The organism is Granulicella mallensis MP5ACTX8 (assembly GCF_000178955.2).
In the GTDB taxonomy this organism is placed as follows: Bacteria; Acidobacteriota; Terriglobia; order Terriglobales; family Acidobacteriaceae; genus Granulicella; species Granulicella mallensis.
Window position 1 is genome coordinate 1,605,530 of sequence record NC_016631.1, and the last position, 56,744, is coordinate 1,662,273.

The 56,744-nt window shown below is 60.5% G+C and carries 50 protein-coding genes (1 of these 50 cut by a window edge); 21 read left to right on the forward strand and 29 right to left on the reverse strand.

Annotated features, from left to right (window positions below; translation table 11 throughout):
* Window positions 1–69: 69 nt before the first annotated feature.
* The 10 genes from ACIX8_RS06835 to ACIX8_RS06880 form a co-directional block, all read right to left on the reverse strand.
* Window positions 70–1,596, reverse strand: a complete 1,527-nt coding sequence (locus tag ACIX8_RS06835; protein WP_014264604.1) for an NADH-quinone oxidoreductase subunit N — start codon at window positions 1,594–1,596, stop codon at window positions 70–72.
* Window positions 1,596–3,200 (reverse strand): complex I subunit 4 family protein, encoded by a 1,605-nt coding sequence (locus ACIX8_RS06840; RefSeq protein ID WP_014264605.1) that lies wholly within the window; start codon window positions 3,198–3,200, stop codon window positions 1,596–1,598. The genes ACIX8_RS06835 and ACIX8_RS06840 overlap by 1 nt, the downstream gene beginning before the upstream one ends.
* Before the next feature lie 72 nt (window positions 3,201–3,272).
* On the reverse strand, window positions 3,273–5,312 hold the full coding sequence (gene nuoL, locus ACIX8_RS06845) for an NADH-quinone oxidoreductase subunit L (RefSeq protein WP_014264606.1): 2,040 nt from the start codon (window positions 5,310–5,312) through the stop codon (window positions 3,273–3,275).
* Window positions 5,313–5,412: 100 nt separating this feature from the next.
* The gene (gene nuoK, locus ACIX8_RS06850) at window positions 5,413–5,715 is read right to left on the reverse strand and encodes an NADH-quinone oxidoreductase subunit NuoK (protein WP_014264607.1); all 303 of its coding nucleotides are present in this window, start codon (window positions 5,713–5,715) and stop codon (window positions 5,413–5,415) included.
* A 3-nt stretch (window positions 5,716–5,718) separates the two neighbouring features.
* Entirely contained in the window at window positions 5,719–6,225 is a 507-nt protein-coding gene (locus tag ACIX8_RS06855; protein ID WP_014264608.1) for an NADH-quinone oxidoreductase subunit J family protein, read from the reverse strand.
* 68 nt (window positions 6,226–6,293) lie between these two features.
* Entirely contained in the window at window positions 6,294–7,358 is a 1,065-nt protein-coding gene (nuoH, locus tag ACIX8_RS06860; RefSeq protein ID WP_014264609.1) for an NADH-quinone oxidoreductase subunit NuoH, read from the reverse strand.
* Window positions 7,359–7,452: 94 nt separating this feature from the next.
* The gene (locus ACIX8_RS06865) at window positions 7,453–9,828 is read right to left on the reverse strand and encodes a molybdopterin-dependent oxidoreductase (RefSeq protein ID WP_014264610.1); all 2,376 of its coding nucleotides are present in this window, start codon (window positions 9,826–9,828) and stop codon (window positions 7,453–7,455) included.
* A gap of 84 nt (window positions 9,829–9,912) precedes the next feature.
* A complete protein-coding gene (locus ACIX8_RS06870) occupies window positions 9,913–10,617 on the reverse strand; it encodes a DsbA family protein (RefSeq protein ID WP_014264611.1) in 705 nt (234 codons plus the stop codon).
* A 54-nt stretch (window positions 10,618–10,671) separates the two neighbouring features.
* Window positions 10,672–12,006, reverse strand: a complete 1,335-nt coding sequence (gene nuoF / locus ACIX8_RS06875; RefSeq protein WP_014264612.1) for an NADH-quinone oxidoreductase subunit NuoF — start codon at window positions 12,004–12,006, stop codon at window positions 10,672–10,674.
* Window positions 12,007–12,516, reverse strand: a complete 510-nt coding sequence (locus tag ACIX8_RS06880) for an NADH-quinone oxidoreductase subunit NuoE family protein (RefSeq protein ID WP_044178018.1) — start codon at window positions 12,514–12,516, stop codon at window positions 12,007–12,009.
* 172 nt (window positions 12,517–12,688) lie between these two features.
* On the opposite strand from ACIX8_RS06880, the gene ACIX8_RS25875 reads away from it, so the two are divergent.
* Complete coding sequence (locus tag ACIX8_RS25875; protein WP_014264614.1) at window positions 12,689–13,060, forward strand: hypothetical protein; 372 nt, start codon at window positions 12,689–12,691, stop codon at window positions 13,058–13,060.
* Here ACIX8_RS25875 and nuoD read toward each other — a convergent pair.
* From nuoD to ACIX8_RS06915, 6 genes are all read right to left on the reverse strand, one after another.
* A complete protein-coding gene (nuoD, locus tag ACIX8_RS06890; protein WP_014264615.1) occupies window positions 13,057–14,382 on the reverse strand; it encodes an NADH dehydrogenase (quinone) subunit D in 1,326 nt (441 codons plus the stop codon). The genes ACIX8_RS25875 and nuoD overlap by 4 nt on opposite strands.
* A complete protein-coding gene (locus tag ACIX8_RS06895; protein WP_014264616.1) occupies window positions 14,382–14,888 on the reverse strand; it encodes an NADH-quinone oxidoreductase subunit C in 507 nt (168 codons plus the stop codon). Before ACIX8_RS06895 ends, nuoD begins: the two co-directional genes overlap by 1 nt.
* Before the next feature lie 6 nt (window positions 14,889–14,894).
* On the reverse strand, window positions 14,895–15,302 hold the full coding sequence (locus ACIX8_RS06900) for an NADH-quinone oxidoreductase subunit A (RefSeq protein WP_044176296.1): 408 nt from the start codon (window positions 15,300–15,302) through the stop codon (window positions 14,895–14,897).
* Between the two features lie 121 nt (window positions 15,303–15,423).
* Window positions 15,424–16,407 carry a prepilin peptidase gene (locus ACIX8_RS06905; RefSeq protein WP_014264618.1) on the reverse strand — a complete coding sequence of 328 codons (984 nt, stop codon included), beginning with the start codon at window positions 16,405–16,407 and terminating at the stop codon, window positions 15,424–15,426.
* A gap of 50 nt (window positions 16,408–16,457) precedes the next feature.
* Window positions 16,458–16,901: a hypothetical protein gene (locus ACIX8_RS06910; RefSeq protein ID WP_014264619.1), complete on the reverse strand. Its 444-nt coding sequence runs from the start codon at window positions 16,899–16,901 to the stop codon at window positions 16,458–16,460.
* A gap of 32 nt (window positions 16,902–16,933) precedes the next feature.
* On the reverse strand, window positions 16,934–18,451 hold the full coding sequence (locus tag ACIX8_RS06915) for a carbohydrate porin (RefSeq protein ID WP_014264620.1): 1,518 nt from the start codon (window positions 18,449–18,451) through the stop codon (window positions 16,934–16,936).
* Window positions 18,452–19,136: 685 nt separating this feature from the next.
* Between ACIX8_RS06915 and ACIX8_RS24415 the strand changes: the two genes are divergently transcribed.
* The 5 genes from ACIX8_RS24415 (at window position 19,137) to ACIX8_RS06935 (ending at window position 23,140) form a co-directional block, all read left to right on the forward strand.
* Complete coding sequence (locus ACIX8_RS24415) at window positions 19,137–20,342, forward strand: acyltransferase family protein (protein WP_014264621.1); 1,206 nt, start codon at window positions 19,137–19,139, stop codon at window positions 20,340–20,342.
* A gap of 4 nt (window positions 20,343–20,346) precedes the next feature.
* A complete protein-coding gene (locus ACIX8_RS06925) occupies window positions 20,347–21,126 on the forward strand; it encodes a thiazole synthase (RefSeq protein WP_014264622.1) in 780 nt (259 codons plus the stop codon).
* A gap of 42 nt (window positions 21,127–21,168) precedes the next feature.
* Window positions 21,169–21,291 (forward strand): hypothetical protein, encoded by a 123-nt coding sequence (locus ACIX8_RS26320; protein WP_263053393.1) that lies wholly within the window; start codon window positions 21,169–21,171, stop codon window positions 21,289–21,291.
* Between the two features lie 9 nt (window positions 21,292–21,300).
* Window positions 21,301–21,882 (forward strand): TetR family transcriptional regulator C-terminal domain-containing protein, encoded by a 582-nt coding sequence (locus tag ACIX8_RS06930; protein ID WP_014264623.1) that lies wholly within the window; start codon window positions 21,301–21,303, stop codon window positions 21,880–21,882.
* Between the two features lie 454 nt (window positions 21,883–22,336).
* Window positions 22,337–23,140 (forward strand): SDR family NAD(P)-dependent oxidoreductase, encoded by an 804-nt coding sequence (locus tag ACIX8_RS06935; RefSeq protein WP_014264624.1) that lies wholly within the window; start codon window positions 22,337–22,339, stop codon window positions 23,138–23,140.
* A 362-nt stretch (window positions 23,141–23,502) separates the two neighbouring features.
* On the opposite strand, the gene ACIX8_RS06940 is transcribed toward ACIX8_RS06935, so the two are convergent.
* From ACIX8_RS06940 to ACIX8_RS06960, 4 genes are all read right to left on the reverse strand, one after another.
* The gene (locus tag ACIX8_RS06940; RefSeq protein ID WP_014264625.1) at window positions 23,503–24,855 is read right to left on the reverse strand and encodes a DUF1015 domain-containing protein; all 1,353 of its coding nucleotides are present in this window, start codon (window positions 24,853–24,855) and stop codon (window positions 23,503–23,505) included.
* A 65-nt stretch (window positions 24,856–24,920) separates the two neighbouring features.
* Complete coding sequence (locus tag ACIX8_RS06945; RefSeq protein WP_083836631.1) at window positions 24,921–25,802, reverse strand: TIGR03435 family protein; 882 nt, start codon at window positions 25,800–25,802, stop codon at window positions 24,921–24,923.
* 377 nt (window positions 25,803–26,179) lie between these two features.
* The gene (locus ACIX8_RS06955) at window positions 26,180–28,489 is read right to left on the reverse strand and encodes a sodium-translocating pyrophosphatase (RefSeq protein WP_014264627.1); all 2,310 of its coding nucleotides are present in this window, start codon (window positions 28,487–28,489) and stop codon (window positions 26,180–26,182) included.
* A 333-nt stretch (window positions 28,490–28,822) separates the two neighbouring features.
* Window positions 28,823–30,400, reverse strand: a complete 1,578-nt coding sequence (locus ACIX8_RS06960) for a hypothetical protein (protein ID WP_150110511.1) — start codon at window positions 30,398–30,400, stop codon at window positions 28,823–28,825.
* A 421-nt stretch (window positions 30,401–30,821) separates the two neighbouring features.
* Between ACIX8_RS06960 and ACIX8_RS06965 the strand changes: the two genes are divergently transcribed.
* The 12 genes from ACIX8_RS06965 (at window position 30,822) to ACIX8_RS07020 (ending at window position 43,804) form a co-directional block, all read left to right on the forward strand.
* Window positions 30,822–31,967, forward strand: a complete 1,146-nt coding sequence (locus ACIX8_RS06965; RefSeq protein ID WP_014264629.1) for a VWA domain-containing protein — start codon at window positions 30,822–30,824, stop codon at window positions 31,965–31,967.
* 101 nt (window positions 31,968–32,068) lie between these two features.
* Window positions 32,069–32,986, forward strand: a complete 918-nt coding sequence (locus ACIX8_RS06970) for a PLP-dependent cysteine synthase family protein (protein ID WP_014264630.1) — start codon at window positions 32,069–32,071, stop codon at window positions 32,984–32,986.
* Window positions 32,987–33,075: 89 nt separating this feature from the next.
* Window positions 33,076–34,833 (forward strand): AMP-dependent synthetase/ligase, encoded by a 1,758-nt coding sequence (locus ACIX8_RS06975; RefSeq protein ID WP_014264631.1) that lies wholly within the window; start codon window positions 33,076–33,078, stop codon window positions 34,831–34,833.
* Window positions 34,823–35,671, forward strand: a complete 849-nt coding sequence (locus ACIX8_RS06980; protein ID WP_014264632.1) for an HAD family acid phosphatase — start codon at window positions 34,823–34,825, stop codon at window positions 35,669–35,671. Before ACIX8_RS06975 ends, ACIX8_RS06980 begins: the two co-directional genes overlap by 11 nt.
* Before the next feature lie 422 nt (window positions 35,672–36,093).
* Window positions 36,094–37,128 (forward strand): MBL fold metallo-hydrolase, encoded by a 1,035-nt coding sequence (locus tag ACIX8_RS06985; RefSeq protein ID WP_014264633.1) that lies wholly within the window; start codon window positions 36,094–36,096, stop codon window positions 37,126–37,128.
* Between the two features lie 208 nt (window positions 37,129–37,336).
* Window positions 37,337–37,594, forward strand: coding sequence for a helix-turn-helix domain-containing protein (locus ACIX8_RS06990; protein ID WP_014264634.1), 258 nt, complete (start codon window positions 37,337–37,339; stop codon window positions 37,592–37,594).
* A 155-nt stretch (window positions 37,595–37,749) separates the two neighbouring features.
* On the forward strand, window positions 37,750–39,093 hold the full coding sequence (locus tag ACIX8_RS06995) for a sensor histidine kinase (protein WP_014264635.1): 1,344 nt from the start codon (window positions 37,750–37,752) through the stop codon (window positions 39,091–39,093).
* Window positions 39,094–39,376: 283 nt separating this feature from the next.
* Window positions 39,377–40,669, forward strand: a complete 1,293-nt coding sequence (gene eno, locus ACIX8_RS07000) for a phosphopyruvate hydratase (RefSeq protein WP_044178033.1) — start codon at window positions 39,377–39,379, stop codon at window positions 40,667–40,669.
* Window positions 40,670–40,672: 3 nt separating this feature from the next.
* Entirely contained in the window at window positions 40,673–41,368 is a 696-nt protein-coding gene (locus ACIX8_RS07005) for a hypothetical protein (RefSeq protein WP_014264637.1), read from the forward strand.
* A 25-nt stretch (window positions 41,369–41,393) separates the two neighbouring features.
* On the forward strand, window positions 41,394–43,001 hold the full coding sequence (gene gpmI / locus ACIX8_RS07010) for a 2,3-bisphosphoglycerate-independent phosphoglycerate mutase (RefSeq protein WP_014264638.1): 1,608 nt from the start codon (window positions 41,394–41,396) through the stop codon (window positions 42,999–43,001).
* Between the two features lie 21 nt (window positions 43,002–43,022).
* On the forward strand, window positions 43,023–43,316 hold the full coding sequence (locus ACIX8_RS07015) for a UPF0175 family protein (protein WP_014264639.1): 294 nt from the start codon (window positions 43,023–43,025) through the stop codon (window positions 43,314–43,316).
* Window positions 43,313–43,804 carry a DUF3368 domain-containing protein gene (locus tag ACIX8_RS07020; protein ID WP_014264640.1) on the forward strand — a complete coding sequence of 164 codons (492 nt, stop codon included), beginning with the start codon at window positions 43,313–43,315 and terminating at the stop codon, window positions 43,802–43,804. Before ACIX8_RS07015 ends, ACIX8_RS07020 begins: the two co-directional genes overlap by 4 nt.
* Before the next feature lie 39 nt (window positions 43,805–43,843).
* Here the strand turns inward: ACIX8_RS07020 and ACIX8_RS07025 are convergent, their stop codons facing one another.
* A complete protein-coding gene (locus tag ACIX8_RS07025; protein WP_014264641.1) occupies window positions 43,844–44,857 on the reverse strand; it encodes a metallophosphoesterase in 1,014 nt (337 codons plus the stop codon).
* A gap of 264 nt (window positions 44,858–45,121) precedes the next feature.
* Between ACIX8_RS07025 and ACIX8_RS07030 the strand changes: the two genes are divergently transcribed.
* The gene (locus ACIX8_RS07030) at window positions 45,122–46,210 is read left to right on the forward strand and encodes an IS30 family transposase (RefSeq protein WP_014264642.1); all 1,089 of its coding nucleotides are present in this window, start codon (window positions 45,122–45,124) and stop codon (window positions 46,208–46,210) included.
* 110 nt (window positions 46,211–46,320) lie between these two features.
* On the opposite strand, the gene recR is transcribed toward ACIX8_RS07030, so the two are convergent.
* The 4 genes from recR to ACIX8_RS07050 form a co-directional block, all read right to left on the reverse strand.
* Window positions 46,321–46,899 (reverse strand): recombination mediator RecR, encoded by a 579-nt coding sequence (gene recR / locus ACIX8_RS07035; RefSeq protein WP_150110513.1) that lies wholly within the window; start codon window positions 46,897–46,899, stop codon window positions 46,321–46,323.
* A 68-nt stretch (window positions 46,900–46,967) separates the two neighbouring features.
* Complete coding sequence (locus ACIX8_RS07040; protein ID WP_014264644.1) at window positions 46,968–47,279, reverse strand: YbaB/EbfC family nucleoid-associated protein; 312 nt, start codon at window positions 47,277–47,279, stop codon at window positions 46,968–46,970.
* Between the two features lie 20 nt (window positions 47,280–47,299).
* The gene (gene dnaX, locus ACIX8_RS07045; protein WP_044178036.1) at window positions 47,300–49,477 is read right to left on the reverse strand and encodes a DNA polymerase III subunit gamma/tau; all 2,178 of its coding nucleotides are present in this window, start codon (window positions 49,475–49,477) and stop codon (window positions 47,300–47,302) included.
* A 297-nt stretch (window positions 49,478–49,774) separates the two neighbouring features.
* Window positions 49,775–50,272: an SET domain-containing protein gene (locus ACIX8_RS07050; RefSeq protein ID WP_014264646.1), complete on the reverse strand. Its 498-nt coding sequence runs from the start codon at window positions 50,270–50,272 to the stop codon at window positions 49,775–49,777.
* A gap of 91 nt (window positions 50,273–50,363) precedes the next feature.
* Here ACIX8_RS07050 and ACIX8_RS07055 point away from each other — a divergent pair, with 91 nt between their 5' ends.
* Complete coding sequence (locus ACIX8_RS07055; RefSeq protein ID WP_150110514.1) at window positions 50,364–51,116, forward strand: tetratricopeptide repeat protein; 753 nt, start codon at window positions 50,364–50,366, stop codon at window positions 51,114–51,116.
* A 241-nt stretch (window positions 51,117–51,357) separates the two neighbouring features.
* Here the strand turns inward: ACIX8_RS07055 and ACIX8_RS07060 are convergent, their stop codons facing one another.
* From ACIX8_RS07060 to ACIX8_RS07075, 4 genes are all read right to left on the reverse strand, one after another.
* Window positions 51,358–51,834, reverse strand: coding sequence for a cytochrome c-type biogenesis protein CcmH (locus ACIX8_RS07060; RefSeq protein WP_014264648.1), 477 nt, complete (start codon window positions 51,832–51,834; stop codon window positions 51,358–51,360).
* On the reverse strand, window positions 51,827–53,935 hold the full coding sequence (locus ACIX8_RS07065) for a heme lyase CcmF/NrfE family subunit (RefSeq protein WP_014264649.1): 2,109 nt from the start codon (window positions 53,933–53,935) through the stop codon (window positions 51,827–51,829). The genes ACIX8_RS07060 and ACIX8_RS07065 overlap by 8 nt, the downstream gene beginning before the upstream one ends.
* Before the next feature lie 75 nt (window positions 53,936–54,010).
* A complete protein-coding gene (locus ACIX8_RS07070; RefSeq protein WP_014264650.1) occupies window positions 54,011–54,382 on the reverse strand; it encodes a response regulator in 372 nt (123 codons plus the stop codon).
* 318 nt (window positions 54,383–54,700) lie between these two features.
* Window positions 54,701–55,147, reverse strand: a complete 447-nt coding sequence (locus ACIX8_RS07075; RefSeq protein WP_150110515.1) for a cupin domain-containing protein — start codon at window positions 55,145–55,147, stop codon at window positions 54,701–54,703.
* A 688-nt stretch (window positions 55,148–55,835) separates the two neighbouring features.
* Between ACIX8_RS07075 and ACIX8_RS07080 the strand changes: the two genes are divergently transcribed.
* A protein-coding gene (locus ACIX8_RS07080) for a serine/threonine-protein kinase (RefSeq protein WP_014264652.1) crosses the window boundary here: on the forward strand, window positions 55,836–56,744 show its 5' end (the start). It continues 1,566 nt past the right edge of the window; 909 of the gene's 2,475 nt are visible here — the first part of the coding sequence; its start codon is at window positions 55,836–55,838; its stop codon lies off the right edge, out of view.

A 56,744-nucleotide genomic window follows, 5' to 3' on the forward strand; every position in this document is an offset into this window, starting at 1 on the left:
GAATCATAGGCAGCGAACAGAAAGGCCTCCGCCAAAGCGGAGGCCTTTCTGCTGGTGATTGGATAAGGGCTATGGGGTGGTTGTCTTTGGCGGTGCCGGGGGCAGCGTCGAAACGGCCGGCGCGACGCTAAAGGCCGGCAAAGTCTCCGGCGTAGCCCGCTGGACGAGATTCAACACGTGGTTTGGCATGATGCCTAGGGCCAATGTTGCAACTGCGGCTGCTGCAATGGCAATGCCTGCCGGGATGGCAAGTTTGCGTGGGGACAGGAGAGTGGCATCTTCCCTGACCGGGCGGGCATAGAGCGCCGCCAGCAGGCGCAGGTAGTAGAAGCAGGCCACGCCGGAGTTCGCGAGGCCGATGATGGCCAGCACGACATGCCCGTTGTGAATGGCTCCGGAGAACGCATAGAACTTGCCGAAGAACCCGCCGGTGAAGGGGATTCCGATGAGCGACAGGAGGAAGAATCCCAGCAGCGCGGAGAGCCCGGGACGCTTGAGGGCCATTCCGGTGAAGTCGTCGATCGTGCGGGCCTGCTCGTCGTAGCCCGAGAGCTGCGTGATCACGAGGAAGGCGCCGACGTTCATCGCCGCATAGGCTGCGGTGTAGAAGCAGGCGGCGGAGACGGCGTCCTGCTGGATAGAGGTGAAGGCCACCAGCAGGTATCCGGCATGGGCGATGGAGGAGTAGGCCAGCAGGCGCTTGACGTCGCGCTGCATCAGCGCGCCAAGGTTGCCGATGGTCATCGAGAGCACTGCGAGGATCTCGATGAGGACGATCCAGTGGTCGCGATACATCGGCGCCGCGTTGAAGAGGAAGCGCAGCAGCACGGCGAAGGCAGCGGCCTTCGGTGCGGTCGACATCATGCCGACGACCGGAGCGGGTGCGCCCTGGTAGACGTCCGGAGTCCAGACGTGGAAGGGAGCGGCCGAGACCTTGAAGCCGAGGCCGATGACGACCATCGCAATAGCGAGCAGCGCGAGCGCCGGGGTGGCTGTGGTTCCAAGGCTGGCGGCGATAGCGCCGATGCTGGTCGAACCGGTCGCGCCAAAGCAGAGTGCGATGCCGTAGAGGAAGAATGCCGTCGCGAAGCTGCCGAGCAGGAAGTACTTGAGCGAGGACTCGGACGCCGTAGCCTGGCCCTTGCGGAAGCCGGCGAGGATGTAGGTCGAGATAGAGGAGATCTCGAGGCCGATGAAGACCATCAGGAGCTCGACTGAGCAGGTCATGAACATCATGCCGGTGGCGCCGAAGCAGACGAGGGCGAAGTACTCGCCGGCGTGGCTGACGGGGCCTTCGAAGTAGTCGAGCGAGGCCAGCAGCGTAACGAGAACGATGCTGGAGATCAGCAGATGGAAGAAAACCGAGAAGGCATCGACCTGGATGGTGGCGTAGAAGCCGGAGATCGGGCCGGAGGCATTGACGAGCTGCAACTGGTAGAAGGCAGCGAAGCCGGAGGCCAGAGTGCCGAGGATGGCGAGCCAGCCGAGGGGCTTGCGCGACTTACCGGGAGCGATCATCGGCTCGGCCAGCATCACCAGGACGCCGGTGACGGTGAGGATGATCTCGGGGAGCAGAGTGAGGAGGTTCGTGGGCATTAGTATTGTGCTCCCTTGTTGACCGGCGGAGCTGGCTTGTTGACTGCGGCAGCGGCGAGTGAGGGATCGACGAACGCCCCAACCTGATGGGCATCCTCAGCGGTTACAGGATGATTGGCTGCTGCTGCCCCATAAGTGTCGATGGCCTGCATCCATACCGGCGAAGCGAGTCCCATGACGAGAAAGAGAATGGCAAGGGGCCAGAGTTCGAGGTGCTCGCGAGCGCACAGGTCCCAGCCCTTAACTTCTTCCGAGCGAAGGCCGAGTTTGCCGTAGAAGATGCGTTGAATCATCCAGAGCATGTAAGCCGCGCCGAAGATGACGCCGGTGGTTCCGACGACTGTCCAGAGAATGTGGTTGCTGAAGACCGACTGCATGGCTCCGGAGAGGATCAGGAACTCGCCGACGAAGCCATTCAGCATGGGCAGGCCGACCGCGGCGAGTGTAGTGATGACGAACATCGTCACCATCCATGGATGCTTGGTGGCGAGGCCGCCGTAATCGCGTATGTCATAGGTGCCATAGCGCTCGTAGAGCAGGCCAAGGAGTACGAAGAGCGCCGCGCCGACAAGCGACTCGTTGAGGATCTGGTAGACGCCTCCATCAATGCCCATCGTCGTGAAGGTGAAGATGCCCAGCACGATGAAGCTGACGTGCGAGAGAGTAGAGAAGGCCGCGAGCTTCTTCAGGTCAGTCTGGATGAGAGCAAGCAGCGCGCCGTAGGCGATGCCGATGGCGCCGAGCGCGATCAGCCAGGGGGCGATGTGACGGGACTGCTCGGGGAAGATGCCGAAGCTGAAGCGCAGGATCGAGTAAAGACCGAGCTTGCCGGCCAGCACCATCACGGCAGCGGTAGGAGCTTCCTGGACGGCATCGGAGAGCCAGCCGTGCAGCGGGAAGATCGGAACCTTGACCGCGAAGGCGGCGAGGAAGGCCAGCGAGCAGAGCCAGAGTGCCGTGTGGTTCGTGGAGATCGCATGCTGTGCGGCCAGAGCCTGCAGTGTGGGCAGATCAAAGGTGCCGGTGCGGGCGTAGAGCCAGAGCATCGCGACCAAGAGGATCGCCGAGGGGATGAAGGCGTAGAGGAAGAACTTGATGGCGGCTTTACGGCGATTCTCGGTGCGGCCGAAGGTGGCGATGAGCAGCGTCATCGGGATCAGCGAGAGCTCCCAGAAGCCGTAGTACAGGAACAGGTCCAGCGCGAGGAAGATGCCGAGCATTGCAACCTGCTGGAGTAGGAAGAGCGTGTAGAAGAGCTTGGTGCGCTCCTTGACGGCGTTCCAGGAGGCCAGCACGCCGATGGGTGCGAGGAAACCGGCGAGCACGATGAGCCACATGGAGAGGCCATCGACGCCGAGGTGGTAACGAATGGCGGGGGAGGCGATCCACGGGCAGTTCTGCTCGAACTGGAAGCTGCCGCGAGCGGCGGCGTAGTCGAAGTGCCACGGCAGGTGGAGCGTCAGGCCAAGCGTCACGAGCGTGACGATGAGCGCGCCGATCGCGTGGATCTTGGTGCCCGCGCGTTCAGGAATAAGCGCAAGCACCCCCGCGCCCACGAGGGGGGCGAGGAGGATGAGCGTCAGGATGGAGTGATCGAGGTTCATCGAGGTCCTGTGGTGGTTCTAACAACAGATCCCCTGCGGGGATGACAACAAAAAAACAAAAGCAAGAGCACCTTAGCGCAGATGCGGATGTAGGCCAAAGACAACGACAGCGATGACGGCGGCTGCACCCAGGGCGAGCCAACCGGCATAAGAACGGATATTGCCCGACTGCACACGACGGACGAGCCATGCAAAACTGCGAGTGCCTGCGGTGAGACTTCCACCTGTTCCCTGGACGAGGCCGGTATCGACGAAGTAGCCGAGGAAGAAGCGTGAAAATGCGAGCAGGGGAGTAACGATTACGGTGCCGTAGATCTCGTCGACCCAGTACTTGTGGTCGAGCAGGGAGTAGAGCGGCTTGAACTTCTCAGCCAGCGCTGTGGAGGTGTCTGGCTTGCGGACGTAGAGGATGTAGGCAAGGAGCAGGCCAAGCAAGGCGGCGAGCACGGATACTACCGCAAGACCGATCTCAGGGCCACGCGTCGCGGTGTGCTCGGTCACGGCGGTCATGGCCGGATTGAAGACAGGCTCGAGGAAGTGCTCGAACTCGTTATGGCCTCCAAAGGCGAGAGGAACGCCAACCCAGCCGCCGACGATGGAGAGAATAGCCAGGATGCCGAGCGGAAGCGTCATGATCCATGGAGACTCGTGGACGCCATGCGCGTGGGCATGTTGGTGCTCGGCTTCGAGCACCAGCTTGGTGTCGTGGCGGGCATGAATTGCTGCACCATGTGCGGCGTGGACATCGAGCTCATGGTGGCCATGTTCTTCAACGTGCGATGGACCGAAGAAGGTTTTGAACCAGAGCCGGAACATGTAGAACGAGGTCAGGAAGGCGGTGAACATACCGACTGCCCAGAGGAGCTTGGCGAGAGGATTATCCCACAGGAAGGTCTGGTAAAGGATCTCGTCCTTGGAGAAGAAGGCGGCAAGGGGTGGCAGACCGGCGATGGCGAAGACACCCATGGTCATCGTCCAGAAGGTGACGGGGATACGCTTCCACAGGCCACCCATCTTGCGCATGTCCTGTTCACCGTTGAGTGCGTGAATCACAGAACCGGCAGCGAGGAAGAGCAGTGCCTTGAAGAAGGCGTGGGTCATGAGGTGGAAGATACCGGCCGAGTAGGCGCCTACGCCGCAGGCCATGAACATATAGCCGAGCTGCGAGACGGTCGAGTAAGCGAGCACTCGCTTGATATCGGTCTGCACTACGCCGATGGTGGCGGCCAAGAGGGCCGTCGCAGCGCCGATGACGGCGACTACGGTCAGCGCAGCGGGCGCATGATTGAAGAGCACATGGCAGCGCGCGACCATATAGATGCCGGCCGTGACCATCGTTGCGGCGTGGATGAGCGCGGAGACGGGTGTGGGGCCTTCCATCGCGTCGGGAAGCCAGATGTACAGCGGAATCTGTGCGGACTTGCCGGTTGCGCCGACGACGAGCAGGAGGGCAATCGCTGTGAGGAAGCCACCGGTGAGCGGGGTGGCGGAGATCTGCGTGAAGACGCTGTTGAAGTCGAGGCTGCCGAAGTGCGCGATCAGCAGGAACATCGCGAGCAGGAAGCCGAAGTCGCCGATACGGTTGACGACGAAGGCCTTCTTTCCGGCGTTGGCGGCGGAGTCCTTGGTGAAGTAGAAGCCGATGAGCAGATACGATGCGAGACCGACACCCTCCCAGCCGACGAAGAGCAGGAGGAAGCTGCTGGAGAGCACCAGAACCAGCATGAAGAACATGAAGAGGTTCAGGTAAGCGAAGAAGCGCCAGAAGCCCTCTTCATGCGCCATGTAGCCCACGGAGTAGAGGTGGATCAGGAAGCCGACGCCGGTGATGACGGCCAGCATGATGAGCGTGAGGTGATCGACCGTGAAGGCGAAGTTGACCTGGAAGCCGCTGACTGCGATCCATGGGCCGCTGACGGCCGAGAAGGTCAAGGGGCCATTGCCGAACTTCATGTAGTTCCAGAGCATCGCGACGATGACGGCCGGAGCTGCGGTGAAGAGCAGCGCAATCGCCGAGACGGCAGCGCGCGGCAGCTTGCGGCCGAAGGTTCCGTTGATCAGGAAGCCGGCGAAGGGAAGGATCGGAATGAGCCAGAGCAGTTGAGGATTCATTGGTTCTTGGAGGCTCTCTCGGTTTGGCAGGGAAGAAGCAGGTTCCCTGCGGGAATGACAGAAAGAAATACAGGTGCAAAAACGAAGACGGCGTTTTGGATCAGTTCTTCATCAGGTTGACCTGGTCAACATTGAGGGTCTGGCGTGCACGGAACAACGCGATGATGATGGCGAGACCGACGGCGGCTTCCGCCGCGGCGACGACCATCACGAAGAAGACGAAGATCTGGCCCGAGATCTGGTGCCACATGTGGGCGAAGGCGACGAACGTGAGGTTCACAGCGTTGAGCATCAGCTCGATCGACATGAAGATCGTGATGATGTTGCGCTTGATGAGAAACGCTCCTACGCCGATGGAGAAGAGGATCGCGGCGAGGACGAGATAGTAAGCGATAGGAACCATGGACTAGAGCTCCTTCCGTGCAAGCACGACTGCACCGAGGATCGCCACCAGGATGAGGATCGAGGTGACCTCAAAGGGCAGCAGAAGGGAGGTGAAGAGCGTGTGCGAGATCTCGGTGATGTTGGAGACCGCGCTGGTGAGGTAGCCACCGAGCTGTGTCGTTCCCAACTGCTTCTTCTCGGAGAGGAACACGAAGGTCAGCAGGCAGAAGATGGCGGCAGCACCGGGGATACCCGCAATGTAGGCGATCTGCGAGCCATGGGTTCGTTCTTCTTCGCCGGCGTTCAGGAGCATGATGACGAAGACGAACAGCACCATGATCGCGCCGGAGTAGACGATGACCTGGGCGGCGGCGAGGAACTCCGCACCCAGCGACCAGTAGAGGACCGCCAGGGACATCATGACGACGATCAGCGAAAGCGCCGAGTTGATCGGATGGCGCTGGAAAAGGAGATTGAGCGCTCCCAATACGGCCAGCAGTCCGAAGATGATGAAGAGTGCGGTTTGCATCGGCTAGTGATTTCCGGTCTTGTTGTATTTCTTGATGCGGTTCGTACTGATTGTAAATGCGTTGAAGCTCAGCCGTGGTACGCGAGGGCCAGGGCTGTCGCAAGGATATTGAGCATGGCGACGGGCATCAGAAACTTCCATCCGAAGCTCATCAGTTGGTCGTAGCGGAAGCGCGGCAGCGTGGCGCGCACCCAGATGTAGAGCAGGAGGAAGAAGAGAATCTTGGCGACGAACCAGAAGATCGGCAGAACCGCGTGGAGGAAGCCGGAGCTGGCGAAGCCATCGAACAGGTGGCCGAAGGGAGAACCCGCGCCGCCGAAGAAGAGCAGCGTAGCCACACAGGCGACGGTGATCATGTTGGCGTACTCGGCCATGAAGAACATCGCGAACTTCATGGAGGAGTACTCGGTGTGATAGCCAGCGACGAGCTCGGACTCGGCTTCAGGAAGGTCGAAGGGAGCGCGGTTGGTCTCGGCGTAGGCGGCCATCAGGTAGATGAAGAAGCCGATGATCTGGCAGCCGCCGAAGACGTTCCACGAACGCATGCCGTGCGCGGACTGCGAGTTGACGATATCGCGCAGCGAGAGCGACTGGGCGCGGAGGACGACGCCGACCAGCGAAAGGCCGAGCGCAAGCTCATAGCTGACGAGCTGCGCGCTGGCGCGCAGGCTGCCGAAGAGCGAGTACTTGTTGTTCGACGACCAGCCCGAGAGCGCGATGCCGTAGACGCCGATGCTCGTGATGCCGAGGATGACCAGGAGGCCGATGTTGAGGTCGGCGATCTGGAAGAGGTCGACGCCTCCGACCATCGTCTTTGCGCCGAAGGGCACAACGGAGATCGAGATGAGCGCGCAGGAGAGCGCGATGATCGGCGCGAGCACGAAGAGCGGGCGTTCGACGGCGAGGGGCATCATGTCTTCCTTGAGGAAGAGCTTGATGCCATCGGCGAGCGGCTGCAGCAGGCCGAAGGGGCCGACACGCGAGGGTCCCCAGCGGTTCTGCATGCGGCCGAGAACTTTGCGTTCGAGCAGCACGGTGTAGGCCACCGCCGTGAGCGTGATGACCAGCACCACCACGATCTTGACGATCGTGAGGAGCAGGAAGGTCGTGAAGGATGGAGTAATGTGGCTCATCGTCAGGGTTTCAGGGTCCAGGGCTTATGGCCCAGAGTTCTACGTCGGTTCGGATTTTTATTCAGCTAAGAGCTACGAGGGTTTGAGCAACGAGTTAGTCGGCGGCCAGGTGATCGGCGACTTCGGTCTCCTGGTGGCGCTGCACATCCTGCAGCATGGGCGAATAGCGAGTAAGTGAGCCGGAGGTAAAGAGCGTGTCCGACGAGGGCAGAACAAGATCCTTGCGGTTTTCGATCTGCACGAGGCCCGTTGACGCAGGGGCGATGTGCTGGTCGTTGCCGCTGAGAAGCTGCAGGCGAAGGAGTTTGTCGTAGCCGGGAACGACGCGCTGGATCTCGTCGAGGATAGCGAAGGGATCGAAGGGGCTGAGCTTCGGCTCCATGTTGTTGGCCATGAGCCATACCGCATGGCGATCGGCTTCGCCCGATTGTGCGCCGCGGCTCTGGCCCATGTCGGCGCGGAGGCCCTTGCCGAAGGGCACGAGCGTCTTGATGTCGTGGCCCATGTTGTCGGCGAGGCGGACGATGAGCTCGAAGTCGGAGCGGGCACCGCCCTTGTCGGCGGCCTTGCTGACAAGCTGGAGATCGCCGTAGCTGTTGGTGACGGAGCCGGCCTTCTCGTAGAGGTTGGCTGCAGGGAAGACGACGTCGGCGAGCTGTGCGGTCTCGGTGAGGAAGAGGTCCTGCACGATGACGAAGGTTTCTTTGAGCGCAGAAGGATCGATGCCGAAGCGCTTGATGGGGTTCGAGCCGACGACGTAGAGCGCCGAGAGCTTGCCGGCAGTGGCGGCGTCGAACATGGCCAGCAGGTCGAGACCGGCCTGTGCGGGGGCGCTGTACTCGGTCGCCAGAGCGGAGCCGGAGATCGGCTGGTAGCCGGGCAGAGCGTCGGGCAGAAGGCCCATGTCAGAGGCACCGCGCGAGTTGACGTAGTCGGCCATGAGACCGAACTCGGCGTTGGGCAGAGCCTTGATGAGGTTGGCGAGTTCGCCGCCCCGGACCTCGTTGCCGATCAGAACGACGAGTTTCTCTTCACCCTTGATGGCGGAGCGGAAGTTGGAGAGCTCATCCGCCTGCGCCACGATAGAGGAGGCCTCGGCGGAGCTGTCATTGCCCGCGAGGTAGCTGGCGAGGGCTCCGTAGCCGAACTGCTGGACCTGGATGAAGCTCTTGGCCTGGCGGCGCAGCTTGATCTCTTCGTGGTTCGCGATGTAGACGCGAGCTTTGTTCAGGCGAACGTTGGTACGCAGGTTCCAGGCGGTAAGCGGTGCCTGGTTGGTGGGATCGCCGCCGATGACCAGCAGTGCCTGGGCCTTTTCGACGCTGCGCTGTGAGGCGAACCTGCCGGTGGTGCCCTGGAGGGCATTAGCGAGGGTGACGTAGTCTGCGGTGCGATGGTGGTCGATGTTATTCGTGCCGATCACCGTGCGAGCGAACTTCTGCAGGAGGTAGTTCTCCTCGTTCGTGGTGCGGTTCGATCCGATGACGCCGATGGACTGCGCGCCGTGCTGGTCGCGGAGTTCACGCAGCTTCTTGCCGGCGAAGCGCAGAGCCTCATCCCAGGAGACGGGCTTGAGCTTGCCGTCGGCCTGGCGGACGAGCGGCGAGGTGAGGCGCTCAATATTGTTGGTGAAGTCGAAGGCGTAGCGGCCCTTGTTGCAGAGGAAGTCGCCGTTCATGCCGGACTTGTCGCGGTTGTCGCCGCGAACGATCTCGGAGCCGTCGGAGACGGAGCGCACGCCGAGGGTGGTCTTGCAGCCGTCGCCGCAGTGCGTGCAGACGGTGGCGACGTGGTTCATCTCCCAGGGGCGGGTCTTGTAGCGATAGGTGCCGCTGGTGAGCGCGCCCACCGGGCAGGCATCGATGCACATGCCGCACTGCTCGCAGTCGAGGTTGGGCAGGTCTTCCGGCGAAAGCTGAGCGGGGACGTTCGGAGCGATGACCGACGAGCTGCCGCGGTTCTGGATGCCGAGAGCGAAGACGTCCATGCCTTCGCCGCACATGCGGACGCAGCGGTAGCAGAGGATGCAGCGCGGGCGGTCGAAGTAGACCACGGGCGACCACTTCTGCTCTTCGCGATGGTTCTTGGGTTCGGTGTAGAAGGAGTCCGCCGCACCGTACTTGAAGGTCATGTCCTGCAACTCGCACTCGCCGCCGGCGTCGCAGACGGGGCAGTCGAGCGGATGGTTGCCGAGCAGGAGCTGCAGCGTGGCTTTGCGGGCCTGGGCGATCTCCGGGGTCTCGGTGGTGACGTTCATGCCCTCGGCGACCGGGGTGGTGCAGGCGGTCTGGAGCTTGGGCATCTTCTCGATGCGCACCACGCACATGCGGCAGGCAGCTTGCAACGAGAGATTGGGGTAGTAACAGAAGGCGGGAATCTCGATGCCGGCAGACTTGCAGGCATCAATGAGCAGCGTGCCTGCGGGTGCGGTGAGTTTCTGGCCGTCTACGGTAAAGGTTACGTCTGGCATAGGCTTCTCTAAATCCTACCGGGAACTGGTGTGTGCGGCGTAAAGCGCGTGAGGTGGAGGGTGGCGATGGGCATCGATTCGACTTTAGCTCCGTCCACTCTTTGCTTGTTTTGCCGGTTGTGCTGGGGTTGCAGCATTTCTGGCCTGTGAGACTGCTGCATCCACCACAGAGCGAATGCGTGTTGGGTCGTCGTAGCTATTGTTGCCTGTACCGCATACGACCTGTTGCTTGTCTTTGCTGACGACGATGATGGTTGGGGTGTATTCCACGTTGATGCGGCGGCCCAATTCAAAGTCGCCGCGAACGGCGTTGGCGAGCGATCCGTCCGGGTCCATCACGAAAGGCATTCGCTGGTTATGGCGTTGCAGCCAGTTCTCTGTAAACCTCTGCAGGTCGTCTCTGTTGGCAATAGAGTTCTGTGCGGCAAAGACATCGCTGCGATACTCATCGGCGAGCTTGGGGCTGATTTTATTTTGGATGTAGCGGGCGCAAACCGCCCCCTGTTGCGTCCAGATGTGAGCTTCAATTGGAAAATCGAAACGCAGTATCGGCACGTGTGTCGCAGCCGCAACCTGGAGCTCGATAGGATGCGCGTGCGCACAAGCTGGGCAGCCGAGATCTTCGAATACAACGATGGCGACTTTGCTTCCGGCGGGTGGCTTCAGCAGAGATAAATTGTGCAGGCCGTTGCTCGGCGGAGTTCCGGCGAACTGGGCCTGTACGGCCAGCGGCATAAGGGAGGTTGCAAGAGCAAGAGCACCGATTTTAAGAAAACTGAACAGCTTCATCGACTTCTTTCTCCTTCCCATGACCTACCGAAACCAAAGAGCATCGGTTCGTTCTTAGTGTGCGCCTGCGAGTTCCGGTTCGCCGACCGGTTGAATCTGAATGAGAGGGTGCTCGACGCGAGCGCCCGCCAGGTACTCCTCGAACTCGGAGCGGAACTTCTTGATGAAGCCGATGGTGGGCATCGCAGCGGCGTCGCCAAGCGGGCAGAAGGTGCGGCCCAGCATATTTTCGGCGAGGTACTGAATGTTGTCGATGTCCTTCTTGTTGCCGCCGCCCGCGTGGAAGCGTGTCAGCGTCTTCTTGAGCCAGTCCGTGCCTTCGCGGCAGGGGATGCACCAGCCGCAGGACTCGTGCTGGTAGAAGCGGATGGTGCGCAGCGCGAATTCGACGATGGAGACGGACTCATCGAGCACGACGATGCCGCCCGAGCCGAGCATGGTGCCGGCCTTGCCCATCTGGTCGAAGTCCAGGCCTACGTCAATTTCATCAGCCTTGAGCACCGGGCAGGAGGAGCCGCCGGGGACGACGGCCTTCAGCTGCTTGCCGCCCTTGATGCCGCCCGCGACCTCGTAGATCGCCTTGCGCAATGAGTAGCCCATCGGAAGCTCGTAGACGCCGGGGCGCTCCACGTGTCCGGAGATGCCGAAGAGGCGCGTGCCGCCGTTGCGTTCGCTGCCAAGCTTGGCATAGGCCTCGCCGCCCATCAGCAGGATGTGCGGGGCGTTGGCAATGGTCTCGGCGTTGTTGATAACCGTGGGGCCGCCATAGAGGCCGACGACGGCGGGGAAGGGAGGCTTGATGCGCGGCACGCCGCGCTTGCCTTCGAGAGACTCCATCAGAGCCGACTCTTCGCCGACTTCGTAAGCGCCCGCGCCGGTCTGGGTGATGATGTCGAAGTCCACACCCTCTTTGCCGAAGATGTTCTTGCCGAGGAAGCCCTTGGCGTAGGCGTCAGCGACGGCCTTTTCGACGATCTTGAGCAGGTAGCGGTACTCGCCGCGCAGATAGATGAAGCCCATCTTTGCGCCGATGGCGAGGCCCGCGATCATGGTGCCTTCGATGATCGCATGGGGGTCGTGCAGGAAGATGACGTGATCTTTGCAGGTGCCGGGCTCGGATTCGTCGCCGTTGACGAGTACGTACTTGGGCTTCTCGGAGACCTTAGGGACGAACGACCACTTCATGCCGGTGGGGAAGCCTGCGCCGCCACGACCGCGAAGGCCGCTGGCCTTCATCTCATTGACGATCCACTCGGGACCCTGTTCGATGGCCTTCTGGACGGCCTTGTAGCCGTCGAGTTCAACATACTTATCGATCTCGGCCGCGCCCATGCCGAAGCGGCGGGAGACGACTTTGACTTCATCGGGATGGGAGACGAGGGTAGGCATCTACTTCACATCCTTTCCGCGGCCTTCGCGGTAGTCGGCGAGGACGGCGTCCATCTTGGCGGGGGTAAGGTCGTCGTGGAAGTCGTAGTTCACCTGCACAGCGGGGGCCCAGCAGCAGGCGCCGATGCACTCAACCTCTTCGAGCGAGAAGAGGCCGTCGGGGGTGACGCCTTTATGGCCGATGCCCAGGGTGTGCTTGCAGTGGTCGAGCAGCTCAAAGCCGCCGCGCAGCATGCAGGAGATGTTGGTGCAGACCTGCACGTTGTACTTGCCGGCAGGCTTGGTGCGGAGCATCGAGTAGTAGCTGAGGACGTTGCGGACGTCGAGCTCGAGCAGGTCGAGGCGCTTGGCTAGCTCCGCTACGACTTCATCGCTGACATAGCCGACCTCATCCTGCGCGTAGAGCAGCATGGGGATGAGCGCCGAGCGCTTGACGGGATAGATCGTGGCCAGCTTGTCGAAGCGGGCGGCGGTCTCGGGAGAGAAGATCGTGTTGGCGATGGCGGCCATGTGATTCCTAGCGTCCTCGGTGGTGCGGGTGAAGCAGATCCCTTGCGGGGATGACAGAAAGAAAAGCAACAACAACGACTTTTGGTCTTCGCCTTTCTGGTTGTCATCCCCGTAGGGGATCTGGTTCTGCAGCGGCGACAACCATCCAGGTAAAACCAGACTACTGCGGCGGGTGCATCATCTCGCGTGCCAGCCGCTCGGCGGCGAGATCCATCTCTTCTTCAGCAGCGTGGTTGAGGCTTACGCTGCCGTTTTCCTGGAGCGCGAAGGGAACGGCTGCTTCGTCGCTGTGTTGCATCTCGTGCTGCGTGAACTTGAGCCATCTGCTGCCAACGCGGAGGGTAATCTCTTCGGCGCTGACTTCGACTACGGCGTGCTGCGGTGCGTTGAGTCCGTGGGCGGCTGCGTAACTGCGGAGCAGAGACGCCCAGGAGGTCCAGAGTTCGGTGTGGAGGCGTTCGTTGATTGTGGCCTCCGGTTCCGTGCAACTACGGTGAAGCAGATTCCCTGCGGGAATGACAACAAGAAAAACAAAAGCGGTTAGCGGTCAATTGCTCCCAGCACGATATCAATAGAGCCGATGACGGCAACGACATCGGCGAGAAGTCTGCCCTTGCACATGGTTTCGAGCGCCTGCAGGGTGGCGAAGTCGGCGTTGCGCATGTGCACACGGTAGGGCTTGGCTGTACCGTCGGATACGACGTAGTAGTTCATCATGCCGTGCGGTGCTTCGACCGAACTGGTGGCCTCGCCGGCCGGAACCTGGAAGCCTTCCGTGACGATCTTGAAGTGATGGATGAGCGACTCCATCTGGGTCTTCATCTGCTCGCGGTCGGGCAGAACGATCTTCGGGGCATCGGCCGTGATGCGGCCTTCGGGCATGCCATCGAGAGCCTGGAGGCAGATCTTTACCGACTCGCGCAGCTCCTGCATACGGACGAGGTAGCGAGCCCAGACGTCCCCTACTGTGGAGGTCGGGACGTTGAACTGGAACTTCTCGTAGCTGGAATACGGCATATCCCGGCGCAGATCGAAATCGATGCCGGACGCACGCAGGGGAGGGCCGGTAACGCCAAGGGCAATGGCGTCCGCCGCCGAGAGGAAGCCGACACCCTCCAGGCGCGAGCGCCAGATAGGATTGCCGTTCAGCAGCCCCTCGTACTCCTCGATCTTGGAGGGGAAGTCCTTGAGGAAGGCGCGAATCTGCTTATAAAGATCGAGCGGGGGCTCCAGGGACACGCCGCCGATGCGGATGTAGCTGGTCATCATGCGCTGGCCACTGACGGCCTCGAAGATGCGCAGCAACTGCTCGCGCTCGCGGAAGCAGTAGAGGAAGACGGTGAGCGCGCCGATGTCCATGGCGTGCGTGCCGAGCCAGACCAGATGCGAGTTGATGCGCATCAACTCGTTGAAGAGCACGCGAAGCCACTGGGCGCGGTCCGGGATTTCGAGTTGCAGCAGCTTCTCTACTGCCAGCGCGTAGGCCAGATTGTTGGTCATCGGCGCAAGGTAATCGATGCGGTCGGTCAGGGGCACGACCTGCTGGTAGAACTTGGCTTCGCAGGTCTTCTCGATGCCGGTGTGGAGATAGCCGATATCGGGTGCGAGCGAGACGATGGTTTCGCCGTCGATTTCCACGACGAGCCGGAGAACTCCGTGGGTCGAGGGGTGCTGCGGACCCATGTTCAGGATCATCGTGTGGTCGGAGATGGCGTCGGCGCCGCGCGGCTTATGGCCGGAGACGGACTCTTCGACGACATCCTTCACGTCAGGGATGATGAGGTCTTCAGCGGGACGGAAGCCGGCGAGCGTGGCTCCGGTTGTGTCGCGTACAGCGGGTTTCTCGAGATCTTCTACAAATGCCATTAGCGGTATCCCTCTACGGGGTAGTCCTTGCGGAGTGGATGGCCTTCCCAGTTGTCGGGCATCATGATGCGGGTCAGGCGTGGGTGGCCGCCGAAGTGAACGCCGAAGAGGTCGAAGACTTCGCGCTCGTAGAAGTTGGCCGAGGGCCAGACGGAGGTGATGGAGTCGATGCTTTGGCCTTCCGAGATGCGGGCGACGAGCCGGATGCGCTGCTTCAGGCCGAAGCTGAGGATCGAGTAGCAGATCTGAAAGCGTGGTTCGGTGGGGTACCAGTCGACGGCGGTTACATCTTCGAGGAAGTTGTAACCCGCGGCCTGGGCTGCCTTGGCGGCAGCGATGATGGTGTCGGGCGCTACGGTAAGGGTGAGCTCTTTGCGGTCCCACTTGGCATCGACGATGAGGTCGGCCAGGCCTTTGATCGCGGCGTGGTCAGCCAGGGCGGCGGTAACGGCTTCTTTGCCGAAACAGGCCTCGGGGGTAGCGGGATTGGTGATTGCGTCAGCCATAAAGTCCTAGAGGTCCGCCTTATCGTTCGACCAGTTGAGGATGCCCTTCTTCCAGACATAGAAGAGGCCGACGGCTACGAAGCCGATGTAGACCAGCATCTCCCAGAAGCCGAAGAGGCGCGAGCCGGTGATGCCGGGCAGGCGACGGTAGATGACCGCCCACGGAAGCATGAAGACGGCTTCGACGTCGAAGAGGATGAAGAGCATCGCCACCATGTAGAAGCGGACGGAGAAGCGGCCGCGAGCGTCGCCGACCGGGTCCATGCCGCACTCGTAGGCTCCGAGCTTGGTGCGCGAGCGCTTGTGCTTGCCAATAAAGAACGAGGCTCCGACCATGCCGCCGGCGAGGCCCACGGCGACGAGGATCTGAAGCACGAGAGGAAGATATTGCCAGATGTATGGGTAGCTCTGCATGGGCATTTTTAAGTGTAGGAGTGAGTCGGTCAAGGGTCAAGCAGCGAACGGGGATAAGGGGTTGCAAGGGGCGATTAGCGGGTGGTGATTTGCAGTTCCTTGGTTTTGTCTACGATGAGCGTTACAGCAGCGAGCTGTACCAGGCGATGAGCGGAGCACCGAAGAGAGCGGCAACAAGGCCTCCGATGCTGATAAACGTGCCCAGCGGCAGACGGGTTGTGGCGGTGGCCTGACGACGAACCATCAGCGTGAGGCCGTAAGCAGAGGTGAGGATGACTCCGACGAAGAGCGCGAGGATCGCGGGCCAGAAGCCGAGGAAGGCCGCGATCATGGCGAGCAGCTTGACGTCTCCCATGCCGAGGCCGTCGCGATGGCGAACGGCCTTGTAGATGGCGCGGATGGCGAGCAGGAGCAGGGCGGCTCCCACGATGGCGGCGAGGCGGCCGAAGACAAGATGCTCGGGGCCGGTGAGGAAGACGTTGCCCTTGGCGACGAAGGAGCCGGGGCTCGACATGCGCAGGCTGTGCTGTGGGTTGAGCTTGATCTCGTCCTGGCCGGGACCAAGGAAGATGGCCTGTGCGCAGACGAGGAAGAAGCCGATGGCCGTGCCGGTGAGGGTGAAGGCGTCAGGGAGGGTGTAGGTCTGCCAGTCCATGACGAGCAGGCCGATGAGGAGGAAGCCGAGGATGAGAAGCCCGATCAGCGTTGTAGCTTGTTCTGCTCTCCATACTCCCAGGGGGGGGCCGAAGTCGACTGTCATCCAGTTCGATGTACACAGCCTATAAATCGGGATAGAAAGAACGAGAAACCAGAGCCCTATTGCAAGTTCCACCAGCGGATAGCGCCATGGGATCGGCGTTTTGCATTGTCGGCAACGAGCACGGAGAAGGATCCAGCTCAATATCGGGATGTTGTCGTACCAGCGGATCGTCTGCTTGCAATTTGGGCAGTGGGAGCGCGGACTGTTGATACTCCGATGGTCAGGTAGACGTGAGATGCAGACGTTCAGAAAGCTGCCGAAGAGAAGGCCCAGGATGAGAGCTGAAAGTTCGAAGGTCAGAGGCACAATTTGTACCAGGGTCTCGAACTCTACGAACGAGGGCATAAATCGAGTATAGGGTGCGTATTCGTATTCTCGGAATCGTCACGAAGATTTCAAAAGGGAAGCAGCAGTAACGGAATGACGATACCCGCGAGCAGCAGGCCTGTAACGAGAAGCTTGCTGCGCTCGTATTTGTAGGCCATGTAGATGCCTGTCCCTGTTGAGGTGAAGAGTCCGATGGCAACCAGCAGGAAGAAGACCTTCAACGGAAGATGGCTCTTCGCTTTGGGGACGGACTGGGCTGCAGGATCGGGTGTCTTATCCGGCTTAGGAGTGTCGGCTTTGAGTTTGCGGACGGGGACGATGGTGGTCTGTTTCTTGTGTACCTGTCCCAGCATCACGATCCATGCGGGCGGCTTATAGCTGCTGCCCTGTGTCGTCTCGTGCAGGCTGAAGGTCTGCAAGGCTCCCGTTAAAGAAAAGAAGAGAACGGCCGGTGCAATGAACAGCCCGACGTAGCGATGTATCTGGCGAAAGAGTTTCAGGGAACTGGACATGACGTTGAATGGAGTCTCGGGATAGGGGTGCGTTAGAAGTCCACGTGCGTGCGGATGCTGAACATGGCTACCGGTCCACGGTCCTGGTTGTAGCCGGGGTGGGCGATGAGCTGTACGTCGAATGCGGTGAACAGGCCGCGCCAGTTGTGCGCGTTGTAGTAGGCCTCGAGGATGTCTTCGCGGGCGTAGTTCAGCTTGCCGTCTCCGAGCAGAAAGCCGAGTCCGCCCAGCGCCAGATATTCCTGATGATCGCGCTTGATGGCGTTCGAGATGCCGACGAGCCCGGCCTTGTCGTTGGGACGCGACCAGCGGTTGCCGGCGAGGTCGGCTCCGAGTTCGAAGGTCTGGTCGACCTCGGTGTAGGCGAAGCTCTGGTGCTGGCCTTCGTTCCAGCCGAAGCGGCCAAAGCTGCGGAGGTCCTGCGTTAACTCCTGTTCGAAGTTGAGTCCGAAGCCGTACTTCACCGTTGTGCCGGGGGCGTGAGCGGTGATGACGGGGACGGCGGAGGGGTCGCCGTTGGCACGGGCGGTAAGGGCTGAGTCGATAGCGTCGCGATACAGGCCCATGTCGGCGTGGTTTACGAAGCTGAGCAGGCGGACCGTGCCTTTGCGCTCCGGCGATAAAAGCCGCTCGGGCAGGAAGGCGAAGGGCGTCTTGCGATACTCGAACTCGTAGTTGTCGCCACGCGCGCGGCGAAGGTTCCAATCGAGATCGACACCGTTGGCTACAGTGGGCATCAGGCCGAAGACATAGCGGGCGGACCAGTGGATGTCGTCGTACTCGGTGACGAAGGCGTAGGTGTAGCCACGGGTATCGGCGGCGTAGTCCCACGCGCCGTTGTTGTCAGCGGTCCAGTTCAGAAACTGGAGGTGTGAGTCGGAGCCGGGACCGTTGACGTCGAGAACGTCAGGGAGGCTCATTCGTCCGACACGCAGGTCGAAGCGCCGCTCGGGGACTTTGGTCGCAAGTGAGAGTTGGGTGCGCTGCGTGTCGATGAGTTTGTTGGTCAGGCCGATGGTCTGGTGCAGTTGGACACGCGCGGTGTAGGGCACCGAACCGAGGTTCGGATTGCGGACGACATCCAGGTTCGTGAAGCCGGCCAGTCCCAGGGCTTCGGATACGCCGCGTCCGCCCGAGCTTTCGAGGTTGTAGATGGCGTCGGTGTTGTAGCGCAGGTTGTGGTGCAGTTGCAGGCCGAGGAAGAGAGTGCCGACCAGCGAGACCTTGTACTCGCCGCGTGCGAGCAGGGAGTTGGTGCCTTCATAGGGAGAATGAAAGCCGGGATGGCCCTGGAAGATGATGTTCGCCTGGCCTGCAATCAGGTAGCGCGAGGTATCGGTGTGCGGAAAGATCGTGACTTGCGGCGCGGTGACTTCGGGGTCTGGGGCCTGTGCAGGCGGTTGCTGCGCGTAGGCCGTCGAAACGGCAAGGAGGCAGGGAATCAGTAGGGTTCGCGCGGCTTTGCGGAAGGTCATAGGCATGATCACGAGTGGCTGGGGCAGGCAATACTGTACCGGAATGTTGTAAGGCAGAGATGAAATGCCCGCCAAAGGAGAAATCTCCGCATGGCGGGCTGGGTTCTTTCAGGCTCGTCTGGAGCTGAAGCGGAGGCCGGACAATCGTCGGCCAAACGCATCCAGATGCCTGCCAATGGGTAGCGTTCATCGCCGGTTTCGACAAAGGTGCGTGTCAGGCTAATGGCGCGCATTTTGGGGGATATGGGAGGAGTTTCTGCTTTACGGCGTAAAAATAGGAAGTTCATGGGAGCACTCCTTTCTGCGGTCTTTCGCTGGGATTGTCTATAGTATATCCCCATAGGGTATAAGGAGCGCATCGCATCCAATGTGAAGCGGAGATGAAATATGGGCATGATCGCGAAGGGGGCAAGAGGATCAGGCATGCCAAGGTTGAGTGCCATAGAAGGCACAGCGCCTCAGACTTGATCTCTATCGCGAACACTGGTATTTTCTTTTCAACACGGGAAAGGAGGATGGTCCAGCCTATGAAGATTGATTGTTCCAGTTGCAACAACCAACGTGAGGTGACTGAGGCTTAGAGCATTCGTTGCTCTAGTCCTGGCGGCTTTTCGTAGTACTGACAAGTCTTCGCCGAGGCCCATCCGAGAACGGATGCCTCAGGTCAATCCCAACAGTTCACCGCAAAGCGGCTCGCTCCTTCAGTGGAGCGGGCCGCTTGTGTTTAAGAGACAGAGTTCCTGGTGTTAGACTGGCCGCAATGACGGAAAAAACGAGGGAAGAGTCTCATCTTCCAGCACTCGATGGCCTCCGTGGTCTCGCTATCTTGCTGGTGCTGCTCTTCCACACGTTTGCGCGTCCAGAGGTCCAGCATGCAAATTGGATCATCAAGTCGTTCAATCAGGTGAGTTTGTTCGGTTGGACGGGTGTGGACCTGTTTTTCGTACTCTCCGGATTTCTCATTACGCGGATTCTGCTCGATGCCAAGACCTCGACAAATTTTTTCAAGGTCTTTTATATGCGCCGCATTTTGCGCATCTTCCCGCTTTATTACTTAAGCCTTATCGGTGTTTTTTTGATATGGCCGCTTCTCAAATTGCATACCGGGTCGATCAGCGGCAACGATGCCGGTCACGTAGGGCTGACGGTACAACTTTGGTATTGGTTGAACCTGGTTAACTGGCCTACCGCCATTCATCCGATGCTCGTCCCCCTGCTCTCCCATTACTGGACACTTTCGATTGAGGAGCAGTTTTATGCCGTGTGGCCGGCAGTGGTCTACTTCCTGAGCGAGAAACGGCTTGCCCTGTTGTCGGTAGCAGGAATCGTGTCCGTGTTCATTTTGCGAAACCTGCCCATTGTCCAGGCGTTCGGCGCCACGCACGATAATTTTTTATACCGATTGACTCCGTTTCGGATGGACACGCTGCTCTTCGGCGGCCTGTTGGCGATCTTGTTCAAACACGTCGACAGGTCAAAGCTGCTTCGCTGGGCGGTGCCGATCTTTGTTGTGACTCTTGCCCTGTTGCTCTGGAAGGCGCAGCCGTCTCCTGCGGAAGGTGCGATTACGTTTACAGGGCTTGCCGTCCTTTACTCGTCTCTGCTAACGATCTGCATCACGAGCAAAACGGCAGGGGCCCTCTTTCGGACCAGGCTGCTGCGTGGCATGGGTAAGTACAGTTACAGCGTTTATCTGATACACCCGTCTGTACTGTTCTTCATGGACGTTCTCGTGATTCGTCCTCTTCAAAAGCATCTGCTGCCTGGTCATCCCTATGGGGCCCCATTGATTTTTACGCTGCTCAATATTTGTGTGTGTTTCGGTATTGCGCGGATCACATGGGTGTTGATTGAGTCGCCGATTCTTCGACTGAAACGGCACTTCCGCTACACCTATCGAGACGATCAAGCGCTTAAAGGTGAAACCGGGGCAGTTTCATCTCCTGTCGCGATCGAATTAGGATGAGGATGTGAACTCTTCAGATGAATTGATTATTGCCGGTCGTAGTTTCAAATCGCGTCTCATTGTCGGGACAGGGAAGTACAAGGACGGGGCGGAGACCCAGGCCGCGATTGAGGCTTCGGGTGCGGAGCTGGTGACGGTCGCGGTGCGGCGCGTGAACCTCGATCGGACCAAAGAGAGCCTGCTGGACTTCATCGATCCGAAGAAGTATTTTCTGCTGCCCAATACCGCGGGCTGCTACACCGCCGAAGAGGCCATCCGGGCGGCTAGACTGGCTCGCGAGGTAGGACTGTCGGACTGGGTCAAGATTGAAGTGATTGGCGACCTGGCGACGCTGTATCCCGATGTCCAGGCGACGGTGGAGGCCACGCGGGTGCTGGTGAAGGAAGGTTTCACCGTACTTCCCTACACGACCGACGACATCGTGTTCGCCAAGCGTCTGATCGACGTAGGCGCGGCGGCGGTGATGCCGCTGGGAGCGCCTATCGGCACGGGGTTGGGGATTGCCAATATGTACACCCTGCGGATGATGCGCGAGCTGATTACCGAGGTTCCCCTGGTGGTCGACGCCGGATTGGGGACGGCGAGCGACGCGGCGCTGGCGATGGAGATGGGCTTCGATGCTGTGCTGTTGAATACGGCGATGGCCGCGTCGAAGAACCCGGTGCTGATGTCGTCGGCGATGAAGAAGGGCATAGAGGCCGGGCGCGAGGCGTTCCTGGCAGGCCGGATGGAAAAGAAGCTGTATGCCACGGCAAGTTCGCCCCTGGAAGGAATCTCCCGGTAACGAGGGTGCCGTGGTGGTGTCAGAAGCAGATTCCCTACGGGAATGACAAGCCAGAAAGGCAAAGGCGATGCTGCGGTGGCGCGGGAAGGTCTTGCTGCGGAGATGAATCGACTGCGACTTGCCGGCATCGAACTTTATAGACTGGGAAGCGACCGGTCTGTCTAGAGGTTCCCCATGGCACAGAAAACTCGTGAGCAGTTGATCGAGGTTGGACTTAAGCAGATTCATACTGCTGGATATGGCGCTACGGGAGTGAATGAGATTCTCGCGTTGGCCGATGTCCCGAAGGGGTCGTTCTACCATCACTTTCCCAGTAAAGAAGCCTTCGCAGCTGCGGTGTTGCAGCGCTATGGGGAGGGGGAGACACATCGCTGGGAGACGATGCTGGGAGATAAGAACCAGGCTCCTTTGAAACGGCTCCGTCTGTACTTTGAAGATTTGATCTCCGTGTATGGACAGACCGGGCCGATCAGCGGCTGTTTGATGGGCAATCTGACGCTGGAGATTGCCGCCCACAGCGACGTATTGCAGCCGATGCTGAAGGGGTGCTTCGGTGCGTGGGAGGATGCCGTCGCCGAGGCGCTTCGTGAGGCTGTGGCCGTGGGGGAGTTGGATCCCTCGGTCAAGCCCAGGGAGTTGGCGTCGTTCATCGTGAATAACTGGGAAGGGGCGTTGCTGCGTTCGAAGGCTGAGCGAAGCGATCGGGCCCTGGATGTCTTTCTGGATTTTACGTTTAAGGTGCTTTTGAAGGGGTAGTTTTCAAAACTTGCCACGCCAGTATTTGCACGCTTCCAGAGAATGTCGCAAAAGTAGCATTTCGCCTGTGCCAGAGAACCGAATGAGATCTACTAGTGCCGTATGGCCACGGGTGCGAGCCCCACAGGGGCGGTATATCGTGCAGCCGAGATAGGTCGCCCCTTCAGGGCTCTACCTTCTTCTGGGTTCTAACCCAGGGTTCCGGCGACACGGCGAGCAAAAAGCGCTCGCCAGCCGCCTCCACCCTGGGCTGGGATATGCCGCCCCTTTGGGGCTCTGCTTTCTCTTGGGGCTATAACCCACGGTTCCTGCGGCTGGTACATGTCGCCCCTTTTTAGGGCACTAGGAAAATAGACGGGGCTGTGGAAAAGATTCTGCATCTATAGACAGACTGGTCTACTCATATCCATGAACGCACTCAGTGGTTCACATTTCAGCTCGACCGAGGTTTCCTATGACGACCCAAACTACTAAAGGCACTGTACTTATCACGGGTGCATCCACTGGCATCGGCGCTGTGTATGCCGATCGCTTCGCTCAGCGCGGTTATGACTTGATCCTTGTTGCCCGCGACAAGAATCGCCTCACCGAACTGGCGGCTACGCTGACGTCCAAGACTGGCCGCAAGGTCGATATTCTGCCTGCCGATCTGACCGTCAAGGCTGACCGGCTGAAGGTCGAGGAGCGTCTCGCTTCCGATAGCGCGATCACGGGGCTGGTGAATAATGCCGGCTTCGGTGCGACGGCCAAGCTGATCGACTCCAAGATCGACGATCTCGAGAACATGATCGACCTGAATGTGACGGCGCTTACTCGGCTGACGTCGGCGGTTCTGCCGGGGCTGATCGCGCGTGGAACCGGCCTCATTATCAATATCTCCTCTATCGTGGCTTTGGCGCCGGAGATGCTCAATGGCGTGTATAGCGGCACCAAGTCCTATGTCGTGAACCTCACGCAGTCTCTGCATAACGAGGTGAAGGATAAGGGCATTCAGGTACAGGCTGTCCTGCCTGGAGCTACCGGCACGGAGTTCTGGGACCGCGCGGGTCTGCCGGTGCACAATCTGCCGGGCGAGTGGGTCATGACGGCCGCGGACATGGTCGATGCGTCGCTCGTGGGATTTGACCAGCATGAGCTGATTACGATCCCCGCGTTAGCGGATGTTGCCCAGTGGGAGAAGTACGATGAGGCGCGCAAGGCGCTGGGGCCGAACCTCTCGCGTAAGGAAGCGGCGGCGCGGTATGGGTTGAAGAAGTAATGGGTGGTTGGAGTTGCAGTAAAACATAGAGGGCTGAAGGCCCGGTTCATCGGTGGTTACACGGATGAGTCGGGCTTTCAGCCCTCTACTTTTCTTTATGCGCAAACCCAGGGCTTCGCCCTGGGCTGGGATGAGACGCCCCTTCGGGGCTCAATGGCTGCATTGCGGGTGCTTGGCGGTGGTGGCCCAACGGGCGGGAAGCAGGTTCGCTCCCCTTCGGCTACGCTCAGGGTCGGAATGACAACCAGAAAAGCAAAGGCAACTGCAACGACAAAAGCAACTGCAACGACAAAAGCAGATTCCCTGCGGGAATGACAAGCAAGAAAAACAAGAGCAGGGGTCAGTGGCAATAACCCGGCCACCTAGTCCAGTGTGTACATCGCCAGGCCGCTGAGCAGCTTCGGATAGAAGTCGGTCGACTTCTGAGGCATGACTTCCAGGTTCAGGGAGATGTCTTTCATCTGCTCAAGGGTGACGGGTTTGATCAGGAAGGCGATGTCGGCGTTGCCGCTGCCTACCTGTGCCAGGGCTTCGGAGGCCTCGCGCAGGTAGCGCACGTTGGAGCCGGCGCGGACCGTCTCTTCGTTCAGGCCGAGAAGCTTTTCCAGCACCACCTTATGCAGCTGTGTAACGTCGAGCTGCTGCTGGCGGGGGGAGAGGTTGCTGAGCAGGGGCGCGATGGCTTCGGGCTTCGGGGTGAGCAGGAAGTCGCCGTCGCGGGTGGCTGCGATGAAGGCCACGCCGGGGGTATCGTTCAGGCGCTTCAGCAGGGCGGCGTCGCCGGGGAAGAGACCTTCGGGGGTGTTGGGGATCTCTTCGACGTTGAAGTAGGCTTCGGCTTTTCTCGCGAACTCGCGGCCGTGGAAGTCGATGAGGCCGAAGGCGACGCGGTGCGTCGGCAGGATGGTGATGCCGGGGGCATCCATGTTGACGAAGGTCATCATCATGGCCTGTTCGGGGAAGGCGGGCTGGGGCAGGCCATCGGCGGTGCGGGTGGGCTCGGCTTTTTCGTCGACGCCCAGTTCGGCGGCGCGCTCGTGCATGTAGCCGGTCGAGGTCTCGTAGCGGTGATGGCCGTCGGCGATGATGAGCTTCTTATCGTCCATCGCGGTGAGCACGCGCTGGATGAGCGCGGGGTCGGTGAGCTTCCAGACGCGGTGCAGGACGTTGTACTCGTCGGTGATCTCGAGCTCGGGAGCCGCGCCGGATTCGAAGATCGCCTTCTCGGCGGTGAAGGTCGGGTCGGAGTAGAGCATGTAGATCTGCTCGCAGTACGCGCGTGTGGCCTTGAAGAGGGCGAGGCGGTCGGACTTGTGCTTCGGGAAGGTCTGCTCGTGGCGATAGACGACCTGGTCGGCGTAGTCGGAGAGCTGGGCGAGGGCGATGAAGCCGCGACGCTCGCGCACTTCTTCCGTGCCGGGGACCTTGTAGGTCTGGGAGTAGCCGTAGAGGGCGGGCTCGGCCTCTTCCTTCAGGATGCCTTCGGCGCGCCATTCGCTGAGAGTCGCAGCGGCGCGGGTGTAGACGTTCTCTTTGTCGGTGTCGCGTGGCTTCTGCTTGCCGAGGATGACGCGGATCAGGTTGTAGGGGCTGACCTCGTAGTAGCGCTCCTGCATCGCGGGAGAGATCTTGTCGTAGGGCTGGGTGACGACGTCGGTCATGTTGACGCGGGCTGGATCGTAGCGGAGTGCGCGGAAGGGGTACAAGCGTGCCATGGGGTTATTGTACGGAGTCAAGAGGCAACGGCAAAAAGTCTTGAGGCAACGGGCGCAATGTAACGTCAGTCCGCCGATGGCCGCTCGACGTGCTCCATCACAAGAACATCCGCAGGCCCTCGCGTTCCCTCGACCTTCAGTCCTAGCTGCTCCTGAATTGCCGTAAAGAGTCCCGGCGGTGCCTTCGGATCGTCACTCAGCGAACCATCTACCGTCCAGCTCAAATCAAAATCAAACTTACCCTTAAGCCCGGTCTCGTTCACCACTGGCCGATCCAGCAAGTAGCCCAGCAGCTGGGCAAAATCCGCCATCGAGTTGTTCGTAAGCTTCCAAGTCTGCTGCGGACCATTATTGCTACGCGTCTGGTCCAGCAGGCTGTCAGGGGCTGACTTGCTTGCCTCCAGCTTTGGACCACCTTTCGCAACGGTGATCGCAAAGATCGAAAGGTCCCGTTTGTCGCGATGAAACTTCAACTTGAACCGATCGTTCAGCAGCTTCTGGAGCATCTCCCGTTGCTGTTGTAAATTCGGCTCGCCTTCGATATCGGGTACGCCCTTGATATCAAAATGATCTTTGGAGAACCACTCCGGCGCATCCACAATTTGCTTCGGATGAACGGCATAGGCAAATGCGATCAGGCCATTCATCGTCTGGTTCTCAATGAACAGCCGTTGTCCTATCGTATGAAAGCCTGCGTGACCATCCTCAGGATCCGTGGGCTTGATCGTGGCGACCTCATAGGAGGGATGCGCATTCTTTGCCATCGGCGCTACGTGCTGCTCCTGTCCGAATGCCCTGGGCAAAGTGGCAAGCATGGCCACGGCCAGAAGCATAATTCGTCTGCGGTGTAGTTCGACAGGTCCCATCATTATGGCTCTCCTCATCGTGAAGCGATGTGGTGTGGTGGGAGAGAGCTTGTTGTAGAGCTGGGTGACGACGTCGATCATGGGGTATTTTAGCGAGTCAGCAAGTCAGCGAGTCAGTGGGATGCGCTGTTTTGTGTGTTTGACTTTCTTGCCTTGTCATTCCCGCAGGGAATCTGCTTCTTCCCGCTTTTGGTTGTGGTGCCATTGAAGCTTGTAGAGGGCCTAGGTTGGGCTGGCGCGTGTAATGTTTGGGTGGCATTGGCGAAGAGCGGGAGGAAGCAGGTTCGCTCGCTCCGCTCGGAATGACAACCAGAAAAGCAAAAGCAACGACAACTGCAACCGCAAAAGCAGATTCCCTGCGGGAATGACAAGCAAGAACAGCAAGAACAGCAAGAACAGCAAGGGCAACAGCAACAGCAAATACAGCAGTCGATGATGCCCTTTGTCTGGTTGCTGGTCTAAAGGAAGAGCGGTGCGAGCACCAGTGTGATGGTTGCTAACAGCTTGATCAGAACGTGGAGCGAGGGGCCGGCGGTGTCTTTGAAGGGGTCGCCTACCGTGTCGCCGACAACGGCGGCTTTGTGGGCGTCGGATTTTTTGCCGCCGTACTGGCCGGTTTCAATCCACTTCTTGGCGTTATCCCAGGCGCCGCCGCCGTTATTCATCAGCATGGCGAGCAGGATGCCGGAGATGGTGCCGACCATCAGCAGGCCCGCTACGGCGGAGGCTCCGCCGAGGTTCACCGGGACGCCGTTGATCGTGGGCACGTTGAGGATGCCGTTGCGGGTGAGGACCTCGGAGCCCGCGCCGTAGGTGGAGCTGAAGTTGCGGAAGATGAGGCCTACAGCTACAGGCAGACCGACTGCGAGGATGCCGGGGAGGACCATCTCTTTCAGTGCTGCGCCGGTTACGATGCTGACGCAGCGTGCGTAGTCGGGCTTGGAGGTGCCCGCCATGATGCCGGGGTTCTCGCGGAACTGGTCGCGGACGTCCTTGACGACCATCTGCGCGGTGCGGCCCACGGCTTTGATGGCGAGGGACGAGAAGAGATACGTCAGCATTGCGCCGAGCAGGGCTCCAACGAAGACGGGGATCTCGGCGAGATTGATGTTAGTGAACGACCAGCCGGGCGGCATGTAGCCCGCAGAACCGGCAGCGCTGACCTTGGCGGTGACGATGGACTTGATCTCTTCGAGATACGCGGAGAAGAGCAGGAACGCGGCGAGCGAGGCCGAGCCGATGGCGTAGCCCTTGGTCAGGGCCTTTGTGGTGTTGCCGGCGGAGTCGAGTTTGTCGGTCTTGTCGCGGACGGACTCGTCCTGGTTCGACATCTCGATGATGCCTCCGGCGTTGTCGGTGATGGGGCCGAAGGTGTCCATCGCGAGGATGTAAGCCGCGCAGGAGAGCATGCCCATCGTGGCGATGGCGGTTCCGTAGATGCCCTTGGCGTAGTCGGAGATTCCGGGGAATCCGGCAAGGCCCTGGACGCCGCAGTAGTAGCTGAGCAGCAGCGCGGCGGAGATGACGATGACGGGCATGGCGGGAGTCTCCATGCCGACGGCGAGGCCGCTGATGATGTTCGTCGCGGGGCCGGTGAGCGAGGCTTCGGCGATGGACTTGACTGGGCGGTACTTGCTCTCGGTGTAGTACTGCGTGATCCAGACGAAGAGGAACGCCGTAGCCAGGCCGATGATGCCGCAGAAGAGCAGATACATGGGCTGGACGCCGGGGCCGTTGAGCATCATGTAGACGGCTGTTGCGAAGCCTGCGAGGGCCAGAACCGCCGTTACGTAGAAGCCGCGGTTCAGGGCGGACATGGGGTCTTCGGTGTCGTTGGTTTTGACGACGGCTACGCCGATGATGGAGGCGACGAGGTTGATGGCGTGGACGATCAGGGGGAAGAGGATGCCCTTGATGCCGAAGACGGGATAGAGCGCCGCGCCGAGGATCATCGCACCGACGTTTTCGGCGGCGGTGGACTCGAAGATGTCCGCGCCACGGCCGGCGCAGTCGCCGACGTTGTCGCCAACGAGATCGGCGATGACGGCGGGGTTGCGGGGATCGTCCTCGGGGATGCCGGCTTCGACCTTGCCGACGAGGTCTGCGCCGACGTCGGCGGCCTTGGTGTAAATGCCGCCGCCGAGCTGGGCGAAGAGGGCGACGAGCGAGGCTCCGAAGCCGAAGCCGACGAGCTGGTAGGGGACCTGCCGTGGGTGGTCGAGGCCTCCGAAGAAGAAGAAGAGCGCGCCGACACCGAGGAGCGAGAGGGCAACGACGACGAGGCCGGTGACGGCTCCGCCGCGCAGGGCGGCCTGGAGCGCTTTATTCAGCGAGGTGCGGGCGGCGGAGGCGGTGCGGATGTTGGCGCGGATGGAGACGTACATGCCGGTAAATCCGGCGAGCCCGGAGCAGATGGCGCCGACCAGGAAGGCGATGACGGTCTTGAGCGCGACGTCCTGGGTGCGGGGCGAGAGGTAGTAGCCGAAGAAGACGACGATCGCGATGACGACGGCGAGGATGCCGATGGTGCGGTACTGGCGGGAGAGGAAGGCTTCGGCGCCTTCGCGGATGGCGTTGGAGATGGCTTGCATCTCGGCGGTGCCGGTGTCTCCGGCGAGGACGATTCTGGCGAGAACGAAGGCGGCGATGAGGGCGAGTACGCCGACGCCCATGGCGATCCAGAGCCAGAGGCTGTCGCTGCTGTTTACGGGGGTGGAAGGGATGTCTTGAAGGGTGAAGAGTGCTGCTGTAAGTACGCCGAAGTGCATGAAGGGTGGTCCTCCTTGAATCGCGTAGATAGAGGGTGAACGGTCCGTTTGACGACGGGATAACTGCCCACCGGGGAGACGGGCGAATTAGAGCACACACGTGCGGTGGGGTCAACGCGGGTGGGTCTTTCTGGTTGTCATTCCGAGCGGAGCGAGCGAACCTGCTGTCTCCCGTTTTTCGCTGGTGCTGCCCAGAAGGCATGTGAGGAGCGGTTGGTGGACGCATAACGTCTGTGGCGGCACTACCAAAGAACGGGAGGAAGCAGGTTCACTCGCTGCGCTCGGAATGACAAGCAAGAAAAGCAACGGCAACGGCGGCAGCCAAGGCTCGTGCTATTTGCCCGCGCTAGGAGAAGGTGGCGTGAGGGTGTAGGCGTCGAAGGAGCCGCGTGAGCCTTGATACTTGTAGTTTCTCCAGACGGCTGCAAATGCTTGGTCGCGGAGGAACCAGGCCAGCAGGTTGTCGTGGCGGTCTTCGAGCACCTGGCAGTGGATGCTGGCTTGCTGGCAGCGCTCAACCAGCACGAGCTGCGGGTGCCAGTGGTTGAGATCCTCCACCATGAAGCGATGTTGCAGGGCTTCGAGTGCTGCCAGTTGGCTGGGTTGCAGGATATGGCTCGGAGGCTTGCCTGCTGCGGGTGTTTCGTTGCGCAGGATGGCGGGCAGAAGCCAGAGGTTGTTCATGCGCTGGGCCCAAGTCAGGTGGTAGCGCTCGATGGGCATCATGGCTTCGTCGACGGACGTCGTCAGGGTGGCGACGGGAGTGCCGGGAGGAAGGTCTTTGAAGAACGCTGGGTCGGGTGACTCGATAGCGAAGGCACGGTCGGCGGTGAAGGGGTAGCCCGTGAAGTGGGTTGTGAGTGCGAGTGCCAGAAGACAGAGAGCGGCGACGGCAGGCACGGTCCAGCGTGGGGGTGTGAGTTGTTTGCGCTGGGCGAGGTTGAGTAGCTGGAGCACCAGGGCTGTGCCGAAGAGGTCGATGGCGGGAATCTGCTGGTAGTACCAGCCCGTTCCCTGCAGGAAGTACGCGAAGAGAGAGGCTGCGCCCGCGATGAGCAGCAGACGAAGCAGCAATGACTGGGGTTTGGTGATTGCGTAGAGCGCGATGGTGCCGGCGGCGAGCAGGCAGAGTTCGATGGCCTCCAATGCAAGCCCAGCCAGAGAGAGATGGCCGATGGCCCAGTAGGTGTCGTGCAGAACCGGCAGTGCGAAGGTGAAGTACTGCGGCGTGAACTGGTGTGTTGCCGCGAGAAAGATTGCGCCCAGCAGCAGGATCAGCAGCGGTTCAGGACGAAGGAGTCTCTGCAGACGGCGTGTGCGCGTTGTTGGGGAGGGAAGGAAAAGCAGCGCTAGCTCAATGGCGATGACCAGCAGGGCGTGGTGCGGTTTGAGACAGATGCCGATTGCCGCCATGACGCCCACGGTGCCGCGCAGGAAGATCAGGCTGTGCTCGTGAAAATCGGTTGCGGCGGCCAGGACGTAGGGCAGGACGAGGAAGGCGAGCATCTGGTCGCGCTGTCCGAAGTCGCGTGCGGGAACTACGCCGAAGAGTACGAGGAAGGCGAAGAGCAGCGCCCAGCGTTCGTAAGCTTCGAGTGGCCGCCAAGCGTAGCGGAGGAGCCGGTAACTCAATCCCGCGGAGAGGGCTTCGGCGAGGACTACCAGCAGCTTTGCGGCGGTGGTAGAGGGAAGATGAAGCAGTTGGCCGAGAAGAATGGGCAGAGCGGACAACCATATAACGCCCGGCGGGTTGGAGTCGAAGAGAAAGGGTCCATAGATCTGGGCACCCCCGAGCCAGCGTCGTGCCATCAGAAGAAACCAGAGCTGGTCGTGGCCGGCAGCAGGAAGCAGGGCGAGCAGTGCGGCCATGCTCAGGGCCGCGAAGGTGAGGATGGCGAAGATACGCTTCATGGAAGGGGCATCTAAATTGCTAACCATCACAGATTGTGTCCCCCTGGGTGAAGGTTTTGGCTCGGTCTACAGCGCTGGAGAAGTGGTGACGGGGTTCGCCACGACCAAAAGAAAGCAATTCAGTCGTTGCGGCTACGCCTACACCCCCGCCTTCGGCAGAAAGGTACGGCCTTTGGCCGACTATTTACGGCATGGCTGAAGCCATGCCCTTCCGGTTCCTGCCACAGCAGATTGTTTGCACGCTATCAGAGAGAACATGCTGTCAGAGAGAATTTGATGACACGCCCCAGAGCCGACATTGGCATAGCTTCTTGCATCGTACTTTAGAGTGCGGGGTTTTGTGGGTTCGTGGCGTAAATTGAGAGTGCGGTTGTGTTTCATCGGGGGCTAAGGACAGGTATTGATAGTTGTGAGAGGTACTATGCGCCGTTGCAGTAAAGCGTTAGAGACATTTGTAGTTTTCGGGATATTGAGCGGCGGACTGTCGTGCGTGCAGATGGCCGCCCAGACGACGCCTCCCGCCCAGCCGCAGCCGCCTGCGCAGACTCGGCCGGCGCCACCGCTGACGGTGGACGCCGATCCTGTGCCTTCACCGGATTCCGATACGACCAAGGGATCTCTGCAGAATCCCGGACAGGCTGCCGGATCGGGTAGTAATAGTGGCACGATCACGCGTCAGGACGGCCACTTTACGCTGCACGCGAATGCTTATGAGGTGAGGCTGAATGCCTCCGTCATCGATAGCTCGGGGCATACGGTGGACTCGCTTCCCGAGGATGCCTTCCATGTGTACGAGGACGGCGTTGCGCAGGAGATTCGCGGCTTCAAGCATGAAGATCTTCCGGTGTCGCTCGGGATTCTGATCGATAGCTCGGGGTCTATGTATGAGAAGAGCGCGGCGGTGAACGAGGCGTCGCTCGACCTGGTGAAGTTGTCCAATCCGCTGGATGAGGCGTTCCTGGTGGACTTCAGCTCGGAGGCCTATATCGATCAGGACTTCACGAACAGTATTGCGAAGCTGCAGCAGGGGCTGGCCTACATCCATACGAGCGGAGGGACGGCGCTGTATGACGCTGTGGTCGCGTCGGCCGATTACCTGAGCAAGAATGCGAAGCATCCGAAGCAGGTCCTGCTGATCGTTACCGATGGCGAGGACAATGCGTCCAGCGCCTCGCTGGAGTCGGCCATTCGGCGTGTGCAGGACCTGGACGGGCCGGCGATCTATTGCATCGGGCTGCTTTTCGGTGACGATGTGAGCCGGAGCGAGGCCAAGCATGCCAGGGAGGTACTGCAGGAGCTTGCTCAGCAGACCGGCGGACAGGCGTACTTTCCGAAGTCCTTGAAGGATGTCGATGGGCTGACCCGTGAGGTTGCGCAGGATATCCGCACGCAGTACACGATTGAATACCACTCGTCGAAGTCGCCTGCACTGGGCGGCTACCGGCAGATCCATGTCGAGGCGAAGGCGAAGGGGTTCCACGGTCTGCAGGTGAGGACGAGAACGGGATACTTCCCCAAGCCTGCGTCTTCTGACGCTCCGGCGCCAGGTACTCCAGCCAGCAAGTAAAACGAAGCCATGCGGACGCAGCTTGATTTCGTCGCGGAAACGACTACGATTGCGATTCCATGATGTTGGTTCTTCCGGCGACGGTAGAGGGTAATCTCTGAATGCGAATCGGGAACGATGTAATGGCGTTGGTGGGGCATACGCCCATGGTGCGGATTAATCGGCTGACTGCTGCCGGATCGGCTGAGGTCTGGGCCAAGCTCGAGATGATGAATCCGGGTGGGAGCATCAAAGACCGCGCGGCGTTGGGGATGGTGCTCGATGCCGAGCGGCGCGGTGTGCTCAAGCCGGGCGGCACGATCTGCGAGGCCACGGCAGGGAATACCGGCATTGGGCTGGCGCTGATTGGAGTGCAGCGCGGCTATCGGGTGAAGCTGTTTGTGCCGGAGGGCTTCGCAGAAGAGAAGTGCATCATCATGCGGGGCCTGGGCGCGGAGGTCGAGCGGACTCCTGAGAGTGAGATGGTAGCGGGAGCGATCCGGCGGGCGTTGGCTTTTGAGCGCGAGACTCCGGGGGCGTTTGCGGCGATGCAGTTTGAGAACCCCGCTAATCCTGACTTTCACGAAGAGACGACAGCGGTGGAGATCTTCGAGCAGATGGAAGGTCGCATCGACGCCGTGGTGTTCGGGGTGGGATCGGCGGGGACGTTTACCGGCATTGCACGGTTTATGAAGAAGAAGCTCGCGGCGGTCCTGACGGTTGCCGTGGAGACCCAGGGCAGCGTGCTGCAGGGGGGCGAGCCGGGGCATCATCGGGTGGAGGGCATCGGCGTGTCGTTTGTGCCGCCGACGTTCGACCGCAGCGTGTGTGATCGCATCGTGAAGGTGACGGACGATGACGCCTTTGCGATGGTGCGGCGGATGGCGCGGGAAGAGGGCATCCTGGGGGGATCGAGCTCCGGCGCGATGATGGCGGCGGCGGTTGAGGTGGCCCGGGAGCTGGGAGCAGGCAAGCGGGTGGTAACGCTGGTTCCGGATTCGGCGGAGCGGTATCTGTCGAAGGGCATTCTGGACGAGTAAGCCTTAGCTTCGGACACAAAGAGACCTGAGTGGACGCATCTGCATCGAAAGCAGATAGCATAGCTGCGGTACCTACGAGGAGAGTTTGAATGCTTGATCTGCAGACGGTAAACAGTGTGTTCGAGATCATGAGCAGCCGCGGTGATGAGACGGTCGCTCTGCATCAGGTGGGCGGCGAGTGGAAGCCGATTACCTCCAAGGCGTTCTATGGCCGCGTGCGTGCCGTGGCCGCGAAGTTGAAGAGCTGGGGGATCGGCAAGGGCGATCGCGTGGCGCTGGTCAGCGAGAACCGCTGGGAGTGGGCTGCTACGGACTTTGCCGCGCTGGCGATGGGCGTCGTCGATGTGCCGCTCTATCAGACGCTGACGCCCGAGCAGATGGGGTACATGCTCAGGAACTCCGGCGCGAAGGCGATCTTTGTTTCGACCAAGGCCCAGTATCTGAAGGTGGTTGCCGCGGGTGAGATTCCGTCGCTCGAACACGTTGTGGTGTTCGATGAAGGTAGCTTCGACGGCGCGGAGAGCTTTGCGGAGATCGTAAAGGACTCCGCCGCGCTCGAACAGCGGGACGCGACGTTTGACGCGATGGTGAAAGAGGTGAAGCCGGAAGACCTGGCAACGATCATCTACACCTCGGGAACGACGGGCGATCCGAAGGGCGTGATGCTGACGCACGGCAATCTGGCGAGTAATATGCGCTATTCGACCGAGGGTTTCGGTATCGTCCAGGGAGATATTTCGATTTCCTTTCTGCCGCTGTCGCATGTGACGGCACGGCATCTAGACTATGCGCTCTATGGGCTGAAGGCGGTGCTGGCGTATTGTCCGAAGATTGACGCGCTTACCGGCGCGATGAAGACGGTGCAGCCGACGATCTTCCTGGCGGTGCCGCGTGTGTATGAGAAGATCCGGCAGTCGGTGGAGCATAAGTCCACGGGGATGAAGAAGCGCATCCTGGAGTGGGCGGTCGGTCGCGGCAAGGCGAACCGCAAGAAGCTGCTGCTCGGCGAAGAGCCCAAGGGGCTGGGCTGGCAGCTCGCGAACAAGCTTGTCTACAGCAAGATTCGCGAGGCCTTTGGTGGCCGGGCACGGATCTTTATCGCCGGTGGCGCGCCGCTGGGCATGGATTCAGCGGAGTGGTTCCTCGACGTGGGTATTCGTATCTTTGAGGGCTACGGAATGACCGAGACCTCGCCGGTGATCGCGCGCAATATGTTCGACGGCTATCGCATCGGCACGGTGGGACCGATTGTTCCGAACATGGAGACGCGCATCGCGGAGGATGGCGAGCTCGAAGTGCGTGGGCCTGCGGTCTTCATCGGCTACTGGCAGAACGAGGAGGCGACGAAGAGCGAGTTCACGGCGGACGGCTGGTTCAAGACCGGCGATATCGGCAAGATTGAGGACGGGTTCCTCTCCATCACCGACCGCAAGAAGGAATTGCTTAAGACCAGCGGCGGAAAGATGGTCGCGCCGCAGCCGATCGAGAACAAGTTGAAGGCCAACAGCCTGGTCGCGCAGGCGGCTTTGATCGGGGACAAGAAGAAGTTCATCAGCGTGCTCATTTCGCCGAACTTCCAGACGCTGGAGAGCTGGGCCAAGCAGAATGGCGTTGCAACCAGTGATCCCAAGGCATTGGCTAGCGATCCTAAGGTGCAGCAGGTCTATGCCGAGATCGTGAAGAAGGTGAACGCCGACCTCGCGCACTACGAGGCGATCAAGAAGATCGGCGTCGTGCCGGAGGAGTGGAGCGTGGACGGCGGAGAGCTGACTCCGAGCATGAAGCTCAAGCGCCGCGTGATCCTGGAGAAGTACAAGTCCCAGATCGAGAAGTTCTATGGAGAGTAGGTCCTTCCGCTGGCTGGCGATGATATGGCTGGTAGCAGGAGTGGCCGGGGCGCAGGCCCCGGTGGTGCCGACCGATCACTATGGGCCGCCGGTATGTTCGGCGGCTGCGGTCCCGGCGCACCGCATGACGGCGGAGGCCGCGAAGGCCGAGCAGGAGCAGGGAGCGGACGACTCACACGCGATCCTTTCGGCGGAGCCGGTGGAGAACTTCGCGATAGCCCGTTATCGCCTGGCGGATTATGCCGATTGTGTCGGAACAAACGGCTGCTACTGGGCCGATCTGGACGCTCAGTACAGACGCGCGGAGGTGGCTTTGGCTACAGCCGTCGCCGCGAAGAAGCCGGGCGAGAAGCTCGCGGTGGTGATGGACATCGACGAGACCGCGCTTTCAAGCTACTGCGAGATGAAGCACGAGGACTTCGGATACGTTGGCCCGCTGTTCAATGCCTGGATCGTGTCGCCGGAGGCCTCCGTGGCGATTCCCGGAGGCCTGCGGTTTTTCAACAAGGCGAAGGCTGCCGGGGTCTCTGTGTTCTTTATTACGGGGAGGGCCGGAGTTCCGGACTACTCGTCCGGCAAGCCTGCGGCGGACCAGACCGAGGCGACGGCTCGGAATCTTGAGGCGGCGGGCTATCGTGGCTGGGCAGGGTTGGTGCTGCGCAATGGCGGCGAAAATACGGTATCGACGATCGAGTACAAGTCGGAGGAGCGCCACAGGATTGCGGATAAGGGGTATCGCATCGTGATGAGCGTGGGCGACCAGTGGAGCGATCTGCTGGGGGAGCCGAAGGCTGAGGTCAGCGTGAAGCTGCCGAACCCGTTTTACTTTTTGCCGTAAGGGGCAGGGACATCAACCCGAAGCCAAGGTCGATGTATTTTCTCTTACGACAGCCGCGTCATCCTGAGCGAAGCGTCCCGGTTTTTGGGGACGCGGAGTCGAAGGACCCCGAGGCTTGCAGCCTTGCCCATATCCTTCGCTCCTTTTTTACCTCAAGCGTCCGAGCCTGAACGTTCGTGCTGGAGAAGGTCCCAAGATTATGGGCAAGATATAGTTCTTCGGGGTCCTTCGACTGCGCACCTCGCAAAGAGCGCGAGGTGCTTCGCTCAGGATGACGATTCTGTGGGGATGCAAATAAAGAACAATTCTGTGGATATGCGAGCAAAGGATATAGCAAAGGATATATTGGGGCAAACCTTTCATGCGTCAACCGCCCCTGCGACTATGTGAGCCTGAAGGGGTTGCTGTAACATCCAAAACTCATGGGTTTATTGAAACGAGCTGAAAAAGACGGGCGCAGGTTTCTGAACCCTGTGCCGGCGGCGGTGGGCGGGTTTAGCATCGCCCTGAAGGTTCTGCCGCATTACCTGAGCAACAAGGAAGAGACGGAGCCCAGGATTCCGCTGGGGCCGTTTCACACGGATGCCGCCCTTTATGCGGAGGCTCCGGCGAGCGGGTTGCGGGTGACCTGGTTTGGGCACTCTTCGTTGCTGGTTGAGATCGATGGTGTGCGCGTCCTGATCGATCCGATCTGGGAGCAGCGCGCGAGTCCGATGCAGTGGTTCGGGCCGAAGCGCTTCTTTGCTCCCACGCTGGCGCTGGAAGACCTGCCGCCGGTGGATGTGGTGCTGATCTCGCACGACCACTATGACCACTTCGGAGCGCAAACGCTTCGCCGGTTGGCCACGCTGAACCCGAAGATCCGGTGGGTGACTTCGCTCGGAGTAGGCGAACGGCTGAGGCGGCTTGGGGTGGAAGCGGGCCAGATCCAGGAACTCGACTGGACACAGAGCGCAGAGGTCTCGGGGCAGGCGGCGGGTGTGTCGCTGAAGATTACGGCGTGGCCGTCGAAGCACTTTTCGGGTCGCGGATTGTTCGACCGCTTCACGACGCTGTGGAGTTCCTTCGTGCTTGAAGGGCCGAAACATCGGGTGTACTTCGGGGCTGACTCCGGCTGGTGGGAGGGGTTTGCTGAGATCGCCGCGCAGTACGACGGCTTCGACCTGACCATGCTGGAGATCGGAGCCTTCAGCCCCCTCTGGTCGGATATCCACATGGGTCCGGACGGGGCGGCGAGGGCCTATCAGGATCTGGGCGGGCCGGAGAAGGCTGGGTTGCTGATGCCCATTCACTGGGGATTGTTCAACCTGGCATTGCATGGTTGGCGTCAGCCAATGGAACGGATGATGGAGGTGGCGCAGTCGGAAGGGCTGCCGCTCTGGTCTCCACAGCCTGGAGTTCCTTCTGAGGTCACGTCCGGAGACAGACTGTTCTCTGCCTGGTGGCATCATAAATAACTCTTTCATAAACAATTACTTGAAGTGCTTATAGGATGTTGCGGTTTACCGGTATCGCTTTAAGGTATTAACGAAGTTGTAACGAGTTAGCACCTGGATGCGCTATCTGGGCGATTCCGCTTGTAACCCTGTGGAAAAGGGGGTACAAGAGAGGTGCGCCGGAAATAGCCGACGATACACGTCGATACGCAGGGAATTGGAGACACCGATGGCAGGGGCAGCGAACGTACAAGTGGCATTGCGCGAGGTGATGGATATCCGCCAGGCGGCAGAGTATCTGGGGATCAGCGGCGACACGCTCTATCGTTATGCGTCTGAGGGTTTCGTGCCGGCGTTCAAGCTGGGCAATCGCTGGCGCTTTCGAAAGAGCCTGCTCGACGCCTGGATGGACGAGAAGAGCGGGGTTACTCCGCCCTCGCAGCATGTCGATCCGGCGAAGAAGAAGCCTGTGTCGCGGGCTCGTTAGGGCTTAGGTGCCTGTTTGGGCGGTTGTGTTTTTAGCATCCAGTTGCGAGATGTGTGAGTTACGAGCTTCGAGATAGCAAGGTTCGGATGCTTCGGATTGGTTCTAGTTCTTCATCTTGTACATGAGCTTTGGTTGGGCGCGCGTAGAGTAAAGGTGTGCATAAGAACGACCCAAAACTCATCCTTATAACGCTGTTGGTGGAGCTGGGCGTGGCGGCGGCGGTTGCCAGCTCCCTGGCGCGGTCGACACACTTCAAGCGGCTTCTCTTGCTGCGCGAGCGTAGCCGTCGCGAGACGCTGCAGCTGCTGGCCTGGATCTGTGTCCCGTTGATGCTGGGTGTGATGGTGCGTGTACGCGTGCCCAACTTTCTGGCTGCCGATCTCACCTTTGAGGCGACCGCCGTGCTTGGGCTGTTACTGGGGCCTGCAGCTGCGATGGTGGGCGGTGTGGTGCTGGCGCTTCCGGCGATGCTGCATCACGAGTACCTTGCCCTGGCCGCGAACCTGATGATCGCCCTGATCTTCGGAGCGTTCGGACAGTTCGCGGAAGAGGACGACATCTGGTCGTTCTCGCCGCTGATCGACCTGAGCATCTACCGCTGGGTGCGGCGTACAGTGACGCATCCCCATCTCGACCGGCAGATCTTTCTGCTGGTGCTGTTGATGGCTGTGCAATTCGGTACAAGTCTTTTATCTCGTTTCTATCCAAGGCGATATTTCGAGTTGTACTCGGACTCCTGGATCGTTGAACTGGCGATCTGTGCGTGTGCGCCGGTGGTTGTGGGAATCCCTCTGAAGATCTGGAACGCGGTGCGCATCGAGCAGAAGCTCGAGGAGCAGGGACGACTGTTGCTCGAGGCTCGGCTGGATGCGTTGCAGCGGCAGATCAATCCGCACTTTCTGTTCAACACTCTGAACTCGATTGCGTCGCTCATACGGTCGAAGCCCGAGCTGGCGCGCGAGATGATCGTCAAGCTCGGCAACATCCTGCGCATGCTGCTGCGGGAGGGCGAGGCGTTTGTCGCCCTGGGGGAGGAGCTGACGTTTACGGATGACTACCTGGACATTGAGGTCGTCCGGTTCGGGGAGAAGCTGCGGGTGGTGAAGGAGATTGCTGCCGACACGCTGGATGTGGTGGTGCCGAGCATGCTGCTGCAGCCGCTGATTGAGAACAGCATCAAGCATGGGTTGGAGCCGCGCATCAGTGGAGGGACGGTAACGCTGCGTAGCCGGATCGAGCATGGGAGGTTGGTGATCGAGATCGAGGACGATGGTGTGGGGATCGAGCCCGGGGGAGGCATGGCGGCTCCGGTGAGCGGGATCGTCCGCGAGGGCTCGGGGATCGGGATGAAGAATGTTCGCGAGCGCATGCAGGTTCTGTATGGGGGAGCGGCGCATGTGGAGATCGTCAGCCGGCCAGGGCGCGGGACGAAGGTGCGGCTGGTGATGCCGGTGGATGGGGTGGAGGGCCGGGAACGGTTGGGGGAGTTCGCGCGGTGAGGGTGTCGAATGCCTCCTCGTGTGAGCCCTATCTTGTTGCCTGAAAGCAAGGTTCCACAGCCACGCCGTAACAGCCCTGTGAGTTGGCTTTGTTAGAATGAGGCGCGGTGGGACGTTAAGAATGGCGGAACTGATTGAGTCGATTGCTGGAGCTTTGGGGCAGAGGATTGCCGTCGACAAGCGACCGGCACTTGAAGACAGGCTGCAGCACCGGATTGCCGGAACCGGCCGGAAACGCAGCAATAATAAAAGAGAACTGAACCAAAAGGGATTGAGGAAGACCATGACTGAGATTGTGTCCATTCACGCACGAGAGATTCTGGATAGCCGCGGCAACCCGACGGTGGAAGCCGATGTCGTGCTCGCAGACGGTGTACGCGGCCGCGCGGCTGTGCCCAGCGGCGCTTCGACCGGCGAGCATGAGGCGGTGGAACTTCGTGATGGAGACAAGGAGCACTATCTCGGCAAGGGTGTTCTGCAGGCGGTGGAGAACGTCGAGAGCATCCTGGCGCCGGAGCTTGCGGGCATGGATGCCAGCAACCAGCGCCTGATCGACGCGACAATGCTCGCGATCGACGGCACGGAGAACAAGAGCCGGCTCGGCGCGAACGCGATCCTGGCGGTGTCGATGGCCTGCGCCCGCGCTTCGGCCGACGCACTGGGGATTCCGCTGTACCGCTACTTCGGCGGCGTGAATGCGTGCATTCTGCCCACGCCGATGATGAACATTCTGAACGGCGGCGCCCATGCCGACAACAACGTGGACTTCCAGGAGTTCATGGTGATGCCGGTGGGTGCGGAGACGTTCTCCGATGCGCTGCGTTGGGGCACCGAGGTCTTCCACACGCTGAAGGGCGTGCTGAAGAAGAAGGGCTACAACACGGCTGTCGGCGATGAGGGTGGATTCGCGCCGTCGCTGAAGTCGAACGTCGAGGCGTTGGAGCTGATTCTTGAGGCGATCGAGCTGGCCGGTTACAAGGCGGGCGAGCAGATTGCAATTGCCCTCGATCCGGCGTCGAGCGAGTTCTACGACAAGAGCACGGGCAAGTACATCTTCAAGAAGTCGGATAAGAGCGAGAAGAACTCGGAGCAGATGGCGGCGTACTGGGAGAGCTGGGTGCGCCAGTATCCGATCATCAGCATCGAGGACGGCCTGGCTGAGGACGACTGGACGGGCTGGAAGATCCTGACCGAGAAGATCGGGCGCAACGTGCAGCTTGTGGGCGACGATCTGTTTGTGACGAACTCCAAGCGGCTGCAGCGCGGTATCGAAGAGGGTGTGGGTAACTCGATCCTGGTGAAGGTGAACCAGATCGGCACAATCTCCGAGACGCTGGAAGCGATTGAATTGGCTCGTCGCAGCGGTTATACGTCGATCATCTCGCACCGTTCGGGCGAGACCGAAGACACGTTCATCGCGGACCTCGCGGTGGGTACGGGAGCAGGACAGATCAAGACGGGCTCGGCCTCGCGTACGGATCGTATTGCGAAGTACAACCAGCTGCTGCGCATCGAGGAAGAGCTCGGGCAGACGGCGGAGTTCCTGGGCCGCAGTTCAGTGAACTGCGGAGAGTAAAGAATGATTCTGCGTTGGGGCATGGTTGCGCTGCTAATGCTTGGTACTGGCGAGCGTGCGGATAAGGCACAGCTTACAGTGGATGGGATGCGGGCATGGATGGTGAGCACGCACTCCCAGGAGTCAAGCGGAAGAGTAATCCATGAACAATTCAACCAGATGAGAGCAGAGCTTCCGCCCTGGTATCCCAAGCATGTGATCGATGAAGTGGAACAAGCTTATCTGGATATCGATCTGGCTCCAGTGGCAACGCCTTACTACAGCGCCTGCCTGACCGATGATGAGGCGCGGATGCTTGCAAAGGTCGGAGCAACAGAAGCCGGAAGACAATTCATAGGTCCAGCCCTGGCAGCAAAAGAGAATGCTGCCAGGGCTGGAAGCTCACCTGCGGATGGACAACGAGCGGCAAAAGCATCTCAGGATAGTACGAAGAAACCTTTAACTCAAAAGCAAATTGACAGCATAGAAGCTTCATTGACACCACGTGAAAGATCTTTGTTGGAGACATGGTCTTCTTCCGAGAACAACCGGAAGTTTACTCAATGCTCGATCGATGCGTATGCCAAAATGGCTGTTGAGTTAGAACGATTGCAGAGTGAAGCAATGCGCACAGTGCTTGAGAAGGATGGCCCAGAGGTAAGGGCCGCTCATGCATCGTGGGACAAAGAGCATCCTGAAGCACCCAAGCAGGAACCATAACTATCGTAAGCATGACGGAGTATTGATGCGAAAGAACGGACCGGTCATCCTGACCATTTTGGACGGCTGGGGTTACCGTGCCGAGACGAACGCCAACGCCATTGCTCTGGCCCGCAAGCCGACGTATGACCGTCTGCTGCGCGAGTATCCGAATACGCTGATTCGCGCGAGCGAGAACTTCGTTGGGCTGCCGGATGGGCAGATGGGGAACTCCGAGGTTGGGCATCTCAACCTCGGGGCGGGACGCGTTGTGCGCATGGATATCTCGCGTATCGACGCGGCGATTGCGAATGGCGATTTCTTTGAAGATCCGGCTTTGTTAAAAGCCATACGGCACGCCGTTGAAGAGGGCCGTGCTCTGCACCTGATCGGCCTGGTATCGGATGGTGGTGTGCACTCGCAGCAGCGTCATCTGCACGCGCTGCTGCGGTTGGCTGCGATGCACAAGCTTGAACGCGTGTATGTGCATGCCTTCATGGATGGCCGCGACACGATGCCGACCAGCGGTGTGGGTTATCTCGAGGAGTTACAGCAGAAGTTTGCAGAGTACGGTGTGGGCAGGCTGGCCAGCGTGAGCGGACGCTACTTTGCGATGGACCGCGATCTTCGCTGGGAGAAGGAAGCCAAGGCGTTTCGCGCGATGGTGACGGCGCAGGCTGAGGGTGGCGCGTATTATGACGCCGTCGAACGGGTGCGCGAGAGCTACAACAACGGCGTTACCGATGAGTTCATCGAGCCGTTCGTGTGCATCGACGAGCACGGCGCGCCGATTGGGCGTATCGCGGACCACGATGCCGTGATCTGCTTCAACTACCGCGCGGATCGGGTGCGGCAGATTACACGGGTGCTTGCGCGAAACAGCGGCATTACCGCGGACCGTGGGATGAGCCTTCCGAAGGCGGCGGAGCTCGATGCGGAGATTCCGCTGGAGAGCGTGCCGCGCGATCTGCACTACCTGACGATGACCCAGTACGATCCTAAGTTTTCTCTGCCGATGGTGATTCCGCCGGAGAGCATGGATAACCTGCTGGCGAACGTGATGGGGGTGCATAGTCTGCGCAACCTGCGCGTGGCCGAGACGGAGAAGTATGCGCACGTGACGTACTTCTTCAACGGCGGGATCGAGAAGCCGTTTCCGGGAGAAGAGCGTGAGCTGGTGCAGTCGCAGAAGGTGGCGACGTATGACCTGGCTCCGGAGATGTCGGCGAACGGGATTGCGGATGTGGTGGTGCGGTCGATTACGGACACCGCCTTCGACGTGATCATCGTGAACTTTGCGAATGCGGACATGGTCGGGCACTCGGGCAAGATCGAGCCGACTGTGAAGGCGGTCGAGGTAGTCGATGCCTGCCTGGGGCGGATCTATGATGCGGTGCGTGCGCATGGGGCGTCGTGGATCATTACCGCCGATCACGGCAACGCGGAGATGCTAGTTGATCCTGTGACCGGCGGCCCTCATACGGCGCATACGACGAATCCTGTGCCGTTTATTCTTGTGACCGATCAGGGGAAGAAGATTGGCGTGAGGGAGGGTGGGTCGCTGCGGGATATCTCGCCGACGATTCTTTCGTTGATGGATCTGGAGTTGCCGAAGCAGATGACGGGTGGGGATCTGCGGGTGGTGCCGAGCTAGAATAGTGAGGAGGAACCGCAGATGAATCTCGAACTCCAGATTCCGGATGATGTAGCGCACCTTCTCGCGGCGGAGTACGCTGACTTGTCAAAGGCCGCCATCGAGGCATTGGCGCTTGAAGGATACCGTTCTTTGCGACTTTCCGAAGGTCAAGTGAGACAGATGCTTGGTTTTTCCTCGCGTATGCAAGTCCATGCTTTCCTAAAGGAACATGGTGTTCCTCTCCATTATTCGATGGCTGATCTGGAGCAGGATCGTGAGACGTCCCGGCAGCTTGAAGACAAGGTTAAGATCGGTAATCATCGCGCAGCATGATCGTTGTTGCTGACACTTCGCCAATCAACTATCTCGTGCTGATCGGGCATATTGAAATCCTGCCCTATTTCTATGGTCGTGTTCTGATTCCGCCGACCGTCTGGGAAGAGTTGCAGGACGCCAATACTCCCGAGCAGGTTCGTTTCTGGATCGCACGAGCCCCAGATTGGCTGGAAACACGGGTTTTGTTGCAAGCACCTGATGCTTCTCTTGATTTTCTTGATCGTGGAGAACGTGAAGCGATTGCCCTGGCTGAACAGCTTGGAGCAGATCGCATGATCGTTGATGAGACGCTTGCACGTGGAGAGGCGCAGAGGCGGAAGCTGTCGGTGATTGGAACATTAGGGGTGCTGCGTAATGCCGCTCGTGCCGGTCTACTGAACCTTCCTGAGGCGCTCTCAGAACTACAAAAGACGAGTTTCTATGTAGCTCCCGAATTGATTCGGTCTCTGCTCGAAGAAGACACTTCGCGATTGAAGAAAGCTTAATCAGCCAGGCCTTCTAGCGAGCGGTCCGGGGTGGGTTCTTCAACCCAGCAGTGTTATCGCACCGTCTCGTGACTTCGCGAAGCTATGTAGAACGTGGCCATCTGCGTCGATATGCCGCAGGGTTAGTTTGTCGGGGGTGGCTTCGAGGTGCGTGAAGCCGTGGATCTTGTGGGCGTAGGGGCCGCGTTTGGCTTCAGCGATTTTAAGGTCGTACAGGTCCGCTCCGCCTGCGCCCGATGAGACGAACGATGTCGGGTGCCCTTCGAACTCGAGGTGCTGCAGATCGTGGTCGTGTCCGGCCAGGTAGAGATGCGCGCGATGTTTGCGCAGCAGCGGCTCCCAGTCCTGGATGAGCACCTTGTGGTCACCGTGCGGACCGTTCGAGAAGATGGGGTGATGCCCGATAACGACGAGGAAGGGAGCCTTGCTTGGCTTCTCCAGCTCGGACTTAAACCACGCGAGTTGCTCGGCCTGCTGCTCGTGGGTGAGTGTGAAGTCAGCGCCGTGGAGAAAGTGTCCCATGGGCATGTTGCTGTCGAGCGCTATGACCTTGATCAGGGGATTGCCAGCGTGGGTCAGGTCGAAGGTGTACCAGAGTGACGGCTGCGTCCAGCGGGTGTTGCCCTTGCGGGCGTAGGCGAGCTCCGCGTCTACCTTGCTGAGCGGCATCTTCTGGTAGTCGTGGTTGCCCATCACGGAGTAGGCCGGACAGTCGAACGCGCTCTTGGGATACATGTCCTCGAACTGGGTCTTCCAGCGGGGATCGTCGGCTCCGCCAGGTAGCGGGCCGTACCAGCTGTCGCCGAGCATGAAGAGGGCTTCGGTCTGCAGGGAGTGCGTTTGTGCATATTTGACCATGGCGGCGGCTACGCGGGTCTGGTCGCTGTAGTCACCCTCCCAGCCCCAATCGCCGACCATCAGGATGTGTTTGGCGCTGTTGTCGGGGGAGAGGGCGAAGGCGGGGTGGGTGCCAAGGCCGGCTGCGAGGGCGCTGAAGGCGAAGCTTTGCCGGAGGAATTCGCGGCGGTTGAGGGGGCTATTTGCGGGGTTCACCAAGGGAAGACTCCTGATGCAAGGTTACGGATTGGGTTGTGTAAAAGATGGGGTTTGTGTGGGGGCGTAGAGGAGGTTTAACGGATTCTTCATCCGCAGTTGCTTTTCTTGTTGTCATTCCGGTAGGGAATCTGCTGTCTGCTTGTTTTGCCACCTTTGGTTTTGGCCTGTAGATACGAGGCGATACGAGCGAAGAACGGGAGGAACCTGCTTGGATTCAAACTCGAAGTGCAACATTTTCTTTTCTAAGGAGGAAGATGTTGCATGGGTCGAACGTACAAGCAGTTTTCTATGGAGGAGCGCTGTCTTCTGCAGACGCAGTTATCGATGGGTTGGAGGCCGGCGGCGATAGCCGCCGGCCTCCAACGGGCGCGGTCCACGGTCACCCGGGAGATGGGTCGTAATGGCTGGCACGTTGCGCAGCCTAGTCCGAAGGGCGGTCGCCGGTTTATCGCCGGAGGCTATTCTGCGGTGACGGCAGATCGACGTGCCCGAAGGTTGCAGCGCATGCCGCGGGTTGCGCGCAAACTGGTTCCAGGCACCCTCGTGTGGGACCTTGTCGTGGCCGAGCTTGGCCGGGGCTTGAGTCCGGAGCAGGTTGGGTTCACACTCAGGCGTATGCCCGATCCGGTGCGTCTGTCGCACGAGACCATCTACACCGCGCTCTACGCCATGCCACGGGGAGAACTCCGCGCCCGCGTGATGACGATGCTGCGCCGCCGCCGGATGAGCCGCAGATCGCGCTCCAAGGCCGCTGTGGACCCCAACCGCCGTCACTTCATCGACCCCATCAAGCTCATCGACCAGCGGCCCGAGGAGGTGGGGCTTCGCCTGGTCCCGGGACACTGGGAAGGAGACCTGATCAAGGGCAGACTCAACCAGTCCCGCGTCGGAGTGCTGGTGGAGCGAACCACGCTATTCCTCGCCCTGGTCAAGCTCGAAGACGGCTCGGCAAAGACCTGCGCGGAAGGCTTCGCCCGCATCCTCAACCGCTTCGCCTCCCAGATGCGCCGTTCCATGACCTACGATCAGGGACGAGAGATGGCCCAGCACAAGTGGCTGGAACAGCAGACTGGCATCGAGGTCTACTTCGCCCATCCCCACTCGCCATGGGAGCGCGGCATCAACGAAAACACCAACGGCCTGCTCCGCCAGTTCCTGCCCAAGGGACAAGACCTCGGTCACTTCTCACAACAGCAGCTCGACGATATCGCCATGCTCTTCAATGCACGCATCCGAAAATCACTCGGAAAACGCGCCCCAGCAGAACTCTTCCTCCCAGAAGGAGCCTTCAACTTCGTAGAGTTCTGGCAAAATCCTGGTAAGTTCACAAATGTTGCACTTGGAGCTTGAATCCAAGCAGGTTCGCTCGCTGCGCTCGGAATGACAAGCCAGAAAAACAACTGCAACAGCAAAAACAGATTTCCTTCGGGAATGACAACAAGAAAAGCAGAAGCAAGAGCTTATAGGTCGCGTCGGCCTTCGAGGGCGCGGGTCATCGTGACTTCATCGGCGTACTCAATGTCGCTGCCGGCGGGGACGCCGGTGGCGATGCGGCTGATATGCAGGGTGGGGTGGGTCTTGCGGATGTCGTCGAGCAGATAGCGTGCCGTGGCTTCGCCTTCGACCGTTGGGCTGGTGGCGAGGATCAACTCTTCCGCTTCGGCCAGGCGCGGCCAGAGGTTGCGCAGGCGAAGCTGTTCGGGGCCGACGCCGTTGACCGGCGAGAGTGTGCCGTGGAGCACATGGTAGACGCCGGTGTAGGTGCGGGTCTTTTCGATGGCGTTGATGTTGGTGGGCTCTTCGACGACGCAGATCAGGTGCGTGTTGCGCGCGGGGCTGGTGCAGTAGGCGCAGGGGTCGACGTCGGTGATGTTGTTGCAGATGGAGCAGAGGTGCAGATGCTGCTTGAGGGCGCGGATGGAGTCGGCGAGCGTGGTGGCGTCGGAGTCGGACGAACGCAGGATGTGGAAGGCGTAGCGCTGCGCGGTCTTGGTGCCGACGCCGGGCAGCTTGCGGAGTTCGTCGATGAGCCGGGCCATGGGCTCGGCGAAACGGGTAGCCATAAGAACAGAGTGTAGAGGATAGAGGGTAGAGCGTAGAGAAGAGCTTAGAAGCCGGGGAGGCCTAGGCCGCCCAGCATGCCTGCGGCGTTGGATTCGGCTGCGGCGTCGGCCTTGCGTGAGGCCTCGTTGACGGCGGCGAGGATGAGGTCTTCGAGCATGGTGATGTCGCCTTCGGCGGCGCTGGCGGCAGAAGGGGCGATGGTGAGTTTCAGAAGCTCTTTTTTGCCGTTCATGCGGACGGTGACGGCACCGCCGCCGGAGGTGGCTTCAACGATGGTTTCGGCGAGACGCTCGTCCATCTGCGACTTCATCGTCTGTGCCTGGGAGAGCATCTGCTGTATCTGGCCGAGATCCATGCGTGTGTGCCTTTCGGTGACTAGTCTTTGCCGCGGAGGTCGATGACCCTGCTGATCTCAGCGGAGAAGAGGTTCTGTGCCTGCTGCACGATAGGATGCTTCGCGGCGAGATCGGCGGCGCTGCCCTCGGCAGCCGGACGGGCCTTCTTGGCGGGGGCGCTGGAAGGCGTCCCGGGAACGAACTTCAATTTCAGCGTGCCGGCGTTCTGCGCGCGCATCACGGTCTTCATGATGCGGTCGCACTCCGCGTTGAGCGCGATGGGCAGCATCATTGCGGAGAGCGTGGTGTGGAGCTCGAGGGTCTCGCCGTTCAGCGAGAGGTGCGCGTCTTCTACCTGCTCGGAGGCCGACTGCTGACCCTTGGTTCCGGCCAGTGCCGTGACGAAGGCCTGCTGGAGGGCTGCGAGGTCAAGGCCTCCCACAGCAGGGGTGGAAGTGGCGACGGGTTCCGGGGTAGGAGCGGGCGGCGCAACGGGAGCAGGTGTGACTACAGCAACAGAGGGTGGCGCTACCGGGGTAGGGGGCGTTGCGACTGCAACGGGAGCCATAGGAGCAACGGGAGTCGCTTCGGGCGAGGGCACGAGGTGCGGACGCGGGTTCGGTGCTGGGGCGAAGGTTTCGGGGGGTGATGAGGGCGCGGGGCGATCGGCCAGAGCGAGGGAGCCTGCGGTCGAGGTGCTGACCGTGGGGGTGGGCGTCGGTGCCGAGGGGGTTGGGACCTTCCGCGTGCGTTCGGTTTCGAAGGGGGAAGAAGAGGTGAAGGAGGGCGCGGCTGTGGCCGGTGTTGGAACCGGAGCGGAGCTTAGCTTCGGGGCGAAGGCGTCCATCGTCGCAGAGGGAACGGACGGGGAACTGGGGGCCGCCGGGGAGGGCACTGCCGCGCTCATCGGCGCACTTGCCGTCGCGCTCATTCTGGAAGGGGATGAGGCTGAGGCCGAAGGGGTGGAAGGCGTTGTGGGCCTTGGGGTAGAAGGAGTGCCGGAACCTGTGGGGCCTGTGTTTTTGGCCGGGGCGCCGAGCTGGCTGAGCAGGTCTTCGATCGGGATGAGGCGCTGGACGTGGACCAGCTTCAGCAGGCCCAGCTCTAGGTGGAAGCGCTGTTCCTGGCGGTAGCCGAGTTCGTCGAAGGTGCGGAGCATGATCGCGAGGAAGCGCGAGAGTTCTTCTTCGGTGAAGAGGGCGGCGGTGCGGGCGGCACGGTGGCGCTCTTCGGGGGAGATCTGCAGCAGGTCGGCGGCGACGCCGGTGGCGTCGGCTCCGGGGGCCAGGTTGGTGATCTTCGCGACGATGCAGTTGCGGATGTAGCGCACGAACTGGCGCGCGAGCTGCGGCGCGCCGTTGCCAGCGTCGAGCAGGCGGTTGACGATGGCGAGCACGTCGGCGCTGGAGTTGGCGTGGACGGCCTGCAGAACGTCCTCATAGACGACGTTCGAGACTGAGCCCATGAGCTCGCGCACCTGCCCGAGCTCGAGCGCGGGGCGGCCATCGACGAGCGGTGCGCTGGCGATGGCCTGGTCCATGATGGAGAGCGCGTCGCGCATGGACCCGTCGCCGGCTTCGGCGAGCAGGGAGAGGGTGGCCTCGTCGACGACGATGTTCTCGTGCTTCGAGATCGCAGTGAGCTGGCCGACGATGTCGTCGAGCTTAACGGCGTGAAAGCTGAAGTGCTGGCAGCGCGAGCGGATGGTCTGCGGGATGTCCTCGGGCTGGGTGGTCGCCATCATGAAGACGATGTGGTCGGGTGGCTCTTCGAGCGTCTTCAGGAGGGCGTTGAAGGCGGCATCGGTGATCTGGTGCGCCTCGTCGAGGATGTAGATCTTGTACTTGTCGCGGGAGGGGCGGTAGCGGGCGGCGTCGCGCAGCTCGCGGATCTCGTCGATTCCGCGGTTGGTGGCGGCGTCGATTTCGATGACGTCAACGGCGTTGCCCAGGCGGATCTCGAGGCAGCTCTCACAGGTCTCGCAGGGCTCGGGCGTGGGACGCTCGGGGGAGCCGATGGCGGTGCGGCAGTTGAGCGCGGAGGCCAGGATGCGCGCGATGGTCGTCTTGCCGATGCCGCGGTGGCCGGAGAAGATGTAGCCGTGGGCGATGCGACTCTGCGCGAGCGCGTTGAGCAGCGTGCGGGTGACGTGGTCCTGCCCAACGACATCGCTGAAGCGCTGGGGGCGGTATTTGCGGGCTAGAACTTGATAGGCCATCGGGCGAGTTTGATTGTATCGTCCGGGGGTGTGGGTTTCGAGGGCAGAGCGGGAGTTGTTGCTTTTCTGGTTGTCATTCCCGCAGGGAACCTGCTGTTTGCTGGTAGCGCCACGGTACCGTCGGGTTTTGGCCGATGTGGATTGGGGGCGCGAGCGAAAAACGGGAGGAAGCAGGTTCGCTCGCTGCGCTCGGAATGACAACCAGAAAAGCAAGTGCAAAAGCAACAGCAGATTCCCTGCGGGAATGACAAGCCAGAAAGGCAAGAGCAAGAACAACGACAAGAACGAGGCTGAGACCTATGTTTTTGCCGTTCCTGTTTTCTTTGCTTTCTTTCGTGCTGCCAGCTTGGCTCTGCGCTGTAGCTCGTCATCGGAGTACATGGTGCCGCGGCAGTGCGGGGCGCTGCAGTAACAATCGGCGGTGTCGGTCTCGTCGGAGTCGTAGAGGTTGTACTCGTAGACCAGCTCTTCTCCGGCAGCGATGTCGCGAATGGCGCGGATGAAGACGCGGCCGCCGGTTTCCTCGGTTTCGCAGTTGGGGGCGCAGGAGTGGTTGAGGAACATGGCCGTCCCAAAGCCGTCAATGACGGTTCCGTCTTCGCCGAAGCCGAAGAGATAGGTGACGATACGGTCGGCGTAGCGCTCGTCGGCGAGTTCTTTGGAGAGGCGGGGGCCGTCGTACTCGATGACGCGGCGGCCGTTGGGGATCGGATCGAGCGTGTAGCAGCCTGCGGCGTGGATGGAGGAGGAGCGGATCAGGAGGCGAGGGGAGGTGTTGGTTTTCGTGCGCGGCATTGGCCGGAGTATAGCAAGGCTTGGGGTGATGAAAGCATTTTTGCGAGGAGGGGAGGTTATCGTGAGGCCGGGAATGTCGTCTAATAGGGGTATGAGCGGAAAGAGGACAACTGTTCGGTTGGGACTGGCGATTGGAGCGCTGACCGTCGGTTCGATGGTTTGGGCGCAGAATCCGCAGCCCGCGCAGCCTCCGCAGACCAACTGCACCACGAAAGACGCGCAAGGGAATCCGGTCACCGATCCGAAGTGCACGACGCCAACAACACCGGCACCGGCGACGCCTCCGCCCAGCGCAGCCCAGCAGTTTCCCTATCCGGGAGAGACGACGCCCAGTGCGGATAATCCCAATACCCCGCTGCCGAACGCCGGAGGGCTGAAGGATGCGGGCAGCTCCGGCAGTTCGAACAAGCCAAATGATTCTGGTAGCTCCAGTAGTTCCAGTTCGAGCAGTTCCAGCAGTTCGAGCGATTTGAATGGGCTTGGGCCGGATCCGGATGATAAGTCTCCGCTGGCGGATGATCCTCCGCCGGAGCCGAAGAGGCCGCGCAGAAAGCTGCCGGACGTCCCGAAGCAGACGCCTACGGAGCGTGTGGACGAAGACCTGAAGGTGGCGCAGTTCTACGCAGATGACGGGAACTATCGTGGGGCGTATCTGCGGTCGAAGGATGCGGTGTCGCTTGCAGATGACGATCCGAACACGCACTTCTCGCTGGCCGAGTTCGCGCGGAAGCTGGGCAAGCTCGACGAGGCTGTCAAGGAGTACAAGCGTTGCCTTGAACTGGACCCGATCCCGAAGCAGAAGAAGGCGTCGCAAGAGGCTTTAAAAGAGATGTCGGGGTCGTAGGTGCTTTGTTTTTCGCCGTCATCCTGAAGCGTAGCTGAAGGATGACGGCATTCGTGGTGGTGACGATGCATAGGTGAAACCCACGAGATCGTACAGAACGCCTGTGGTGAGTACGGTGCGTCTGTGGTGGCACCAATGCGGGGGTCCTTCGCCTACGGCTCAGGATGACGACGAAAACCAGGCAACAGCAATGACAAGAGCGGAGGCTGACCTCCGCTCTTGTCATTGCTGACTCTACCCGCTAACTATCGAAGTCCGTGTCGTGCCTGATGCGGTCGCGCATGGTGTCGGTCGTAGTATTGGGCATCGATGCAGGGATGGCTGGCTGCAGTTGAGCGTGGCGGCGATGCCACATTCGGATGAGCAGGACGACGCCCAGTGTTGCCAGCACGAAGATGACGCAGGGAACGATCCAGGCCACGTCGTCGAAGCCCCCACGAATGGGTTCGGCGAGCACGATCGGGCCGTACTTCCCGATGAACCAGTTAAGGACTCCCGCTTCTGGCAGGCCGGTGGCGATCTGGGCGTGCAGCTCGTCGATCATCGGGCCGGAGACAGGGCAGCCGACGTGGTTGCACTCCAGCAAAATCTGTCCGCAGCTGCACTGGCACATGAGCTTGTGACCGATCTTGTCGAAACTGGCATTGGGCTTGCCTGCGCCGAGCATGGTGACAGAGAGGATGCAGACGAGTGCAATCTGGAGGAATCGTTTAGACATGGGGGCCTCCTTCGGCGGCGAAGGCAGGGGGTGCTTTGAGTGGCGAGTTATGAGGTTCGAGAGGCGAGTTGACTGTAACTTCAACGCGGCGGGTGCCGGGTTTCAGGGGAGGAACCAGTGCGATGAAGGTGCCGAAGATGATCACGCCAACGCCGATCCAGATCCAGTTCACCAGCGGGTTCAGGAAGACCTTGATGATGGGGCGGTCGGTTTCGGGGTTGCGGCCCATGAAGACCACGTAGAGGTCGCGGGCCAGCGTGGAATGGATCGCGACGATGGTCGAGGTCTGCTGGCTGGCGGTATAGAAGCGGCGCTCAGGCGTGAGCTGCGTGATCTTCTTATTGCCGTGGTAGACGTCGAGCAGGGCGAAGTCGGTGTCGTAGTTGGCGTTGGAGTCCTGCGAGTAGCTCTGGCAGACGATCTTGTAGCCATTGAGCTGGATGGAATCGCCGAAGCCCATCTCGAGTTCTTTGCTCTGGTTGAAGGCGGAGCCCGCAAGGCCGATGAACATGACCACCACGCCGAAGTGGATCAGGTAGCCACCGTAACGGCGTGTGTTGCGGCGGACGAGCGTGATGGCGGATGTCGCAAGATTCTGGCTGGTCTGGGTGCGGATGACGCCCGCGCCGCGCAGGAACTCGGAGAAGATGGCGGTGATGACACCCGCGCCCAGGGCGAAGCAGACCAGGGCGTAGATGCCGGCGGTAGCGTCGTCATCCTTCCAGGGGCGAACGCCGCAGGCCATCAGCACGATGGCTGTGGCGAGGACGGCGATGCAGGGCAGGATGAAGTTGCGGCGGATGGACCGCAGCGACGTGGACCGCCACGACAGCAGGGGACCAATGCCGGTAAGGAAGATCAGCGCCAGGCCGACGGGAACGGCGACGCGGTTGAAGAACGGCGGTCCCATGGTGACCTTGGAGCCCTGTACGAACTCGCTCAGAACGGGGAACAACGTGCCCCAGAGGACGGTGAAGCAGGCGGCGAGCAGGATCAGGTTGTTGAACAGGAAGCTGGATTCGCGGGAGACCAGCGATTCGAGCTTGTTCTCGGCCTGAAGGTGGTTGCGCTGATAGAGGAACGTAAACAGGCACACGATGAAGACCACGATCATGAAGGTCGTGAACCAGGAGCCGATGGAACTCTGGGCGAACGCGTGCACGGAGCTGACGATTCCGGAGCGTGTGAGCAGCGTTCCGAGGATGGTAAGCAGGAAGGTCGTGAAGATGAGCCAGACGTTCCAGACCTTCATCATGCCGCGCTTTTCCTGCATCATGACGGAGTGCAGGAAGGCGGTGCCGGTGAGCCAGGGAAGGAAGCTGGCGTTTTCGACGGGGTCCCAGCCCCAGTAGCCGCCCCAGCCGAGCACGGCGTAGGCCCAGTGCATGCCGAGGCAGATGCCGCAGGTGAGGAAGAGCCAGGTGACCATCGTCCAGCGGCGGGTGATGTGGATCCACTTTTCGCCGGGGTAGCGCATCATCAGCGCGCCCAGGGCGAAGGCGAAGGGTACGGAGAAGCCGACGTAGCCGAGGTAGAGCATCGGTGGGTGGATGACCATCTCGGGGTACTGGAGGAGGGGATTGAGACCGAAGCCGTCGGCGGGGGCTACGCCACCGGGCACGATGGCGAACGGCGGAGCGGCGAAGACCAGCAGCAGGAGAAAGAAGACCTGAACGGCGGCGAGGATGGTCGAGGCATAGGCGCTGAGCGTGATGTCGACCTTGTGGCGCAGGCGCAGGACGAAGCCGTAGGCGGCGAGCAGCCAGGCCCAGAGCAGCAGGGAGCCTTCCTGTCCGGACCAGAGCGCGGAGAATTTATAGGCGGAGGCCAGCGCGCGGTTGGTGTGGTGCAGGATGTAATCGACGGAGTAGTCGTTGGTGAAGGCCGCCCAGATGAGCGCGAAGGCCGCACAGGAGACGGCGATGAAGCTGGCGATGCCGGCCCGGCGCGAGGTTTCGCGCAGGTTCTCGGGGGAGACGGCAAGCTGCCGCCCGGTAGAGATGGCACAGAGCGAAAACGCTCCTGACAGGAGCGTATAGGTGCAGAGCACCAGGGCCAGGAGCAGTGAAAAGCTGCCAAAGGACGGCATAGGATGAGGCATTCGCGAGGGTATCCTTCGCTCACTATTCTCTCAAACTTCAGGCGGAGAAGGCGGAGAGAAGCGAAGTCCCGTGCGCTATTCGGTGTTTGTGACCAGCCGATGGACGCTGGCGAGCAGATTATCGGGCAGCAGGGGCTTGAGGCGGAAGTGGATTCCGAGGCCAGCGTACTCCTCTTCGGCCTCCACCATGCCGCTGATGACCAGGACCGGAATCTTCGGCTGGAACTCGCGCAGTTTGCGGACAAACTCGTTGCCGTTCATGCAGGGCATGATGTGGTCGGTGAGGATGAGGTCGATCGGGGAGGGGAACTCTTCGCTGCGGAACTGCTCGAGGGCGCGTTCGGGGTTGAGAACAGCAATGACAAAATAACCGGCTCGTTTGAGGATCGTCTGTCGTGTCGCTGCCTGAACGGCGTTATCGTCGATGAGCAAAATGGTTGCGGGCATGCATTCCTTAGTCCAGGTTTTGTGTGTACCGAGCATCTTCGATACCTGCGGGCCGGCTGCCAGCGGAATCCGCGGCTTGTTGAAGTGGATGCAGAATTCAGAATAAAGGCTGTCTGAGATTTTTCGTATAAGCAAAAGATGAAATGTTGGGGAAGGGGGATGGGGTCTTTAGAGGGGATCAAACGAGCCAGATGGAGGCGGCTACAAGTTTGGAAGCTACGTACCGGGCGGTCGCAGCGATGGGGCGCATGATCTTCGGCGCCAGGTCGTGATCTGACCGGCGCCGAAGATCATCCTCAGCGCATGTAAAAGGCGGAATTAACCGAGAATCGGAGGTCCCAGATGGGTGACACGGAACCGTGCAGCCAGGGCCGGAAGGTCGATCTCGCCGCCCTGGGCGATGATGACCAGGGCCTCTTCGCAGCCACCCGGCGTGGCCGTAAAGAGCAGCCGGACCGGTTTATCGCTGGGATTACCCCAGGCGTGCGGGATGCCGCGCTTCATCTCTACGGTCTGACCTGCCGTAGCCTCGATCGTCTGCTCGCCCAGAACGACCCGGGCTGAGCCTTCCAGGACGAGAAGGTACTCGTCTTCCTTCTCATGAACGTGGAGCGGGGTGCTGTCGCCGGGATCGGCAACGATCTCCACGATGGAGTAAGCGCCATCGGTAGCGGCTGCAGGTACTCGGACGCAGAAACGCTCTCCCGGTCTTGCCGTCAACCATTTTGCTTCGTCGATGTTGACTGCATTCTCTTGATTCGTCAAAGTAAACCTGCCTGTTTGTGAGATGGGACCCAGCACAAAAGTGCCTAATCTTTAGGCAAGGCTAGCAAGCTGTGTCAGTGAAAGTTGTCTTTTATCTGTCATTTAAGGGGTTGGGGTTCTCCACAGGGATGGGTGACGGCGTGGGACGACACAGCATAGAGACCCGGTACAAGGTTGAGCCCCGAAGGGGCGGAGCTATCAAAGCCCAGGGTGAAACCCTGAGTTACAGGGGTAGGAGGCGGTTAGACCCTGAAAGGGCGATCTATCCCGAGTGGCCGCGATAGGTCGCCCCTTCAGGGCTCTATCTTTTCCTCGCACTCTAACCCAGGGTTTCACCCTGGGCTGTGATGGGACGCCCCTTTGGGGCTTGGTTTGGTGCAAGTACGTAATCCAACCGGTAACCAAATAGGTTTGTGGCGCGCTGTAGCGCGTTCCCTCAGCGGCTAAAGCCGCGTGCCGGAATGAGCTTTTATGGCACGGGTGAACCCGTGCCATAAACGAAACGTGGGCCGTCCCCTAACGAAATGTGACTTGTTTCACGTGGCTGTTCTGCAATGAAGGTGGCTTGTTCGGGGCCTGCGGTAATTAGCATTGGCACTCCATCATCAGTTAGCAGAGGATATAACCACAGGAACCCCAGCGTAATTCTTCCACACGAATTATTTCCAAAATGCTTGATAATGCAGCTATGAAGCGCCGCGTTATCAAGCAATATGAGTTCATACGCAAGATCGGCGCGGGCGGTAGCGGCGTTGTGTTCCTGGCCAACGACACGCTGCTGCAACGCCCGGTGGTCTTGAAGCTGCTCAAGCGCGGTTCGCAGACGCCTGAGCAGATGCGTACGATCCAGATGCGCGAGGCGCGGCTGGCCTCGGCGATCGATCATCCGAACGTCTGCGCGATCTATGAGGTCGGCGAGGCGGATGACGAAGCCTACATCGTCATGCAATACATTCCGGGCAAGTCGCTGGACAAGGTGATTGAAGAGGGGCCGGCCAGCGCGCAGCTCGTGCTTTCAAGCGGCATGCAGATCTCCGACGGTCTGGCCGCGGCGCACAATCTCGGAATCTTTCACCGTGACCTGAAGCCGGCCAACGTCATGCTGACCGATGGCGGTCTGATTAAGATCCTCGACTTCGGGCTGGCCCGGCAGTTGAAGCGTGAGAACGTGGACTTCGACCCTGCCGGTCCGGCGCAGATGCAATCGGCCGCTTTGGCCGGACAGACCTATACGGCGCGCGGCGGAACGATCGCGTACATGGCCCCGGAGCAGTTTGTGACCGGGCAGAGCAGCATCCAGAGTGACATCTTCGCGCTGGGGTTGATTCTCTACGAGATGGTCAGCGGACGGCATCCGTTTCACCGGCCCGATGGGCAGGAGTTGCAGAGCATTCGCGCGATCCAGTTCGCGGAGCCGCCGCCGCTGCGCGAGATCGTTCCGGACCTCTCGGTGGAGCTGGAGAGCGTGATTCTGCGCTGCCTCGCGAAACAGCCGTCGGAGCGCTATGCTTCGGCTGCCGAGGTGCGCGAGAGTCTGAAGACGATCGTGAAGACGCTGCAGCTCGACTCGGTTGTCATGCCGGGCGAGGGCGCGATC

What these genes read in the sequence shown, in the direction of transcription:
- ACIX8_RS07065 (WP_014264649.1), bottom strand. Translation starts at nt 53,935, where the DNA reads ATGCCTCATCCTATGCCGTCCTTTGGCAGCTTTTCACTGCTCCTGGCC.
- ACIX8_RS07070 (WP_014264650.1), bottom strand. Translation starts at nt 54,382, where the DNA reads ATGCCCGCAACCATTTTGCTCATCGACGATAACGCCGTTCAGGCAGCG.
- ACIX8_RS06970 (WP_014264630.1), top strand. Translation starts at nt 32,069, where the DNA reads ATGCGAATCGGGAACGATGTAATGGCGTTGGTGGGGCATACGCCCATG.
- ACIX8_RS06905 (WP_014264618.1), bottom strand. Translation starts at nt 16,407, where the DNA reads ATGCCCTCGTTCGTAGAGTTCGAGACCCTGGTACAAATTGTGCCTCTG.
- ACIX8_RS07030 (WP_014264642.1), top strand. Translation starts at nt 45,122, where the DNA reads ATGGGTCGAACGTACAAGCAGTTTTCTATGGAGGAGCGCTGTCTTCTG.
- ACIX8_RS06895 (WP_014264616.1), bottom strand. Translation starts at nt 14,888, where the DNA reads ATGGCTGACGCAATCACCAATCCCGCTACCCCCGAGGCCTGTTTCGGC.
- ACIX8_RS07015 (WP_014264639.1), top strand. Translation starts at nt 43,023, where the DNA reads ATGAATCTCGAACTCCAGATTCCGGATGATGTAGCGCACCTTCTCGCG.
- recR (WP_150110513.1), bottom strand. Translation starts at nt 46,899, where the DNA reads ATGGCCCGGCTCATCGACGAACTCCGCAAGCTGCCCGGCGTCGGCACC.
- ACIX8_RS06835 (WP_014264604.1), bottom strand. Translation starts at nt 1,596, where the DNA reads ATGCCCACGAACCTCCTCACTCTGCTCCCCGAGATCATCCTCACCGTC.
- nuoH (WP_014264609.1), bottom strand. Translation starts at nt 7,358, where the DNA reads ATGAGCCACATTACTCCATCCTTCACGACCTTCCTGCTCCTCACGATC.
- nuoL (WP_014264606.1), bottom strand. Translation starts at nt 5,312, where the DNA reads ATGAATCCTCAACTGCTCTGGCTCATTCCGATCCTTCCCTTCGCCGGC.
- ACIX8_RS06870 (WP_014264611.1), bottom strand. Translation starts at nt 10,617, where the DNA reads ATGAAGCTGTTCAGTTTTCTTAAAATCGGTGCTCTTGCTCTTGCAACC.
- gpmI (WP_014264638.1), top strand. Translation starts at nt 41,394, where the DNA reads ATGCGAAAGAACGGACCGGTCATCCTGACCATTTTGGACGGCTGGGGT.
- ACIX8_RS07005 (WP_014264637.1), top strand. Translation starts at nt 40,673, where the DNA reads ATGATTCTGCGTTGGGGCATGGTTGCGCTGCTAATGCTTGGTACTGGC.
- nuoF (WP_014264612.1), bottom strand. Translation starts at nt 12,006, where the DNA reads ATGCCTACCCTCGTCTCCCATCCCGATGAAGTCAAAGTCGTCTCCCGC.
- ACIX8_RS07060 (WP_014264648.1), bottom strand. Translation starts at nt 51,834, where the DNA reads ATGTCTAAACGATTCCTCCAGATTGCACTCGTCTGCATCCTCTCTGTC.
- ACIX8_RS06955 (WP_014264627.1), bottom strand. Translation starts at nt 28,489, where the DNA reads ATGCACTTCGGCGTACTTACAGCAGCACTCTTCACCCTTCAAGACATC.
- ACIX8_RS06865 (WP_014264610.1), bottom strand. Translation starts at nt 9,828, where the DNA reads ATGCCAGACGTAACCTTTACCGTAGACGGCCAGAAACTCACCGCACCC.
- ACIX8_RS07040 (WP_014264644.1), bottom strand. Translation starts at nt 47,279, where the DNA reads ATGGATCTCGGCCAGATACAGCAGATGCTCTCCCAGGCACAGACGATG.
- ACIX8_RS06840 (WP_014264605.1), bottom strand. Translation starts at nt 3,200, where the DNA reads ATGAACCTCGATCACTCCATCCTGACGCTCATCCTCCTCGCCCCCCTC.
- ACIX8_RS06945 (WP_083836631.1), bottom strand. Translation starts at nt 25,802, where the DNA reads ATGATCGACGTCGTCACCCAGCTCTACAACAAGCTCTCTCCCACCACA.
- dnaX (WP_044178036.1), bottom strand. Translation starts at nt 49,477, where the DNA reads ATGGCCTATCAAGTTCTAGCCCGCAAATACCGCCCCCAGCGCTTCAGC.
- nuoD (WP_014264615.1), bottom strand. Translation starts at nt 14,382, where the DNA reads ATGGCATTTGTAGAAGATCTCGAGAAACCCGCTGTACGCGACACAACC.
- ACIX8_RS07050 (WP_014264646.1), bottom strand. Translation starts at nt 50,272, where the DNA reads ATGCCGCGCACGAAAACCAACACCTCCCCTCGCCTCCTGATCCGCTCC.
- eno (WP_044178033.1), top strand. Translation starts at nt 39,377, where the DNA reads ATGACTGAGATTGTGTCCATTCACGCACGAGAGATTCTGGATAGCCGC.
- ACIX8_RS06930 (WP_014264623.1), top strand. Translation starts at nt 21,301, where the DNA reads ATGGCACAGAAAACTCGTGAGCAGTTGATCGAGGTTGGACTTAAGCAG.
- ACIX8_RS06980 (WP_014264632.1), top strand. Translation starts at nt 34,823, where the DNA reads ATGGAGAGTAGGTCCTTCCGCTGGCTGGCGATGATATGGCTGGTAGCA.
- ACIX8_RS07020 (WP_014264640.1), top strand. Translation starts at nt 43,313, where the DNA reads ATGATCGTTGTTGCTGACACTTCGCCAATCAACTATCTCGTGCTGATC.
- ACIX8_RS07055 (WP_150110514.1), top strand. Translation starts at nt 50,364, where the DNA reads ATGAGCGGAAAGAGGACAACTGTTCGGTTGGGACTGGCGATTGGAGCG.
- ACIX8_RS06855 (WP_014264608.1), bottom strand. Translation starts at nt 6,225, where the DNA reads ATGCAAACCGCACTCTTCATCATCTTCGGACTGCTGGCCGTATTGGGA.
- ACIX8_RS06990 (WP_014264634.1), top strand. Translation starts at nt 37,337, where the DNA reads ATGGCAGGGGCAGCGAACGTACAAGTGGCATTGCGCGAGGTGATGGAT.
- nuoK (WP_014264607.1), bottom strand. Translation starts at nt 5,715, where the DNA reads ATGGTTCCTATCGCTTACTATCTCGTCCTCGCCGCGATCCTCTTCTCC.
- ACIX8_RS06880 (WP_044178018.1), bottom strand. Translation starts at nt 12,516, where the DNA reads ATGGCCGCCATCGCCAACACGATCTTCTCTCCCGAGACCGCCGCCCGC.
- ACIX8_RS06965 (WP_014264629.1), top strand. Translation starts at nt 30,822, where the DNA reads ATGCGCCGTTGCAGTAAAGCGTTAGAGACATTTGTAGTTTTCGGGATA.
- ACIX8_RS06910 (WP_014264619.1), bottom strand. Translation starts at nt 16,901, where the DNA reads ATGTCCAGTTCCCTGAAACTCTTTCGCCAGATACATCGCTACGTCGGG.
- ACIX8_RS26320 (WP_263053393.1), top strand. Translation starts at nt 21,169, where the DNA reads ATGACAAGCCAGAAAGGCAAAGGCGATGCTGCGGTGGCGCGGGAAGGT.
- ACIX8_RS06960 (WP_150110511.1), bottom strand. Translation starts at nt 30,400, where the DNA reads ATGAAGCGTATCTTCGCCATCCTCACCTTCGCGGCCCTGAGCATGGCC.
- ACIX8_RS06935 (WP_014264624.1), top strand. Translation starts at nt 22,337, where the DNA reads ATGACGACCCAAACTACTAAAGGCACTGTACTTATCACGGGTGCATCC.
- ACIX8_RS06985 (WP_014264633.1), top strand. Translation starts at nt 36,094, where the DNA reads ATGGGTTTATTGAAACGAGCTGAAAAAGACGGGCGCAGGTTTCTGAAC.
- ACIX8_RS06940 (WP_014264625.1), bottom strand. Translation starts at nt 24,855, where the DNA reads ATGGCACGCTTGTACCCCTTCCGCGCACTCCGCTACGATCCAGCCCGC.
- ACIX8_RS06900 (WP_044176296.1), bottom strand. Translation starts at nt 15,302, where the DNA reads ATGCAGAGCTACCCATACATCTGGCAATATCTTCCTCTCGTGCTTCAG.
- ACIX8_RS06975 (WP_014264631.1), top strand. Translation starts at nt 33,076, where the DNA reads ATGCTTGATCTGCAGACGGTAAACAGTGTGTTCGAGATCATGAGCAGC.
- ACIX8_RS24415 (WP_014264621.1), top strand. Translation starts at nt 19,137, where the DNA reads ATGACGGAAAAAACGAGGGAAGAGTCTCATCTTCCAGCACTCGATGGC.